This window comes from Lujinxingia vulgaris, from assembly GCF_007997005.1.
In the GTDB taxonomy this organism is placed as follows: domain Bacteria; phylum Myxococcota_A; class Bradymonadia; order Bradymonadales; family Bradymonadaceae; genus Lujinxingia.
In genome coordinates this window covers 1-57671 of the sequence record NZ_VOSL01000049.1, presented here as the reverse complement: position 1 = coordinate 57671, position 57671 = coordinate 1, and the positions used below count along the sequence as shown (strand labels likewise).

Below are 57671 nucleotides of genomic sequence, written 5' to 3'. Positions count from 1 at the left end.
CCCGAGGGGTTCATGCCCCACTCGGTGGTGTGCGTGCGTCCGTAGAGAAGGGCACCTTCGAGGCGTAAGGCTTCCACCACAAAGGCGTCGCGGCGGGCGACCTCGCTGAAATAACGGGTGCCGCAGCGAAGCGGAAGGCCCTCCATCTCCACCTGATCTTTGATCGGCATCGGGATGCCATCGAGCTCGCCAAGCGGCTCGCCGCGCGCCCATCGCTCCTGACTGGCGTGGGCCGCTTCCATGGCGCGTTCAAAATCCGTGCAGACAAAGGGGGAGTGCGCCGCCTGGCCGAGGCGACGCGCGCCGAGCTGGTGCTGGATGCTCTGAAGCACCTCCACCGGGGAGGTGTCGCCTTGTTTAAAGGCGTCGCGAAGCATCGCGGTGGTGGTGCGACCCGGCGTGCTGGCGGGACGTCCGAGCTGCTGATCCTGCCAGCCGCGCTTGCGGGTGGGGTGCAGGGGCTGGGGGTCAAAGCGCAGCGGGCCGCGTTCACTCGGGGGAAGATCGAGGAGGCGGTCGATGCCAAAGTCGCTCAGCGCCTGCCGGCGTAAGAGCAGCGCGCCGGCCGGAGTTTCGGCGGCGCGCCTGGCGAGCGTGAGCGCGGGTCCGGTCAGACGCATCACGACTCCTTGCGGCTTTGAATCGCGCCGAGCAGAGACTCGACGGCGTCTTCGTGTTCCTGCGTGCTCTGAATCAGCCCCTGCAGGGCGGCGGTGATATGCAGCGCGCTCTCCAGGTCGCGGTTGACGCTGCGGTAGAGGGCGGTCTTGGCCATGCGCACCGCCTTGGGGGGCAGCGCGGCGATCTCACTGGCGAGCACGTCGACCCGGGCCTGAAGTTGGTCGTTGGCGACGACCTCGTGAACCATGTCGATCTTGAGCGCCGCCTCGGCGTCGATGACGCGCGCGGTGAGGATCAGCTCCAGCGCTTTGCTAAAGCCTACGGTGCGCGTGAGCAGGTAGGCGCCGCCGTCACCCGGGATGAGCCCCACTTTGGCGAAGGTCGAGCCGAATTTGGCGCGCTGCGCGCTCACCCGAAGATCGCACATCAGCGCCAGCCCCAGCCCGGCGCCGATCGCCGCCCCGTTGATCTGGGCGATGGTCGGCTTCTCAAAGCTGTCGAAACGACGCGGCAGAGTCTGCATCCCGCGCAGGTAGCGCTGGCGAAGCTCCACCGGATCGCCGGAGAACATCCCGCTGTGATCGCGCATCGCTTTCAGATCGCCACCGGCGCAGAAGGCCGAGCCTTCCCCGCGGATCACCACCACGCGCACCTCGGGGTCGAACTCGGCCTCATCAAGGCTCTCGGTGATGCCTTTGATCATGGCGTCCGAGAAGGCGTTTCGGGCCTCGGGGCGGTTGAGGGTGATGCGGGCGATCGATCCATCGACAGCGTAGAGCACATCCGACATGGCAGACCTGAATGTAAGAGGGAAGAACGCCGCCCTGGCGAGGCCGGCGGCACACCATCCATTTGCGAAGTGGCACAATGATGCGCACCACGAGCTGCAAAAAAAGTCAGTTAAGAGATTTTAACAACTGCGTGTAGTCCCATCTTTTCTGCCCCCAGCGCAAGCTTGAAAGATCGGGTGGCGATGATTTTCGCGCGCCTTCGGGATCGTTGAGGAGAGGTTTGAGCGCCTCAACAAGCGCGTTGCGCTGGGTCTGGTGATCGTCGTGGGAGAGGTAGAGCCAGCGCGCATCGAAAAAGTCCGGGTAGGCCAGCCGATCGGGCAGAAGGGGGCGGCAGCCCAGCGCGACGGCCTCCTGAACGGCCAGCCCCTGAAACTCATGACGAGCGGTGGAGACGACGACGTCGTCGCCTCGGAGCCAGCGCAGGTAGTCGGCGCGATGCTCGGCGTAGCCGAAATGATCGATGCGGTGAGCGAGGCGCTGTCGGGCCTCAGCGAAGATCGGCGGCGCGTTGCGAAAACGCTGGCCGAGCACCACCAGGCGGAAGGCTACGTTTTGCGCGTCGAGCGCAAAGAGGGCCTCAAAGAAGACGCGGGGATCTTTGTCGTGCTCCCAGCGGTGGTTCCACACCAGGCGCAGCGGGCGACGCGGATCGGGTTCGGAGGGCAGCGGCGCGCCAGGGTCGAAGAGCGCGTCGGGGAGCGGTACCGGGAGCACCTGCGCGCGTTCTTTCAAGCTGTCGAGGGCGTCCTCGGGCACGCCGTCGGGCATCTTCTTGAGGAAGGTCTCAGTCCCCTCAAAGAAGGTGCGCAGGTTATAGGGAGAGTTGAAGATCACCCGGTCGGCGGCCATCGCCGTATACAGGTTGGTGATGATGTAGTGGGCGCGATCGCGGCTCTCTTTGAGCGGATAGACGGCCTGGTTTTCGTGAAAATAAACGACCGTGGGCAGCTGGCAGAGCTCGGGGCGCAGGCCACGCAGCGTGGCCAGATCGACCATCGAGGTGACCAGCAACGCCTCGTATTCAGCCGCATCAAAGGAGGGGTCGGCCGCGAAACTCAGCGCGTTGCCGCGCACCCGCCAGGGAAAATGACGCGGTGGAAGCGCGCGGATGTCCACCTCGATGCCCTCAAGGTTCTCCGCCAGCCCGCGCGCCCACTGGGCGTGGCTCTGCGCGTGGTACGCCGATAAGAGCAGGACCTTCACACGCGCTCAGGGGGCGGGGGTGACGTGAACCTCAACGGGCACGGTGACCTCGGCGACCACGCGCCCGATCGCCGCAAAGAGCACGTCGAAGCGCTGCGGCGCCGCGGGCGGCGTGATGAGGATGCGCAGGCGATCGGCGGGCTCCAGGCCAGTGAGGGCCTCGGTGAGCGCGGCGACCAGCGCATCGTGGCTCTCCGTGCGGCGCATCGCCTCGGTGGCGTCCCCGGTGGTTTCGGATGCTTCGGCGTCCTCAGGCGCCTCAAAGCTCAGATCGAGAGGTTGGTCGTCGATCACGAGCCGGCCCTCCTCATCAAAGCGCAGTCGGAGCTCGGAGGTGGAGGTCAAAACAGCCTCTTCGCCTTGTTGCGCCTGAACATCCTCGGCCTGGGACTCGGCAGGAGCATCGCTCGACGCATAGATCAGGCCCTCCTGACCTTCGCGGGTGCGCTCGCCGGCGGCACGCGCGGTGGCCTCCGCGCTGAGCTGTTCCTTCTGGTCGACCGGGCGCGGGGCAGGGCCCGTGCCGCAGGCCACCGGGGCGAAGACGAGCAGGGCGGCCAGAAGGCCACCCAGAGGCATCAGACGCATAGCAGCTCCTCCAAAACGCCAGAACGCGAGGCGTCCCCGAGAGAAGGGGTCGCGCTCGCGCCTGATCGTACGTCCAAAAACAAACGCCCCGCCAGATGGCGGGGCGCGATGCTGCGAGAATCAGAGGCGCGGCGAGTAGTACTCGACGACCAGGTTCTCCTGGACCTGCACCGGGATGTCTTCGCGGCTGGGCAGCGCCTGCATCCGACCGGTGAGGGTCTTGGCGTCAAAGCTCAGGTAGCCGGGCATGCGCAGGGTGGGCTGGGCCACCGATTCCTGAACGATGTTGAGGTCGCGGCTCTTGGCGCGGACCGAGATCTCGCGGCCGGGCTCGACGCGGTAGCTGGGGCGGTCGACTTTCTTGCCGTCGACGACCACGTGACCGTGCACGACCAGCTGGCGAGCCGCCGGGATGGTCGGGGCCAGACCCAGGCGGAAGACCACGTTGTCGAGGCGCTGCTCGAGAAGACGCAGCAGCACAAGGCCGGCCGGGTCTTTGGAGCGCTGCGCTTCCACAAAGAGGTTACGAAGCTGGCCTTCGCTCAGGCCGTAGTTGTAGCGCAGCTTCTGCTTCTCATAGAGCTGCTTCTTGAACTCGCTGAAGCGCTGGCGGCCCTGGCCGTGTTGTCCCGGCGGGTAAGGGCGGCGGTCAGCAAGCTTACGGGTCAGGCCCGGCAGGTCAGTGCCGAGGCGACGGGCGATACGAAGGCGCGGTCCAGTATAACGAGCCATAGTCGATTCTATCCACGGGTGCGTTGTCGTTTCTGGGTCGGCGTCGGAGTGACGTCAGGCGACCCATCCAAAAGGGTGTAGTGCTATAGGTGCGTCGAGCCAGCCAGCACGCTGCTCGAATCGGCAGCAAAGGGCGCATACCATAGGGACGGCGCCGCTCGAATGCAAGACCAGAGCGTGAGAGGGGCCTTGCGGTTGGGGCTTTTTGCATAAAGCGGCCCCGGGCGCAAGTCAAAGCGTGGCCTCTGCGTGATCAACGGGCCTGGGCGTAGAGTGCGTCTCCCAGGGTGGCGACCTCGGTGGCGTGGAGCACGCCCCGGTGCTCGGGCTCCAGAGCCGCGCGCAATAAGGCGATGGCGGCCGTCTCCACCCGCATCGGGGGCGCAAAACGCGTGGGGTGCAGGCTGGCGAAGAGCCCCACGATCGCCGCGCCGAGCACGCTGTCCAGGCGATCGCTTCCGTAAAGAAGGGGCAGGCGCAGGCTGACATGATCGGGGTGGCGATCTTTGAGCAGCGCCTCGGCGCGGCGCGTGCTCTCGAGATAGGCCGAGGGCACCACAGGCGTGGGCGCCGCGGAGCGGTAAACCACGCGGCTTGCGGCCAACCCCGGCGCTTCGATAAGCCCCCGCAACAGCGCAACGTTCTGGCGCTCCAGTCGACCTTCGGCGTCATCGAAGTAGGTCGTGGCGCAGTAGATCAGCGCATGCGGCGCGTGCGTGATCTCACGGGCTGGTCCTAACCCCGCGGCGTCTTCCCACTGCACGCCGGCCACCCAGGGCGCATCCACCGGGGGGGCTCCCCCCTCGCGTACCGCGATGATCCGATGGCCGATCGCCCGTCCCAGCCGGGCGACCTCCATGCCCGCGTAGGTCTGGGCGCCAATAATCAGCAGTGTCAGGGGTTGCATCGGGCTCCTGAGAGGTGGTTTCGGTGCTTTTTTGTTACAATTCGATCAAAAAGGGCTTTTGACTTCTCCCCGCGACGGGGCAAACTCTACGGCCCCTGAGCGAGAACGCGTCTTCGCTCCGTCGGGACCTTCTTTTGCGACGTATGCGACGAGCCGCCCGACCCGCGTGTCGGGCTACGAGATACCCCCCAGACGACCACTTACGTATGGCAACTTATATCCCGATTGGCGCTCCGGCCAACGATGCCGAGACCGAGGGGATGCGGCTTCTGCGTGATCTGCTCCCGGAGCATTACGTGGTGATTGGCAACTTCGATCTTCGCCTCAAGGGGCGCCGCAACTCCCTGGAGTTCGATGCGGTGGTCATTGGTGAGCACGGCATCTACGCGGTGGAGATCAAAGGCTGGAGCGGTCCGATTGAGGGGGCTGCGGGCCGCTGGAAGACGCCCTGGGCCACGCTGGATAACCCGCTGACGCATCTGGAGCGCAAGACCAAAGCGCTGCGCCAGTTCATCTCCGAGGGCGTCGGGGGGCTGGACGCCTCGATCTTCTGCTCGCCAGTGGTGCTCTTTCCTCGCCCGGTGGAGGATCTGACGCTGCCCGAAGCCCAGCGCCGCCATGTGGTGCAGCCCGACGAGATCTACGGTTACTTTGTCGATCTGGATCTTTTGCGCGAGCAGGGCCCCGGCCCCTTGCACGACGAGCGGCTGCGAAAGGCGGTGGTCGATGTGATTGTGCCCCGTGCCAATGCCCTCAAACATCGGGTGACGATCGACGCCTACGAGATTGAGAAAGAGCTCCAGGTCGGCCACCGTCACTGGCGCGAATACCTGGGGCAACATCGCTACGTGAAGAGCCGCGGCAAGGTGCGCATCAAAGCCTACACCATGGATCTGCTCGGTGAGGCCGAGCGTCAGCAGGCCGAGCTGGCGCGAGCGGTGCGCGACACCGAGGCGCTCTCGGTGCTCGATGATAACCCGTACGTGGCGAGCTCCTACGACATGGTGCGGGACCAGGATGATGAGCTGATCTTCTACATGATCAGCGAGTACGTGGGCTCCCGAACCCTGGGCACCTATCTGGAGCGCGCCCGCGAGCACGGCTGGAAGCTCGACCGCCGCCTCGCTCTGGCCTCGGCGCTGGTCGAGGCGATCACAAGCATTCATCAGGCCGGCATCATCCACCGCAACCTGCACCCCGGGGTGATCTACATGACCCGGTCCAGCGCGCGGGTACCCTTTAAGATCGCCGACTTCGACTTTGCCCGCATCCAGCAGCTGGAGTCGATCTCCGACGAGCTCAACAGCATCGGCACCGAGGGTTACCGCGCTCCGGAGCTGTGGATGGGCGAGCCTTATGATCATCGCGTGGACATCTTCTCGCTGGGCGCGATCCTCTACGAGCTGCTCACCCTGGAGCGCCTCTTTGAGGGGATGGGCGATCTCTTGCAGATCGATGAGATCTGGGCAAAGCGGCGCGAGGCGATCGCCTGGCCGCAGCTGTCCGAGGCGATCGGCCAGATGATCAGAGCCAGCGCCGAGGAGCGCGTCGACAGCCTCGACGCGGTCGCCAGCGCCCTCGGCGCGATCGCCGCGGCTGAGGGGTAAGTCCCCGGGGAAATTTCCCTTGACAGATTCCTTCATTTGTTCTTGACACCCTCAAGGCGCGCTCATACTCTACGGCGCCTTACCCGCCCTGCGTCCGCGCGAGGTCCGTGCGGCAGGGGTCGCCTCATCACAAGGTGCCCCGGGGTTTGAAGGGTTGGACATCGTTAAATGCGCAGACCGCTCGGCCTCCAACACGCCGGCGGCAGCACACATGATAAGAAGGTTCCGCATCGAGAGCTCCCAGCGTACACCCGGCACCCACAGAGAGCTGGATCTCGAAGAAGGCGGAGCCTTTTTTGTACGTCAAAGAACAGGTTGGATGAGGTAGGGCGCGGTGAACCGCGACCCGCTCGTGGCGAGTTAACTCGCCGGGCGGGATTTGGACATTTCAGGCAGGCAATTGATGTCACCGTCCTGCGGAACTCAAAGGGCAACCCGAGCGCGTCAAGCGCAGCTCGGGGCCGATGAGGTCTGCGAGGCGGTGGATCGCTATTCTGGCAGCACTCCAAGGAGAGACGATGGGTCTAACGATCAAGTCGAACTTCCGGGTCCGCAAAGACTACGGTTCGATTAAGAAGATTGTCGACATTCCGAATTTGATCGCAGTGCAGCGGCGCTCCTATGACGATTTCCTTCAGACCGACGTGCCTCACGAAGAGCGCACCGACACCGGTCTGCAGGGCGTCTTCAAAAGCGTCTTCCCGATCAAAGACTTCAACGAGACCTCGACTCTGGAGTTTATCAGCTACAACCTCGAGAAGCCCAAGTACGACATCGACGAGTGCATCGCGCGCGGCATGACCTATGCGGCGCCGGTCAAGGTGGTGATCCGCCTGGTCGTCTGGGATGTGGATGAAGACACCGAGACGCGCAGCATCCGCGACGTCAAAGAGAAAGAGGTCTTCTTCGGCGACATCCCGTTGATGACCGAGAAGGGCACCTTCATCATCAACGGCACCGAGCGGGTTATCGTCAGCCAGCTGCACCGCTCGCCGGGCTCCTTCTTCGATCACGATAAGGGCAAGAGCCACTCCTCGGGTAAGTTCCTCTACTCGGCGCGCGTGATCCCCTACCGCGGCTCCTGGCTCGACTTTGAGTTCGACGCCAAGGACATCGTGCACGTGCGCATCGACCGCAAGCGCAAGATGCCGGCCACCGTGCTCTTGCGCGCGCTGGGCTACTCCACCGAAGAGCTGCTCAACTATTACTACGACACCGAGCAGATCTTTTTGGAGGGGACGAACTTCTTCAAGACCGTCAACCTCGACCTGCTTCCGGGTCAGGTCGCCTCGCGTGAGGTGGTCGATGAGGAGGGCAACGTCCTCGTCAAGAAGGGCAAGAAGTTCACGCGTGGCTCCACGCGCCGCATCTCCAAGGCCGGCCTGACGCGCATCCCGATCGCGCTCGAAGAGGTGCTCGGTAAGGTCGCCGCCGAAGATATCTTCGATATGGAGACCGGCGAGATCCTGGTGGAGTGCAACGAAGAGCTCACCGAGGCCAAGCTTGAAGAGCTTTTGACGCGCGGCATTGAGTCGATCAACGTGCTCTTCATCGACAACGTCAACGTCGGCCCCTACCTGCGCAACACGCTGCTGGTGGACAAGATCACCAACGCCGAAGACGCGATCCTCGAGATCTACCAGCGTCTTCGCCCCGGCGATCCCCCCACCCAGGAGCAGGCGCAGAACCTCTTTGATAACCTCTTCTTCAACCCGGAGCGCTACGATCTCTCGGACGTGGGTCGTCTGAAGCTCAACTACAAGTTCCACCGCGAGATCGTGGTGCCGCTTGAGGAGCGCGAGAAAGCGCTGCTGGAGAAGATCGAGTCGGCGTCGAGCAAGAAGGCCCGCGAAGAGGCCGAAGCCGAGCTGGCCGAGGTCACCGAGGAGCTGGATCGCTGGCGCATTCAGACGCTTCGTGAAGAGGACATCCTCGAGACGATGCGCTACCTCATTGAGCTGCGTAACGGCCGCGGGACCGTCGATGACATCGACCACCTGGGTAACCGTCGCGTGCGTACGGTCGGCGAGCTGCTGGAGAACCAGTACCGCATCGGCCTTGTGCGCATGGAGCGTGGCATCAAAGAGCGCATGAGCATCTCGCAGGACATCGAGACGCTGATGCCCGACGACCTGATCAACGCCAAGCCGGTGAGCGCGGTGATCAAGGAGTACTTCGGCTCCAGCCAGCTCTCGCAGTTCATGGACCAGAACAACCCCCTCTCGGAGGTCACGCACAAGCGTCGCCTCTCGGCTCTGGGACCGGGTGGTCTGACCCGCGACCGCGCCGGCTTCGAGGTGCGTGACGTTCACGTCACCCACTACGGCCGTATCTGCCCGATTGAGACCCCCGAAGGTCCGAACATTGGACTTATCGCGTCGCTCTCGACCTACGCGCGCATCAACAAGTACGGCTTTGTGGAGACGCCCTACCGCAAGGTGGTCGACGGCAAAGCCACGACGGATGTGCGGTATTACTCGGCGCTCGAAGAAGAGAATAACGTCATCGCCCAGGCCAACGCCGAGCTCAATGAAGACGGCAGCTTCGTCAACGAGCAGGTCGCCGCGCGTGATGCCGGTGAGCCGACCTTCGTTCTCCCGGAGCAGGTCACGCTGATGGACGTCTCGCCCAACCAGCTTGTGAGCGTGGGTGCCGGCCTGATTCCTTTCCTGGAAAACGATGACGCCAACCGCGCGCTGATGGGCTCGAACATGCAGCGTCAGGCGGTGCCGCTGATGCGCTCGCGCTCCCCGCTGGTCGGAACCGGCATTGAGGGGACGGTCGCGCGCGACTCCGGCATCACCATCGTGGCGAAGCACGCCGGTGTGGTGGAGAGCTGCGGCGCCGATCGTATCGTGGTGCGCCCCGATGACACCGGTGACCAGCTCTTTGTGAAGCCGGACATCTACAACCTGCTCAAGTTCACCCGCTCCAACCAGGGCACCTGCTTTAACCAGCGTCCGCTGGTCGACGTGGGTGACCGCGTTGAGGCTGGCGAGATCCTGGCCGACGGCCCCTCCACCGAGCGTGGGGAGCTGGCGCTGGGTCAGAACTGCGTGGTCGCCTTCATGCCCTGGAACGGGTTCAACTTCGAGGACTCCATCCTTCTGAGTGAGCGACTGGTCAAAGAAGACTGGTTCACCTCGCTGCACATCGAGGAGTACGAGGCCACGGCCCGCGACACCAAGCTGGGGCCCGAAGAGATCACCCGCGATATCCCCAACGTGGGCGAAGAGGCGCTGGCCGACCTCGATGAGGCCGGGATTGTGCGCATCGGCGCGGAAGTGACCTCCGACGACATCCTCGTCGGTAAGATCACGCCCAAGGGTGAGTCGCAGCTCTCGCCGGAAGAGAAGCTGCTTCGCGCGATCTTCGGTGAGAAGGCCGGCGATGTGCGTGACACCTCGCTGCGCATGCCCCCGGGCACCTCGGGCACCGTCATTGGTGCGCAGGTCTTCTACCGCGAAGGTGCTGAGAAAGATGAGCGCACCATCGCGATTGAAGACGCCGAAGAGGCGAAGCTGCTCAAGGATCAGAACGACGAGATCCGCATCCTTCGCGACGCGGCGTATCGCAAGATGCGCGACATCCTCGGCGGCAAGAAGACCCGCAGCGACCTGGTCGACGAGTCGCGCCAGGTGCTCGTTCAGGGTGGCACCAAGCTCACCGAGAAGGTGCTCAACGAGGTGCCGCGCCGCTACTGGGCGGACTTCGACATCGATGAGGACACCTCCTCGAAGCTCATGCAGATCCTGGGCGACGTCGAAGACCAGATCCTCGTCATCCGCACCAACTACGGCGACAAGATCGCCAAGGCGCGTAAGGGCGACGACCTGCCTCCGGGCGTCATCAAGATGGTCAAGGTGTACGTGGCTGTGAAGCGCAAGCTTCAGGTCGGCGATAAGATGGCCGGTCGCCACGGTAACAAGGGTGTTATCAGCCGCATCCTCCCCGAAGAGGACCTCCCCTTCCTGGAAGACGGCACGCCGGTCGACGTGGTGCTCAACCCGCTGGGTGTTCCCAGCCGTATGAACATCGGTCAGATCCTTGAGACGCACCTGGGCTGGGCCGCTCGCGGATTGGGCGTGCGCATCACCGAGATGCTCGAGGAGATGCAGAAGCCGGAAAACCTTCGCGAGTACCTGCTGAGCGCGTTCAAAGACGAGGAGACTCGCCAGATCATCAACGATGTGGATGACGAGAACCTCCTGGAGTTCGCCCGCTCGATGAAGGGCGGCGTGCACATGGCGACGCCCGTCTTCGACGGGGCGCCGGAGAGCGAGATCCGCGAGATGCTGGAGCTGGCCGACCTCGATATCAGCGGTCAGTCCATCCTTTACGACGGTCGCACCGGCGAGGCCTTTGATAGCCCGGTGACCGTGGGTGTGATGTACGTGCTCAAGCTGCACCACCTTGTTGATGATAAGATTCACGCTCGCTCGATCGGGCCCTACAGCCTTGTGACCCAGCAGCCGCTCGGTGGTAAGGCGCAGTTCGGCGGTCAGCGTCTGGGTGAGATGGAGGTCTGGGCCATTGAGGCTTACGGCGCCGCCTACACCCTGCAGGAATTCCTGACGGTGAAGAGCGATGATGTGCAGGGTCGTACGCGCATCTACGAGTCGATCGTCAAGGGTGACTTCTCGCTGGATCCGGGTCTGCCGGAGAGCTTCAACGTGTTGATCAAAGAACTCCACTCGCTCTGCCTCAACGTCGAGCTTCTCGAAGACGTGGCGTAAGTGCCGAGCGCAGGAACGCCGGGAGCCTGAGCTCCCGGCGCTCAACGACGATGATCGTATGTACCTCTTGAGTCCCTGAAGGAGGGTACCTTGAAAGATATCTTCAGCTTCTTCGAAAAGCCCAAAGACCCGTTAAGCTTCAGCGCGATCCGGGTTGGAATCGCCAGCCCGGAGAAGATCCGCGAGTGGAGTCACGGCGAAGTTAAAAAGCCCGAGACGATCAACTACCGCACCTTTAAGCCGGAGCGCGACGGCCTCTTCTGCGCCAAGATTTTCGGTCCGGTCAAAGACTACGAGTGCATCTGCGGCAAGTATAAGCGCATGAAGCACCGCGGTGTGGTCTGCGAGAAGTGTGGTGTGGAGGTGATCCAGTCCAAGGTGCGTCGTGAGCGCCTGGGGCACATCAACCTGGCCACGCCGACGGCGCACATCTGGTTCTTGAAGAGCCTGCCCTCGCGTATCGGTAACCTGCTCGACATCACGCTCAAGGATCTGGAGAAGGTCCTTTACTGCGTGGCGTACATCGTCACCGACCCCGGCTTTACGCCGCTGACCAAGGGTGAGGTGCTCTCCGAGCAGAAGTACATGCAGTACCTCGAAGAGTACGGCGATGTGTTTGAGGCGCGCATGGGCGCCGACGCCATCAAGGATCTTCTGGCCGAGCTCGACATCCTGCGCATCGCCGAAGAGCTGCGCGCGGAGATGAAAGAGGCGACCAGCCAGGCCAAGCGCAAGCGGATCGCCAAGCGCCTCAAGATCGTCGAGGCGGTGCGCGACTCGCAGAACCTTGCCGAGTGGCTGATCCTGGATGTTATCCCGGTGCTTCCGCCCGATCTTCGCCCGCTGGTGCCGCTGGACGGGGGCCGCTTTGCGACCTCCGATCTCAACGACCTGTACCGCCGGGTGATCAACCGCAACAACCGTCTCAAGCGCCTGCTCGACCTGCACGCCCCGGAGATCATCATCCGCAACGAGAAGCGGATGCTCCAGGAAGCGGTCGACGCGCTCTTTGATAACGGTCGCCGCGGCAAGACGATCACCGGTCCGAACAAGCGTCCGCTCAAGTCGCTCTCGGACATGATCAAGGGCAAGCAGGGTCGCTTCCGCCAGAACCTTCTGGGTAAGCGAGTCGATTATTCGGGTCGTTCGGTCATCGTGGCCGGTCCGACCCTGAAGCTGCACCAGTGCGGTCTTCCCAAGAAGATGGCGCTCGAGCTCTTCAAGCCCTTTATCTACAACCGTCTCGAAGAGAAGGGTTACGTTACCACGATCAAGAGCGCCAAGAAGATGGTCGAGCAGGAGCGCTCGGAGGTCTGGGACGTGCTCGATGAGGTGATCAAGGAGCACCCGGTGCTGCTCAACCGCGCGCCGACCTTGCACCGTCTGGGTATCCAGGCGTTTGAGCCGGTGCTCATTGAAGGTAAGGCCATTCAGATTCACCCGCTGGTCTGCGTTGCGTACAACGCCGACTTCGACGGTGACCAGATGGCCGTGCACGTGCCGCTCTCGCTCGAAGCGCAGATGGAAGCGCGTGTGCTCCTTTTGAGCACCAACAACATCCTCTCGCCGGCCAACGGCGGGCCGATCATCGTGCCGACGCAGGATATCGTCCTGGGTTGCTACTACATGACCAGCGAGCGCCCCTTCGCGCGCGGTTGCTACCGCGAAGATGAGAAGGGCCGAGCGATCGCCGGTCTGTATGCGAACTTCGAAGAAGTGCGCATGGCCCATGACTCCGGTCAGCTCGACCTGCTCGCGAAGATCCGCGTGCGTCATGAGGGCGAGATCGTGGAGACGACCTGTGGTCGCGTGCTCTTCTACGAGATCATCCCGAAGGAGCTTCCCTTCGCGCTGGTGAACCGCTCGCTGACCAAGAAGGCTTTGGCCAACGTGGTGGACACCTGCTACCGCCTGGCCGGCAACAAGATGACGGTTCTGGTGGCCGATGCGATCCGTACCATCGGGTACACCTATGCGACGATCGCGGGCATCTCCGTCTCGATCGGCGATATGGAGATCCCGGGCAACAAGTGGACGGTCGTCGACGCGGCGCGCGAAGAGGTCAACGAGATCCAGGCGCAGTACACCGAGGGTCTGATCACCGACGGTGAGCGCTACAACAAGGTCGTCGATATCTGGGCCAACGCCACCGAAGAGGTCGCCAGCCAGATGTCGCAGGAGATCTCGACGCAGAAGTTCGTCGACAAGCTCACCGGGGCCGAAGAGGTCAGCAAGTCCTTTAACCCGGTCTTCATTATGGCGGACAGCGGGGCGCGTGGTTCGGCCCAGCAGATGCGTCAGCTCTCCGGGATGCGTGGTCTTATGGCCAAGCCCTCCGGTGCGATTATTGAGACGCCGATTACGGCGAACTTCCGTGAAGGTCTTACCGTCCTCGAGTACTTCATCTCGACGCACGGTGCCCGTAAGGGTCTGGCCGATACGGCGCTGAAGACGGCAAACTCCGGTTACCTGACCCGTCGTCTGGTCGACGTGGCCAACGACTGCGTGGTCATCGAGTTTGACTGCGGCACGCTCGACGGCATCGACCTGACCGCGCTCTATGAGGGCGGCGAGGTGATCGAGTCGCTGAAGGATCGCCTGCTGGGTCGTGTGGCGCTGGAGCCGGTCTGGGATCATAACGACGACATCCTGGTCGACGCCAACGAGACGATCGAAGAGGACGTGGCCGAGGCCATTGAGGACGCCGGCATCGAGAAGGTGCGCGTGCGCTCCACGCTGACCTGCCAGTCTGAGAATGGCGTGTGTGTGCGCTGCTACGGCCGCGATCTGGCGCGTGGTCGCCTGGTCAACGTCGGTGAGGCGGTGGGCACGATCGCCGCGCAGTCGATTGGTGAGCCGGGTACCCAGCTGACGATGCGTACCTTCCACATCGGTGGTATTAGCTCGCTTCGCGTTGAGCAGTCCGCCCACGAGGTTCGCTTCAGCGGTAAGGTCAAGCTGGTCAACGTGCGTCTGGTCGAGCGCGATGAGAACGGCACCAAGGTCAACATCGTGATGACCCGTAACGGGGAGGTCTCGATTGTGGACGGTGAGGGCCGTGAGCGTGAGCGTTACCCGCTGGTCTACGGTGCGCGTCTCTACTTCAGCGACGGCGAAGCGATTGAGCAGGGCGCGACGCTGGCGGAGTGGGAGCCCTTTGCGACGCCGGTGATCACCGACGTGGCCGGTCTGGTGCGCTACGAAGACATCATCGAAGGCGTCTCCATGGAGGAGCGCGTCGATGCGGACACCGGTCTCTCGCGTAAGGTCATCATTGAGAGCCGCGACTCCAGCGTGCGCCCGAAGATCGTCGTTCGCGAAGATAAGAAGGGCGGCAAGGTCCTCTCGACGCAGTTTTTGACCGCCGGCGCGGCGCTCTTCGTCAACGAAGGGCAGCCTGTGGAGCCGGGTCAGATTCTGGCGAAGGTCCCGCGCGAGACCACCAAGAACAAGGATATTACCGGTGGTCTGCCCCGTGTTGCCGAGCTCTTTGAGGCCCGTAAGCCCAAAGAGCAGGCGATCATCAGCGAGATTGACGGCATCGTCTCCTTCGGTCGCGAGACCAAGGGCAAGCGCACCGTCATCGTCACCCCGGACGTGGGTGAGGAGAAGGCGTACAAGATTCCCAAGAACAAGCACATCACCGTGCTTGAAGGGGACCGCGTGCGTGCCGGTGAGGCGCTGATGGAGGGCTCGGAGAACCCCCACGACATCCTCAAGGTCAAGGGCCGCAAGGATCTGGCGAAGTACATCGTCGACGAGATCCAGGAGGTCTACCGACTGCAGGGCGTCGGCATCAACGACAAGCACATCGAAGTGATCGTGCGTCAGATGCTGCGTAAGGTGCGCATTGTGGAAGTTGGCGACAGCGACTTCCTGACCGATGAGCAGGTGGAGCGCTCGGAGTTTGAAGCGGTCAACCGTAAGCTCGTCGAGAAGGGCGGTCGCCCGGCGGTCGGTCAGGATCTTCTGCTGGGGATCACCAAGGCCTCGCTCTCGACCGAGAGCTTCATCTCGGCCTCGAGTTTCCAGGAGACCACCAAGGTGCTCACCGAGGCTTCGCTGGCGAGCAAGGTCGACTACCTGCGCGGTCTTAAAGAGAACGTCATCATGGGTCGCCTGGTTCCGGCCGGTACCGGTGCCACCCAGTACCAGAAGCTGCGCCATAAGGTGGATTCGCCGGAGGAGCTTCCGGAAGATATCCGCCGTCGCTTCGGGACGCTTGATGAAGAGATGGCCGCCGGGGAGTGATCGCTCCCTGAGCTGCAACGCCCGGCTGTGAGCCGGGTGGTATGAGCCTGACGCGCCGGCGGCGGACCTTGAGAGTGAGGGCCGCCGCCGGCGTTTTTTGTTCAGGGCGGGGGCTGCTGGAAGGAAGGGGTGACCCGCCGGCTTTGTTGATGTGTTTGAGGGAGCGGGGTGTTGGACAGGTGTGGCCGGTTGATGCTGGCGAGAAGATCCGTAGTTTTGAAGGGGGCTGTGCCTTGTGGCGAGGGCCAAATGACGCTGAGGAGCAACGATGAGCGATAAAGATCAAGAGTTGAACGACGATGAGTACGCGGCGTTGCTGCGCGACCTGGAGGGGCGCGCGTCTTCGGGATCTTCGGGAGGCGACAAGGGCGCAAAAGCTCCGGCGGCGGATGCCGGGGAGGGGGGCGATGAGGATCTGGAGGCCTTCTTAGCGTCGCTGGAAGAAGATGCGGAGTCGCGCGCCACGGCGAAAGTGAAGACGGCGACGGCCGAGCGTGCCGAAGATCCCTTTGCGGCGGAGTTTGAGAAGCTGGCCAAAGAGAGCGATCTGGTGCTGGCCGATGAGCCCGAGAAGGGGGGCGCGGACGCTTCGAATGCGAAGGAGGAAAAGCTCAGCTGGAAGGAGCGTCGCGAGCAGAAGCGCCAGCAAAAAGAGGCCGAGCGCGCCGAGGCTGCGGCGGCGAAAGAGGCCGAGCGTCAGGCCGCGCAGGACGCAAAAGCCGCCGAGAAGCAGGCCAAAGCCGAAGCGAAGATGAAGGCCGAGGGCGAGCGTGGGTTCGGGCAGCGGGCCGCCCGGGCGATGGGGCGTGTGGCGTTGTGGTACGGGCCGGCGATGATCTTCTGGTGGGTGCTCGGGGCCTTTTTAGCGCCTCTTATTTCTGCCGGATGGTTGATCGCGGCGGTGGTCACGATGTTTGTGTTCGGGATCCCCGCGATTGTGAAAAACAAAGTTCAGCGCGGGGCCTACCGCCACTGGGTGCTGGGGATCTCGTTGCTGGGCGTGGTGGGGCTTGTGGCGCCGATGCCGAACCTGGCCGGGGAGACGCTCTCGCATTACGGCTATTGGCCCTCGGCGGCGGTGGCCGAGGTCAGCGGTCAGCCGGTGGATAGCGGGCTTGTGCGGGCGCACGCCGGCGTCTCGGAGTTTGTGGGCGGCCTTTTGACCTCGGGAGAGGTCGAGTGGCAGGCCCGTCGCCTGGGCACCGATCTTCCGCTGGGCACCTCGGCCCCGGCGACGCAGGTGCCGGCGGGTGAGACGCCTGCCGGTGATGTTCCGGCGGGTGATGCTCCGGCCAGTGAGGCTCCTGTGAGCGAGTGAGCGACGATGTTGCCTGAATGAAAAAAGCGCCGGGAGAGCTCCCGGCGCTTTTTTGTGCGTGATGGTGCGGCGTTTCAGGCTTCGAAGAGGGCGTCGAAGCTGGTGAGGGTGGGGTGGTCGTGTTCGGGCAAGGGGGCGTTGCCCGGGCGCAGAGCGATGCGCGTCTGCATGCCGGCGTCAGCCGCGGCGTTGGCCTCATCGAGGTTGTCGGTGACAAAGACCACGTCTTCGGGGGCCTGGTGAATCAGGTGGGCGATGTCCAGGTAGCTCTGCGCGTTCTTTTTGGGGCCGGTGGTCGTGTCGAAGTATCCGGCGAGCTGGGGGCGCAGGTCGCCTTTTTCGGTGTGACCGAAGAGGAGCTTCTGGGCGGCGATGCTGCCGGAGGAGTAGATGTAGGCGGGGAGCTCAAGGGATTGCCAGTGCTCAAGCGCGTCGAAGACATCCGGGTAGACCGAGGCGACGAGGGTTCCGGCGGCGTAGCCGTCTTTCCAGATCTTGCCCTGGAGGGATTTGAGGGCGGTGGTCTTGCGGTCGGCGTCCATCTGCCAGTGGATGTTGGTGACGGCGGCTTCGACCAGTGCGTTTCCGGCAGCGTCGGCCGGGACTTGCGGGGCGTTGGGGAAGTCGCCTGCGGCGTCTTCCTGAGCCTGCTCGCGCAAGAGTTCGAGGTCACGCTGGACCTCGGGGTTGTCGAGGTTGTTGCTCAAGAATTCGGCGACGCGCTCGCGGGCGTAGGGGAAGAGGACGTCGTACACAAAGGTGATCGGCGTGGTGGTGCCTTCGATGTCGAGGACGACGGCGCGGTAGGGGAGCTGAGTCATGGGGAGGTTCCGAAGTTGTGGAGGTCAGAATGCGAGAGGGTGTGGCGAGCCGATCAGGGCGATGAGCTTTCGTCGGGCTCGGCTTCGGCGTGGGAGGTCTCGGGGCATTGCAACGCGGGATCGTCACTGCGCGCGGCCATCGTCTCGAAGGTCGCAAGATCGCCGCGGGCGCAGGCCTCGCGGGCGATCTCGGCGGGAGGGCGCGCCTGATCGGAGGTGGTGTAGGGCTGTCCGCCGTTGACGAAGCAGCCGGTGAGCAGCGCGGCGGTCAGCGCGATGAGCCTGGCGAGACGTCGTGGATGCGCGGGGTGCATAGGGGGTTCCCGTCAAAAAGTTAAGCGCGCGCTCAGGGGCGCGGCGAGGGGAGGATTCCACAGGGCGCGGGCTTTGTCATCAGCTTCGGGCTGGGCAGCGCGGCTGTGATGCGCATCTTTAGAAGAGTGGCGAGTTGGCGGGGACGTGGCCCGGGAGTGAGCGATGGGACAACTTTTTGCGTACGTGTGCAGCGACGACAGCCTCAGCGGGGAGCTGATGGCCGGGTGTGAGGAGGTGCTCGGGCAGGTGGCGCCCAACGAGCGCGCAGGGCTGGGGCTGGCCTGGGCGCAGGGGGGGCGCACCCTGGTGCGCAAGCAACCCGGCAAGCGTGCTGCGGGCGTCGCTCTGGGGGCGCTGCTCGCCGATGTGCCGAGTCGGGCGGTGGTGGCGCACGTGCGGGCGCAGCAGGAGGGGCGGCTTGCGGCCAGCGCCTTGCAGCCCTTTCGGGCCGGGGCGTGGGTGTGGGCCCAGGAGGGGTTTGGCCCGGATGATGAGGGGGCGTACGCGGCGCTGCGTGAACAGGTGCCCGAGCATCTTCGCCAGCGGCTGGGAGGTCGGGCGCTGGCCGAGGTGATGTTTTTTTCGGCGTATGCGTCGATGGAGCGGGTGTGGAAGCGGGCCACCGAGCGGGAGCGCTGGCGGGAGGCGGCCGGGGCGATGGCCGATGCGTTGGTGCGCGCGCGAGGTCTGTTGGAAGGGGCGCTGGCGCCGGGCGCGGAGAAGGGGGGCGCGGCGGTGGCCGCGCGCGACCGGGGGTTGATCGCGCTGGCGGTGGACCAACCCCTCTATGTGCGGGTGGTCCGGGGGTTGGATGTCAACGACGAGCGCCGCAGCCAGGAGCGGGTCGAGCGCGTGGCACGGGAGAGGTTTCGGGCGGTTCTGGTGAGCAGCGCGCCGACCCCCGGGGTGGGGCCGGGCTGGGAGCCCCTGGCCCGGGGGCAGGCGTTGTGGGTGGATGAGAGCTGGGAGGTGTTTCGCACCTCGTTGAAAGCGTTGCTCCCCGGTGGGACGCGCGGCTGAGAAGGGAGGTTTGTGAGATGTTTCTGGCGAAACGTTAAGTGAAATCAGGGGTTTAGAATCGACCGCCCAGGCGCAGTCCGGCAAAGCCCCGGCCCAGGGCCGGGCCCACATTGAGGCTAACCGGGTCGGCTTCTTCGGCCTCACCAGCGAGCAGCGGCCAGGTCAGCAGCACGGCACCGGCGGCCATGGCGGTGGTGCCCAGGACGGTGAAGGTCACGCCCATCGGCGCGGTGTTGTAGAGGGTGGGGCAGCGCGAATAGGCGGTGCCCTCCTCGCAGGTCGGATCGCCGTCCTGGGAGATGAGCAGGATGCCGGCCACGGTGAAGAGGGCGCCGGCGCCCACGCCCGCCCAGCCGTAGGCCAGGCGTTTGTCTTCGATATGGTCGACGAAGCCGTCGCCGCGGGTGACCACCATGCGCTGCGGGGCGGGGGCGCCGCTTAAGTGCACGCGCAGCATGATGAGCTCGGGGGAGGACTCGCTGACGATGATCGTCTCGCGCAGGTCGCGGTGAGTCTCGGAGGCAAAGCGCAGCTCCTGCTGGCCGGGCTCCACCTCCAGGGTAACCTCGCCCTGGCCGACCTCCTCGTCGTTGAGGAGGATGCGGGTGTCGGCGGGCACCACGCTGATGCGCAGGCGTTTCTGGCCGGGGGTGGCGGCCCGGGTGGTGCCGGTGTCCAGGGCCTCGGCGCGGGGCGGGGCGCCGCGATCGCTCAGGTCGAGTGTGGCCAGGTTGGCGATGATCGCTGTGCGCACCTGGTTGACGACCTCGGCGCGGCCGCAGAGCTCGCAGACGCCGCGATCTTCGACGAGGGCTGTGCCCTCCTGAAGCTCAAAGATCTCGAGCGACCAGTCGTAGATCTGGCCTTCTTCGCGCACGATCAGGCGCAGGCCGGCCTGGGCGCCGGTGGCCTCTCCGGCGCGGATGAGGCAGTCGGCGGTGAAGCAGTCGCGCACCACCGGGTTGAGCTGGGAGCGCACGCGGTCGGCGGGGATGTAGCTGTAGAGCGAGTTCTGGTCGAAGGCGTCGAGGATGCCCTCATTGAGGGCCTCGCGCAGGGGGGCGTCGACGGTGGGGCCGTAGTCGGTTTTGAGCCCGGCGACGACCTGGGCGTGGGCGGTGGAGCCCGCGCCGAAGGTCAGCGCGGCGGCGAAGATGGCGACGATGGCCGGCAACAAAAAACGAGGGTGTGCCATAGCTTACCCGTGGGGTGTGGCGAAGGAGTCGATGATGTCGACGTGTTCGCAGCGCTCGGCGACGGACTGGCCGAAGAAGCGCGAGGCGGTCTCGACAAAACCTTCGGGCAGATCGGTGAGCAGGAAGCGGTGGGAGCCGGGGTCGGTCGAAGGGGTGTGCAGGGAGAGGGCTGCCAGGGTCTCTCGGAGCGCGGTGGCGGTGGCCGAGGCGCTGTCGAGAAGTTCAAGCGGGCGGCGCATCACCTCGGTGGCGACCGAGGCGATGGCGGCGTGCAAGAGGGGGTAGTGGGTGCAGCCCAGGATCATGGTGTCGACCGGGGTGGAGGCCAGCGGTTCGAGGTAGTGGCGAAGCACCTGCTCGACGACCGGACCCTCGGTCCAGCCCTCCTCGGCCAGGGGCACGAGCAGCGGGCAGGCAATGGGGTGGACGTGGGCGTCGGGCCGAAGATTCATCAGGGCGCGGGTGTAGCTGTTGCTGCGCACCGTGGCGCGGGTGCCGATCATGGCGATGTGGCCGCCGGCGGAGCGGCGCGCGGCCAGGGTGGCGACCGGGTCGACGACACCGAAGACGGGGATCTCCAGGGCATCCTGGAGGGCCGGCAGGGCGTAGGCGGTGGCGGTGTTGCAGGCCACGACCAGGGCCTTGATGTTGTGGCCGACGAGCTGGCGCGCGGCGTTGAGCGCGTAGCGGCGGATGGTCTCGGCGCCGCGGTTTCCGTAGGGAACGCGGGCGGTGTCTCCCAGGTAGAGAAGATCTTCGTGGGGGAGCGCCTCGACCAGCGCGCGCATCACGGTGAGACCGCCGACGCCGCTGTCGAAGACGCCGATGGGGCGTTGGGCCTGTGGGTTCATGGGGGGATTCCGGTCGTGAGTGGTCGGTAAAAGGCGACACGTCTCCGCGCGCACGATAAGCGGGCAAAGGGCAGCTGACCAGCTTTTTTGGGAGGGCGCTCTCAAGGTGGCGAGGCGTTGCGGGTTGAACCCGGGGCGAAGGTCGGGCGTAGAGCGCGTGGGGGTTGATGGAGGCGGTGGGGCGGGCTAGGTTCATGCCCCTGCCGACGTGATGATGCACTTTAGGGCCGCGGGGGGTGGATGCGTGCCAGCCTCCGTGCCCCGCGATGAACGAAATCCAGGAGTACCTGTGAGCGATGACGCGACGACCCGTAGCGAGCCCGGTGGTTTGAAGACGAAGTTGGTGATGCTGGTGCTGGGCCCGGTCTTGATCGGGCTGTCCGTGCTGGTGGCGCTCTCGAGCTTTTCGCAGCTGGAGACGGCCCGGGCCATCGATCGGATGGTGGAGCAGCGCCTGGGCGGCGCGCTGGAAGGGCCGGCCCGGCTGACCGGTGAGGTGGTGGCCGCCGGCGATGTCTTCGCGGCGACCGGTTATGAGGGGCGGTGCGTGGTGCATCGCACCGACACCTTTGAGCGGCGACGTCGTGGTGACTCCAAAGAGTGGCGCCGCACCGGCTCGGAGCTGCAGAAGGCCAACTTCTCGCTGCGCGATGCGACCGGGGAGTTGAAGGTCGTGGCCAGTGATGCGCCGCAGTACGTCTTGCCCAAGGTCTATGAGGAGCAGCGGGGCGCGAAGCGCGTTGAGGAGTTCTGCCTGGAGGTGGGGACGGCGGCGTTGGTGGAGGGAGTGGTCAAACGCTCGGGGAGCTCGCTGCAGGTGGTCTTTGAGGCTGGCGAGGAGCTGCCGATGCGGGTGGTGGCCGGCGGGGCCGAGGCGGCGCGCGAGCTGGCCACGGGGGGAAGTTTTGCGCTTCTGGTTTTGAGTCTTTTGCTCCTTGTGTTGGGGCTGTGGAGCCTCTTCAACGGCATCGGGCTGGTCTCGGTGGGCGGGTTTATGGTGGTGCTCACGATCGGTGTGATGTTCTCATTGATGGGGTTCGGGGCGCGCCTGACGGTGGGTGAGCTGGAGGCCAACGCCGCGCAGGTCGCGCGGGCGAAGGCCTCGGCGGAGACCTCGATCCGCCAGATGATGGGGAGCTCGGCCCGGGGCTGGGAGGCCAACTGGGAGGAGCCCTGGAATCTGAGCGCGGGGCCTTTTGAGGGGCTTAACCGCGAAGAGCGCGCCCGGGTGGAGCTGATGCGCGTCAATGTGAGCTCGGCGGTCGATGAGGCGCGACGTTATCAGCGCCGTCCGCCGGAGGTCTTTTTCTCGATGGCGCTGGGCTACCCCTGGTTTGAGGAGGTCGCGCTGAGCGAGGCCGAAGAAGCGCTCAAGCCCGAGGTGGAGCGGGGCTGGCGCCGCGGGCTTGGGCTGATGGCGGGGCTTGGCGGCGGGGCGTTTGGCGCGCTCTTTATGCTGGTCTTCAGCTTTGCCGGGCTGCGCGAGCTCAAGAGGTTGCGGGTCTCGCGCAACCTGCCCACGCCACCGGTTGCCGGGGTTAGTTATGGCCCCACCGAGGTCAAGGGGCGTGTGAAACTGCACCCGGACTACGCTCCCATTGAGTCGCCGGTGGAGAAGCGACCCTGTGTGGCCTGGGCCGAGGGCGGGCTGACCTACGACAGCTCCATCGACCATAAGGGCAAGATCAAGAAGGGCTTTGAGAAAAAGACCTACGAGGCGGTGCCTTTCTATTGCGTTGATGAGAGCGGGCAGGTGCTCGTGAAGGTGCACGGCGCCGAGATCCTCTCGGATCATGTGGAGACGCAAAAGCGCGACAAAGACGAGACGCATTTTCACCGCATTGATGAGGGCGACACGATCTATGTGCTGGGGACGGCGACGATCGATCCCGAGACGCATAGCTCGCTGCAGGTGACGCGTGGCGAGAAGGATGTGCCCTACATCATCAGCACCTGGAGTGAGCGTCGGGTGCAGCGCTCGAAGTTCCGCCGGGCGACGGCTTTTGTGGCCGTGGGGCTGGTGGCGCTGATGGGGATGGCGCTCAGCGCGCTGGGGCTGATCACGATCTTCTCACCGCTGATGCTGGTGGGGGTGGCCACCGCGGTGTTTGCCTGGGCGCTGATCATGCCGGTGATTTTCTTGTACAACGATCTGGTGTTTATGCGCCTGCGCGTCGACCGGGCCTGGGCCAACATTGAGGTGGCACTCAAGAAGCGTTTTGACCTGATCTCGAAGCTCGAAGAGGTGGTGCGCGGGCATATGGAGCATGAGCGCGGGTTGCTCGAAGCGGTGAGCTCAGCGCGCGCTCGGCGCGAGAAGCTGGGGCAGAGTCGCGAGGGGCTGGAGGCGGTGGCCGAAGAGGAGGAGGTGCTCTCGCAGCGGGTGATGGGCCTTGTGGAAGCCTACCCCGAGCTTAAGAGCCAGGAGCTCGTCGAGCAGCTCAGCCAGAGCCTTAAAGACACCGAGAATGAGCTCGTCCTGATGCGCCAGGGCTACAATGACGCGGTGACCTTCTACAACACGCGCCGGGAGACCTTCCCGCAGAAGGTGGTGGCCGGGCCCCTGGGCTTTGCGCCTCGCCTGCTCTGGGAGGGGCGCGAGGGTGAGGCGGCGGGCCAGGAGGTGTGAGCCCGAGGCGTGTGGCCCCGGGGGAGGCCGGGGCGCGGTGGTGGTTTTCAGCGCCCGGGGCCTGTGTTAATTTTTCCGGGTCAACCCTTGCCGCGCCCGCTGTGGCGGAGCCCTTATTGAGGTCGGAGTCCTGCATGCTGATTGGTTATAACAACGACGTGGAGCACCGCGGGAAGACGTTCCACATTCAGACCGAAGATCGCGGGGCGAGCACCGATACGATTGAGACGCAGCTCTTTCACGGCGGGGCGATCCTCGATACGCGCATCACCACGTACACCGAGCTGGTGGAGGGATTGAGCGGGAAGACGCGCGACAAGAAGATCAAGAGCGCGATGCAGGCCAGCCACCGCACCCTCTACAAGAAGCTGCTCTCTGGCGAGTACGACCATATGGTGGGGTTGGAGCCGCTCGACGATGCCGGTGAGGAGGATGTGGAGGCCAAGACTGAGGTCTTTAACCCCTCTCAGGAGCGGGTGCCTGCCGCGGCGCTGGCCGTGGAAGAAGGCGAGCTGGAGTCGCTGGAGGAGCTCGGCGGGGAGAGTCATGTGGGGCTCTCGCAGCTCAAAGACAAGCTGGCCAACCTCAAAGAGGCCAGCACAGCGGTGGCCGATGAGGGTGAGGTCTCGGAGATCCTGGAGCAGGCCGAGGTGGTCAGCGCTGCGGCCGCGGAGAAGCCCCAGGCGAAGCGAGGTCGCGAGCTCTCGGGGCGCTTTAACGTCAGCGAGCTCAAAGCGGGGCTTGCGCGGGCGCGCGGTGGCGAGATTCCGTCGACGGGGATCAAGGCCTATGACGGGCTGGATCCGATCGATGAAGATCTCTCTCTGACCGAGCTTGTGGAGGCGTTCATCGGGGGATGAGCGCGAGCTGACGCGCGGCATCGTCGGGTGGCGCCCGGGGAAAAACTCAAGAAATGATCGCATTGTATGACGTGAAAGTTCCCACCTGCGGTGAGGGGCGCGCCGACGCGCGCGCGCTGAGCTGGCGTGTGGAGCGGGGGCAGTGGGCCGAGGTCGTGGGCGGAGCGGGCAGCGGCAAGAGCGCGCTCTTTGAGGTGATCACACTGATGAGCCAGCCCTCCTCGGGGCGGCTGGTGGTGGCCGGGCGCAACCTGGAGCGGGTGGGGCGCGCCGGGCTGAGCGCGGTGCGGCGCGAGATCGGGGCGTGTGCGCAGTGGCCGCCGGTGCTGGCCAAGCGTACGGTGGTGGAACATGCGGTGCTGCCGATGGTCGCGCGTGGTGGGGCGTCGGGGGCGCTGGCCGCGGCCGAGGCTGTGCTGGAGGGGTTGGGACTTGAACATCTTCGTGATGTGCCCGGCGGGCAGCTCAGCGCCCAGGAGCGCATGCTGGTCGGGGTGATGATGGCCACGGTGGGGAGCCCGAAGCTCGTGGTCATCGACGCGGTGCATGAGGCGCTGGAGGCCGCTTGGCGAGGGCGGGTGCTCTCGTGGTTGTGGCAGCTTAAGGAGCGGGGCAGCACCGTGGTGGTGCTCGGGCGTCGGCCGACGAGCCGCTCGTCGGGCGGTGAGGTGTTGCGACTGGACGCAGTGGAGCCGGAGGCGGCGCTATGTTGAGAAGTCCGCTTGTGGCGCCGGGAAAACGGCGCGTCTGGACGGCGTGTGTGCTCCTTGGTCTGGCGGCCACCCTGAGCCTGGGAGGGATGCTCGCGTTGGGGAGCGGGCAGCTGGCGCGCGCGCAGCAGAGCGCCGCCACGCAGTACTGGCCGGCGATCTATGTGGAGGGGCAGCCTGAGAGCGCGCAGCTCGACGTGCTCATCGCCGAGGTCGAGGGGTGGTCGCGGGTGAGTCAGGTGCATCGACGCTCGCCAGACGAGAGCATGGAGCTTTTGCGCCAGCGCCTTGGCGAGGAGGAGGTGCGCCGGATGGGGCTCGACGCCTCGTTGCTGCCGGTGGTGCTGGAGGTGGAGCCCTCGGCGCTGGGGCAGGGCAGTGAGGCGCTGGCGGCCCGGGTCGCGGCGCTGGAGGTTCGCGAGGAGGTGGTGGCTGTGGATCTTCCCGAGTCGCAAGCCCTGGAGGCGATGGCCGCCTGGCGGGCGATCCGGGCGGGCGTGTGGTTGGCCTGGGCGCTGGCGCTGATGGGGGCGTTGATGGGGCTGGGCGGCCTCCTGTGGCGACTTCGCGAAGAAGAGCGCGCTGAGCAGGCGATGCTGGAGCAGTTCGGAGCGTCGCGCGTGGCGCTCGGCCGCCCCACGTTGATTCGCGGGCTGGTGCTGGGCGCGGCGGCCGGCGCGTTGGCCGCGCCGGCCACGCTGATGATCTTCAGCGCGTTTCGCGCCGCGCTGCAGCCCCTGCTTGCGGATGCGACGCTGAGCGCGGCGGCGGCTGTTCCGGTGATGCTCGCTCAGATCGTTGGCGGCGCGACTCTGGGGACGCTGCTCGGGTGGGCGCTGCGTCGGCCGCGTCAGACCGACGCAGAAAAAGGCGCGCTGCGCCCCCTGTTGGACTGGAGGCTTCCATGATTCCCCGACGCTCCGGTGCTCGCCGGCTTGCCGGCGCGGTGCTCCTTGCGCTCTTTTTGACCTCAACGGCCGGCGCCGAGGTGCCGGCGGCCGAGGGTTCTGGCTCGCCGGGCTGGCTGGCCGGGCTTGATGCACGAGAGCGCGACGCGATCGCGCTGGATGAGGAGCTGGAGCGCCAGCTTGCGCAGGCCCGCGCCCTCGACGCCAGCGGCGATCTTGTGATGGCCGATGAGCACGCCGTCTGGCGCGCTACCCGGGGGATGCGACGCGAGATCAGCACCCGCCAGGCCGCCTGGGATGCGGCCGCGCGCAAGGTCGCCCGTCAGGCAGTGTGGCAGCCGCCGGCCCGCGCCGACCGCGTCAAGCGCCTGCTCGCGCTGAGCGAGCCGGCGGCGATGGCCACGCTCAACGATGAACTCGACACGCTCGGCGAGCTGGCCCGCGGGGTAGAGCGAGGCGCCGAGCTTCTGACCTGGCGCACCCGACTCGATGTGAGCATCGCCGGGCAGCAGGCCCTGATCGCCGCGCGAAAGCGCGAGCGCGCGCTGTGGATCGAAGAGGCCCTTCATCGGGGGGGCTCCGAGCTCAACCTGGCCTATGTGCAGGCCGCTCAGGCGCTGGAAGAGGCCGAGGCGACGATGCCCCAAAATCCCTCTACGGCGGACTTTCATCGCAAGAAAGGGGCGCTGGTTCCGCCGGTGAGTGCGCCGGTGACCCACCCCTTCGGGCCGCGAAAGCTCAAGGGGACGCAGAGCACGGTGCGCCACACCGGCCTGACCTTCGAGGTGGAGGTGGGCACCGATGTGCGCCCGGTCTCCGAGGGGCTGGTGGTCTACGCGGAGCGTTTTGTGGGTTACGGGCTGATGGTGATCGTGGACCACGGCGGCGGCTACCACTCGCTCTACGCCCACCTGGAACGCATCGAGGTGGAGGTGGGCCAGCGCGTGGGGCGTGCCGATGTGCTGGGGACCTCCGGGGAGAGCGGCCGGCTGGAGGGCCCGGGGCTTTATTTTGAGTTGCGCGAGCGCGGTCGGCCTGTGGATCCCGCGCCGTGGTTTGTGACCCGTTAAGTGAGCTGGCGAGCGTTGCTCGGGCGAGTGACCCCGACGATCGCCCGTGTTCTGGCCGTGAGATGCCTTCGTGGCCGCGGCGATTGAGGTTGAGATGTTGGAAGGAAAACGCGTCGCGGTGGTGGTGCCGGCCTATTGTGAAGAGGCGATTTTGCCACGCACTCTGGCGGGGCTCCCTGACTTTGTGGACCAGGTGATCGTGGTCGATGACGGCTCCCCGGACCGCACCTTCGAGGTGGCCCGGGCGCTGGCGCGGAAGGAGGCCCGGGTGGAGGTGGTGCGCCTGGGATTCAACCAGGGTGTGGGCTGTGCCATTGTGCGGGGTTATGAGCGCGCGCTGGCGTCGGGGGCCGACGTGGTGGCGGTGATGGCGGCCGACGATCAGATGGACCCGGCGGATCTGCCCGCGGTGCTCGCGCCGGTGCTTGAGGGGCGGGCCGACTACGTGAAGGGCAACCGCCTGCGCCACCCCGAGATCGGGCGTATGCCGCCGCTGCGCCGCGCCGGGACCGCGGTGCTGGCCCGACTGACCAGCCTGGTCAGCGGGCTGGAGGGCCTGGAGGATACCCAGTGTGGCTACACCGCGATCAGCCGCCAGATGTTGCGTGCGTTGCCGCTGCGCGAGCTCTATCCGCGCTATGGCTACCCCAACGATATGTTGATTCGCCTGGCGGAGCAGGGCGCCCGGGTGGCGCAGCCGGTGGTGCGGCCGGTGTACGCCGATGAGGTCTCCGGGCTGAAGATCTCCAGAGTGGTCGGGCCGATCAGCGGGATCTTGCTGCGGGGGGCGATGCGGCGGGTGCGTCGGCTTAAGGTCGCCGGAGCGACCCGCGGAGATGTGGTGACGCTGCGCGCCGATGGCGCGTCGGAGGGTGACCTCCTCGCCGGCGCGCAGCCCTGGGATGCTGCGCCTGCGGCGGCCGAGTAGGCGTCGATGAACCTCCTGGTGCTGACCAGCAGCTACCCGCGCTTTGAGGGCGACGGTGCCGGCGCGTTCGTGGCGCGCTGGTGCGAGAGCCTGGCTGAGCGCGGGCACCGCGTGCGGGTGCTCTGCTTTCGCGGCGAGGGCGCAGCGCCGGGCAGGCCGCGGGAGGTGGGCGGGGTGCGGGTGCGTTTTGTTCCTTATGCGCCACGCGCCTGTGAGCGCTTGTTTTTTGGCGCGGGCGGTCCGGAAAACCTGGAGAAGACGCCGTGGTTGGCCGGGCTGATGGGGCCGGCGGCCGCGGCGATGCTGGTCGCCGGGTTGCAGGAGCTGCGTGCTGAGCCCGCCGATCGCGTGGTGGGGCATTGGGTGCTTCCTGGCGGGTTGCTCGCCAGGCTGCTCGGTCGCATGACCGGGGTGCCCTCGGTGGTAGTGGGGCATTCGGGCGGGGTGCACGCGCTGGGGCGGCTGCCACGTCGCGTGGCGCGCGCGCTGGCTTGCGAGGTGCTGGCCGGGCCGGTGACGATGAGCAGTGAGGTGCTCGCCAGCAGGCTCTGCGAGCTGGCGGAGCGTCCCGGCGAGGCGGCGGCAGTGGTGGTGGCGCCGATGGGCTACGACGCGCCGGATTGTCAGACGCAGCATGCGGATCACGACGAGCGCGCAGTCGACGGCGAAGGCCACGTGAGGTCTCAATCGCCTGTCACGTTGAGGGTGGGGTTTATGGGGAGGCTGGTGCCGATCAAGGGCGTGGATCGGGCGATTGCCATCGTCGAAAAGCTTCGGTCGGCCGGAGTGCCAGTGACGCTGACGATCGCCGGCGATGGGCCGGAGCGCCGGGGGTTGGAGGCACGCGCAGGTCAGGGCATCGCTTTTCTGGGACATGTCAGCGGGGCGGAGAAGTCGGCCTTTCTCAAGGGGCTCGACGTTATGTTGCTCCCTTCGCACCGCCTCAACGGGCGCCACGAGGGGTTGCCTGTCTCGTTGCTGGAGGCCGCCGGGGTGGGGGCGCTTCCGGTGGTCGGGGAGATGCCCGGGGTGGAGCGATGGCTGGTCGAGCCAGGCTGGCAGGTGGCCCAGAACGATATCGAGCTGCGCGCTGCGTTGCAGCGCGCAGCCCGCGTTAAGGCCGAAGACCCCGATGGGTTTGAGGCGCTTCGTCAGGCCAGCCGCCGGCGCGTCGAGCGGCTGCGCTGGCCCGACTACAGCGCCCGCTGGGAGCGCTGGCTGCACGCGCCGGCGCGGTCCTTCTGGGACGATGATGCCGACCTGTAAACGGCGCCGGCAGGGGTTCAGCGCACCATCTTCGAGAAGCGCTTGAACGCGGGGTGCTCCGCGCTGCGCAGCGCGTCGAAGACCAGCGTCTCGTAGTTGGAGATGGTGGCGCCGCTCTGCTCCATAACGCGCAGGCCGTTGTCGCGGTTTTCCAGGCGGCGGCTGATCACGGCGTCGAAGGGCACCACGACCTTGTGCCGACGGTAGATCAGCTCGCGGACGGTGGCCTGCACGCAGATATGCGCTTCCATGCCGCAGACGACGATTCGTTTGGGGAGCTCGATCAGGAAGCGGTGAAAGTCGGGCGCCGAGCAGGCGTCGAAGCTCATCTTCTCGACGCGTTCGGCCCCGGCTTGCTGGAGCGTGTCGAGGAGCGAGGCCTCGGTCGGGCCCAGGCCTGCCGGGTACTGTTCGGTGTACACGATCGGCGCGCCGATCTCGGCGGCGAGCTCCACCAGGGTTTTGGTGGCGTGCAGACAACGCTCCATCTCGGGCTGGGGCATGGCCTTGAGCAGGCGCTCCTGCACATCGATCACCAGGAGGCTGGTTTGCGAGCTTAAATAGATGTCGCTCATGGTAAGTCCTTGAATTTGTTCGGGTATTTGTGTCTGTTTTGGTGCCGGATCGTGACGGGATTTTACGGGGGATTTCTTGGGCAACGCCTTCAGGTCTGTTAGGGTCGGAGGCGAGAGGGGGTGGGGCAAAGGCTAGAGGTTCAACAGGCCGCGGACAAGTCCGCGCCTGGTGGTAGGCAGAAGGTACCCGGTGGTGAAGCGAGCTCAAACGATGGGGAGATGGCGCGTGTGGACGCTGGCGAGCGTGTGCGCGCTTATGCTGGGGGCCTGCGGTGAAGATGGCGAGCGCGAAGGCGTGCCGGTGCCGGTGGAGTCGGCGCGAATGCTGGTCGAGGAGCGGGTCGGGGAGCTGGGGCCAGTGCTTGAGCAGGCCGCCCGCGAGCAGGCCCTTCGCCAGGCGGTCGAGGAGCTTGTGGCCCATGAGTCGGCCCGGCCCTTTGCGGCGCGGGTTGTCTCGGGGTTGCGTTACGCGACGGTCTTTCAGCGCGAGTACATCGACGGGGAGATCTGGCCTTTTTTGAGCGACGATGACGGCCTCAGCGAGGTGGGTGAGGCGGTGCTGGCGCAGGTGCGGCGCGCGGAGCTGCACGCGATCGATGACAGCGAGTTTGGGCTGGCGCGGATCGAGGCGTTGCTGGCGCGTCATGGGAAAGCGGCGGCGCCTGCGGCGGAGGCCTCGATTGAGGCGAACACCTTTGCGCTGCGCCCGGCCGAGGTCGAAGCGCTGGTCGCGGCGGTCGCCGCGCTTGGCGAGGAGCAGGGGGACCTTGACGGGCCGATCGTAGAGCGGGCGTTGATCCGCGGGGGCAGCGGCCTTGCCCGCGTGCAGGAGTTTGTGAACGCACGGGCCGAGGCCATCGCACAGCCGGCGGCGTTGCGCGCCGAGCTTGAACTTTATGTGGCCGACGCCGCGCTGCGCTACGCCCGGGAGATGCGCCACGCCAACCTCAACCGTCTGGACTGGCGCGATCTTCGCGATGCGGGGGGCTCCACGGAGCTTATTCTGGGGAGGATGCAGCGCACCCTTCAGGGGCTCTACCAGGCCGAAGAGGCCCGGGAGGTCGAGGAGGTGTTCCGGGGGCTGGAGCCGGATCATCCGCAGTACCGCGCGCTCTTTGAGGCGACCGAGCGCTACCGTCAGATCGTGGCGGAGGGGGGCTGGCCACGGGTGCGTAAGGTGCCGCTGGAGGAGGGCTATCGGAGCGTGTGGGTGGAGGTGTTGCGGGAGCGGCTGCGACGCGAAGGGTATCCGGAGCGCCAGATGGCCGAGGAACCCGCTGAGGTCGCGCAGAACGCCGAGGATGAAGAAGGCGCCGAGGCCCGAATCGATGAGGTCATGCTGGCCTCGGTGTCGGATGCCATCGCGGTGGCCGCCGCGAGCAGCGGCGTCGAGCTGTTGCCGGCGTTTGACCCGAAGGTCATGGACGCCGAGCTGATCGAGGCGCTGCGCCACTACCGTCTGACCCATCAGTTTCGCACCGAAGGGGAGCCCACGCCCGGCGTGTGGCGAAGCCTCAATGTGAGCGCCGAAGATCGTCTGGCGCAGATGGAGCTGACGCTCAAGCGCTGGCGCGAGACCCACCTCGATGGCGATGAAGACTTCATCTTTGTGAACATCCCCGACTTTCACGCCGAGGTTTACGTGGGCGGAGAGCGCAAGATGCGTTTTCGGGTGGTCGTGGGCAACAACAAGCGGGTCTGCGACCGCGAGACGGGGCGCTGGGTCTACCCCAACGCTACGCCGGTGCAGTGGGCACCGATGGAGCATATGATCCTCAATCCCTCCTGGTATGTGCCGCCGCGTCTTGTGCGCGAGTCGCTGGAGCCGAAGGTGCGGGAGAACCCCGACTATTATGAGGAAGAGGGCTACGAGGTGCTGCAGCTGGGCAGCGGCGAAGCCGTGCGCCAGAAGCCCGGCCCGAACAACGCGCTCGGTGTGGCGAAGTTCATCTTCCCAAACGAACACAACACCTACCTGCATGATACCCCCCAGAAGCATTATTTTGACTACCCGGTGCGCGGTTACAGCTCGGGTTGCGTGCGCGTGCAGGAGCCGGTGGAGCTGGCGCGTTTTCTCGCGGACTACGACGGTCGCGAGGTGGATGTGGACGCGACGATCGCCTCAGGGCGCACCCGAAAGGTCGAGTTTGAGAATCAGTTGCCGGTCATCACGGAGTACTACACGGTGTGGGTTGACGATGACGGCTACGCCAACTTCCTGGCCGACATCTACCGCGACGACGCGCGTCGCGCCTCCGAAGACCCGGAGGCCTTCGACGATTGCTCGGCCCGATTCGCCCCGAAAGAGACCGAACTGGAGGGCAGCGAGGAGCAGCCCGAGGGCGTGAACAGTGATTTTGGGCCCTGATGGGCGAGGGCGTTTGAGGTTGACGCTGGTTTGGGATTCACCTAGTTTGCGCCTGTTCGAAGGTTGAATTGCGCGAGTAGCTCAGCTGGATAGAGCGCTGGCCTCCGGAGCCAGAGGTCGTGGGTTCGAATCCCGCCTTGCGCATCAAGCGACACAACAAAATCACCCCCGCGTCGAGCCTCGACGTGGGGGTGATTTTTTTAGTCGAGCTCCAACAGCGCCTTGAGGGTGGCCTGGTCGTTGTCGGCAAACGCCTGCTCGGCGCGCAGGCAGTCGCGGGCGCGGCCCAGGGTCACGACGGCCTCGACACGCCCGTCTTTGAGGTAGCCGACGATGGCGTCGCGCTCCTGAAGATCGCCGCGGATCACGACGTCGTCGTAGTCGGTGCTGTGGCCGACGTATTTGAGGTTGAGATCAAAGTGCCGGCTCCAGAAGAAGGGAACGAGCAGCAGGGGCTCGACCGGAAGGTCGAGCATCACCCGGGCCGCGCGCTGCGCCAGGCGCTGAGCGAGCACCCAGTGTTCGACGCGTGCCGGCGCGTGGGAGGAGGGTTCGGGGAAGCGGGCCACGTCGCCGACCGCAAAGATCGCGGGATCGCTGGAGCGCAGGTTTGTGTCGACCACGACGCCATCGTCGACCTTAAGCCCGGCATCTTCGGCCAGGGCGACGCGGGGGCGCACGCCGGTGCCGAGCACCACGAAGTCGAAGTCGAGGGGGGCGCCGTCGCTTAAGTGCGCTTTGCCCTCGGCGAAGCGCTCCACGGTGGGGCCCAGGCGGAAGTTGACGCCGTGGGCCTCGTGGGTCTTCTGGACGAGGCGTCCGAGCTCGGTGCCGATGACCTTCTCCAGCGGCACGTTGTCGGGAGCAACGACAGTGACGTCGAGATCGCGGTTACGCAATGAGGCGGCGACCTCCAGACCAATGAAGCCCGCGCCGACGACCAACGCGCGCTGACCGGCTTCGGCCGCTTCAATGATGCGGGAGGTGTCGTTGAGTGAGCGCAGCGTGAAGTGGTTGACCGTGTCCAGGCCCTCAATCGGGGGCAGCACGGGCTCCGCGCCGGTCGCGAAGAGGAGCGCGTCGTAGGCGAACTCCTGACCGTCGGAGGTGCGTACCTTTCGGGCGCTGCGATCGATGGCCTCGACCTCCACACCTTTGAGAAGTTGCACGTCGAGCTCCTCCCAGCGCGCGTCGCCGCCGAGCGGAATCCATTCTTCAGGAGCCTCCCCGGCCAGGTAGTCTTTGGAGAGGTTGGGGCGGTCGACCGGGCCGCTCGCTTCGGCGCCGATCATAATGATGTCGCCGCGGTAGCCTTCGTGGCGAAGCAGCTCGGTGGCTGCGGCGGCGGCCGCGCCAGCGCCCACCATCACGATGCTTTGCAGCGCGGCGCCCCGGGGCTCGGGCTCGGGCGCGTCTTTTTTTGGTCCGACACGCACCGTGCCCTCGCTCAGGGTGACCGGATAGCACCCGGTCCCGCTGAGGGCCGGCGCGCTGATGGACGCGCCGGTGCGCAGGCTGAAGGCGGCGTGGTGCCAGGGGCAACGGATGGAGTCACCCACCACAAGGCCCTCCTCAAGCGGACCGCCGTAATGGGTGCAGCGCGCGCCGATGGCGAAGACCTCCTCGCCGCGGCGAACCACGACGACCGCGTCGTCGCCGACGTGACCGACCACTGGCGAGTCCTGTTGAAGATCGGCCAGGGCGATGCCCTGCGTGAGATCGGGGCCCGAGACGTCGCTTTGTTCCGCCATGCGTTACTCCTTTTCAGTCGGTGGTCATCGGCATCGTGAAGACGCAGGACACAAGCGAGGGCGATGACGAAGACGTGGTCGGCCATCGGGGCGCTGGTTCCCGCGAAGTGAGGGGAAACCTTGGGCCGATGACGCACCCGTCAAGCGTCATTGAGAAAAAATATTGCACACCTTTTCAGGGTGCACATGTTCAGCGTTACGACGTTCCATCGCTGAAGCCGGGGGCAACCATGACCGCGTCCGTCAGGCGTCCGGGTGGGCGGATGTGGCGAGGCCTCAGGGTGAGTCGGCTCGATTTGTCAGTCAGGCGCGTTGGGGGGTAAGGTGAGCGCTCAACTCACAACAAGCAGTCGTTGCAGCGGAGGGCAATGTGATGAACCACGCCGGTCATCAGGTGCATTTTCTGGAGCGGTTGGAACGTGTCGATGGCGAGGAACAAGAACTGGCGTTGAAGCTCTATTACGACGCCAGCTTTGTGCGGGCGTACCTTGAGGGGACGCGAATCCCACCAGAGTACGAGCGCGTGGCGCTGGCGCTCTCTGACGAGCCCCATGGCCCGCATGTGGTGGTGACGCGAAGCGGGACCTTTGTGACGTGTCTGGGGGCGGGGATGGAGCCGCGGGGGCTCTACGTGTTGGAGCGAGCGAGGACGGTGGGGCTGCATGGGTACCTCGAACAGATGCGCGAGGCCTACGATAAGGTGGTGAGCTCCGATCTTGTGCCAAAGCGGGTGTTCCGCACGGCGCACCAGGCCTGCCACTGCCTTTCACGGGAGGCGTTTGAAGAGTTTCGACTGGTCTCGGCGCTGTGCAGCGAAGAGTTGTACCCCTCGCTGGCCCAGTGCTCAGGGAAGGTGGCCCGAGGCTTCCAGAAGCTCGCTCTGGGGCTGGGCTCGAAGGCACGCCGGATTCGAAAGATGTCGCCTGCGTTGGAGAAGCGCCTGCGCGGGTACTGGGAAGATCTCTTCTTTTTGAGCCATCTGACCGTGGTGCATGCGGCGAACGCCGCCGACCTGGAGATGGTGTATCGAGAGACGCAGCGAGCCGAGGAGATGGTGGAGATAAACCTCTTCTTGCTCTACGGCGAGATGCTCTTCGGCGTGTCGTTGCGAGCGCTCTGGTGTGCGGCCGCGTACGCAGACGTGATCGCGCCTCGCCTGATGGACGCGTTGCGTTGGGAGGACGTGGGGAAAAAGGGGTATTACGCGATGGCGATGACGGTCATTGCGTTGCGTCATCCCGAGTACCACCAGGGGCTCGTGGCGTTGCTGCGTTCCTGGGACTCCGCGGCGGGCAACACCGAGGCGATGCTCAGCGAAGGTCAAACGGTCGAGCTGATCCTCAGTAAACTTCTCTTGCCGGTGTTGGAGTCGCCGGAAGAGGCGCGAGAGGAGCACGTGCGGCGAGCGCGTTTCCAGTACGAAGAAGCCTGGAAGGATAAAGCCGTTCAGGGGACGAGGCGCGCGCCGGAGACGCTCAGCGATGCGGAGGCGATCGCGGTGTATCATATGATGCTCTTTGACCGTGAGGGCGGGCATACCACGGTCTATCATCTGGCCCAGGCGCTTCCTTTTCTGGCACAGGCCAGCGCGGCGGATCTGTATCCACCGGCGGAGCTCTTGAACCATGAGCCCTCCTGGGCGCCTTTCGTGGGCCTGGCCTGGTTGGAGCATCTGGGGATGCGGCTCTCGACGCGTGCTCCCGTGAAGGTCAAGGCGACGCCGGGGCGCAATGACGCTTGTCCCTGCGAAAGCGGGCGAAAGTACAAACAATGCTGCGCGCGTGTCGCTCTGAGTTGAGTCGAGCGCCAGGCGAGATGAAGGCGGCAGCGCGTTGTAGGGGGGAGTCTACCCGGAGGCGGATGAAGCGAAGATCAACGGACGGCAGACGAGTGCGCGTCATCGAACACACTACGGAGTTGGCGCGTGTGGGTGTCGGCATGGAGGGCGTCAAACGTTGAGTTCGCGCGTGGGGGCGTCGGCATGGGGGGGCTCTGAAAGTGGAAGCGATCGCCGGCGTGCGCTATGACTTCAGTGACCTCTTGCAGGAGGTCGCGGTTCGGTCGACATCAGCGAGGACGCAGAGTGAACGTAAGAGCGACGTTGTGGTGGATGATCACACTGGCGTGTGTGGTCGGGGTTGGATGTGGAACGGATCAGGAGCAGGACGCTGATCCGGTGGTGGTCGAGGACCAGGGGCCGCCCTATGCACCTGAATGGGATGGAAGTGAGCCCCTGGGTGGCGAACGGGCTGCCCGGGTGGTGTTGCCGCAGAGCTATTCGGTGGAGCGCCGATGGCCGCTGGTGATTGCCTTGCACGGCTTCTCGTCCTCGCCGGGTTGGGTCGACGGCTTTCTGGGGCTGAGCGCGATGGTCGACGATCGTGAGTTCATCGCGGTGCTGCCGCCGGGGACGGTCGGGGCTGGCAACTTCAGCTTCTGGAACGCCACCGACGCCTGCTGCGACTTTGGCGACAGCGGCGTGGACGACGCGGCCTACCTCAGCGCGCTCATCGACGAGGCGACGGAGCGGCTGGCCGTCGACCCGGAGCGGATCTATTTTATGGGACACTCCAACGGCGGGTTTATGTCCTACCGGATGGCCTGCGAGCTCAGCGATCGCATCCGAGCGGTGGCCGTGGTGGCGGGGTCGGTGGCGGCCGATCCGGAGGTCTGTCAGCCCAATGAGCCGGTCAGCGTGCTGCATGTGCACGGTGACGAAGACGAGGTGATTCCCTATGAGGGCGGGGCGCTCAGCGGGGAGCGTTTCCCGGGGGCCGAGGAGGTCGCCGCGCGCTGGGCATCTCTGCAGGGCTGTGAGGAGGCTGTGGCCGGTGACGCGATCGATGCGGTGTTAGGCCTGACCGGCGCGGAGACCGAGGTGCAGCGCTGGCAGGGCTGTCAGCCCGGGGCGAGCGTCGAGCTGTGGTCGATGCGAGGCGCCGAGCATAACCCGACGTTGAGCACGGTCGGGAAGCGCGCGATGGTGGACTTTTTGCTTGAGCAGCGCTGAGGCATCACCAATGCCGTGGGCGTTGGCAGGGCGGCACGTTCGGCAGGGCGTGTTGAGGGTTCGGGGGATATTTGCGCGCCGAGGAGGTGATGTGGGAACGTCAAGGCCAGGCGCGATCGGGGGGAGGCAATGAGCGAGAATTCGTACGGCAGGAGCATGATGGGCGTGAAGGTGGGGAGAGAGTCGAAGCAGGGTGAATCGCAGTTTGATGAGCTGGCCGATAAGATCAGTGATGCGCGCGAGCGCATCGCCCACACCGAGATCTTCAGCGCGGAGGACATCGCCAACAGCGTCAGCCACGGTGTGGGGCTGGGCGCTGCGATCGTTGGCTTTGTGGTGCTGATGGTCACCGCCTGGGCCACCGGCGTGACGCTCCAGATTGTCAGCGCGTTGATCTACGGGCTGACCCTGGTGGCTCTCTTTGCCGCCTCCACCATCTACCACAGCGTGACGCAACCGCGGGTGCGGCGCGCGCTACAGGTGCTCGATCATTGCGCGGTCTTCTTTTTAATCGCCGGCACCTACACCCCCTTTGCGCTGGTGACGCTGGAGGGGACGCTGGGCTGGACCATCATGGCCGTGATCTGGTCGTTGGCCCTGCTGGGCGTGACGATCAAGCTCTTCTGGTTTGGGCGTTTTGAGGGGTTGAGCCTGGCGCTCTACCTGCTGATGGGGTGGACCATCGTCTTTGCGATCAAGCCCCTGTGGCTGGCGCTGGAGCCCGGCGGGGTGTTTTTGCTCTTTGGCGGGGGGCTCTTCTACACCGCGGGGGTGGCGTTTTTTGTGTGGGAGCGGCTCTTCTTGAACCACGCCATCTGGCATCTTTTTGTGCTGGGAGGGAGCGTCTGCCACTTCCTGGCCATCCTTTTCTACGTGCTGGGGTAGCGGGCGCGACGCGTGCTGGCGCGCGGCGACGCAAGGAGCCGCGTAAGGCTCCCACAACCACGCCATGAGGGGGGAGAACACGTCGATACGCCAGGTGCGAGGCCGTCGAGAAGCGCCTCGTTTCTCCCGGAGCGTGGGGAATGTACACGGGGTCGCGTTCCTTCCATTTCCAGCAGAGTTGACAATATTCAGTAATTATGTATACTTAATCGTCTTGATCAGGGAGTTGATGATCGGACAACGAGCGGCGCGCAGCGAGCGCGCTTATTCGCTGTGCCAGCGTCGAGAGACGCCGGCGTGAAAAAAGCTCACCTTTCGTAAGGTCCAGTTCTTCTTGAGCGGAGGAAGATGTTGGGCGCCCGGGGCGGCGCATCCTCTTGGTGAAAGCGGTTGTGCCCGACGGGCGACGTTGACGTAGAACCCAGGAGAGCGTTTGGACACTTTAGACGTGGTCAAGAAGGCAGAAGAGCGGGGAGGCAGTGAGCGGCGTGAAGCGATTGAGCAGGTGCTCATCGGCGCGCGGCAGCTCGGCTGTGACATGCAGGTCGGCGGCGGTCGCGCCGGCGGTATGAACCTGCGCTACGGCGCGATCGGCTATGCGATCCTCGACGTGAACACCAAGGGCGTGGTCAAGCTCTATGCGTCTCCCCATCCGGGCAAAGACGCCACCGACGAGCATCGCGAAGCGCTCAACGCCTTTATTGAGGCGCGCGAGGCGCTGGAGCCGAAGTCCTTTCCGGTCAACACCTACGGGCACCTCGAAGATCCCATCGAAGAGATCGGGCCGGGCCCGCTGGTGGCCTTTGTGGAGCGCGCGGTGCAGTTGATTCGCAAGAGCTACTACGAGCCCTGGCGCGAGCTGCATGAGGCCTGAGATCAAGGTCTGAACGCCCCGGGCATCTCGATTTGCCGGAGCTATTGGCGTCGAAATGTTCCGAGGACGCTGAACGCGAACGCGTCAGCGACGTAAGTCAGAAGAACCTCCGCAGGAGCTGATCCTGCGGGGGTTCTTTTTTGGGGGGCGTCGCACGTCTGAATCGTCAGTGAATCGAGCTGGCGAGGCCAGAAGGCGGAAAAAAGTTGAGGGGAGCACGCAAGATCAGCGCCGAGCGCTCGATAACAAGAAGGCAGGGGCGACGGTGAGCTGTTGAGAATGGAGTACGGCGCCCGAGGGATGAAGGTCGGATGAGGGCTGGCGATGAATCTTTCGAGCGTGCTGAGCAACGCCGCGGACGCGATCAGCGATATTGGAAAAGCCGCCGGGTCGGTGATGGATGCCGTGGGTGATGTCGGCGGGGACGGGATCGATGCGCTGGGAGGGCTCTTTGAGAGCGACAGCGTGGAGATCGGGGTAAAGGAGGAGTCCGGCGGGTTTCTGGACCTGATCGGGGACGTCTTTAAGGGGAAGATGAGCCTGGGCTCGGCGGCCAACGAGGCGCTCGACGGACTGGGTCTGCCGGACTGGGTGGGCGATGTGGCCGGGGCGGCGGTGGACTTCGGAACATTCAATGTTGCCGGCGGCATCGAGAATGGTCTGAAGGTGGCCGGTCATGTGGCCGAGGCCTGTGGCGGTGAAGAGATCGCCGGATTCTGCCGCTCCGCAAGCGATGTGACGGGGATGTTTTATGAAGTTGCGGGTCCGATCGTGACCAAGGTCGGGCTAACCGTGGCGACCGGCGGCGCCGGTGGCGCAGGGTTGCTGGCCGGCGGGGGCGGCGCGGGCGTGCTGGGGAGCCTGGGAAGCCTCGGGGGAGGCGCCGGGATGTTTGCGAACCTCGGCCAACTCGGCGGACTGGCGAGTCAGGCGGGCTCGGTGATGGAGTACGGCCGCACGGCGATGGATGTGGTCAACGCGGTGAAGACCGGCGCCGGACTTCTGGAGAACATCCCCCAGCTGGTCGGCATGTTTGACGGGGCCTTTGATACGCTGGGCGATCTGACCGGCGGGCTGGGGGAGGCCAACGGGGAGGTTAAAGACGCGCTGGGCCAGGCACTGGAGCAGGTGATGCGCCAGATGGGAGGCGCCCGCGGGGATGTGCGCTCGCTGGGCACGCAGATCTTTGAGCAGGCCCACGCCATGCTCATGGACCGGGCGCAGAGCATGAGCAGCGGGCTCACCGACGCGGCCCAGACCCAGCTGCAACAGGTCACCCACGAGGCGCTCGAGACGATGCGCGGGCTGCTCGATATGGGCGGGCTCGACCAGGGTGTGCTCGGTGATGTGATGGGCCTGCTGGGTCAGCTCGACGGGCTCAACCTCTCGCGCACCGTCTCGGACATGATGGGCGCCTTTTTGCGGGCCTGAGCGTCGACGACCTTAACCCCCCTTTTTTGCATGTGGATTCCAGAGGAGATTGCATCATGACTGAGCAACAGAACACGAGTGAAACGGCGCAGGCCTGGCAGGCGGCGCCCGATCTGGTGGCCGCGCAGACCCAGGAGTTGGCCAGGCGTTTTTATAAAAAGGGCGAGCTCGGGCGCGCCGAAGAGGTGCTCGGAAAGTTGATCAAGATGCGCCCGGCGATGGCCTGGGCGCACGCGCTATTGGGGGTGGTGTACCGGCGTCAGGGGCGGCTCTTGAAGGCGTTGGAGTCGTTGCAGCAGGCCGCTGAGATCGACAGCAGCGATCGCAACACGCTGGTGAACCTTGGCGAGTGCCTGGTGCTGGCGGGTAAGGTGCCGGAGGGCGTCGATGTGCTGCGGGCGGTCTTTGAGATGGGCTACGATCCAGAGAAGTCACCCGAGGAGCATGACACGCTCACGCGTCGGGCCGGTGCGCAGCTCGAGGTGATTCAGCGGGCGGCGCGCAAGATCGAGGCCGATCTTCGGGAGCAGCTGGAGGGTTAACGCCGGGGGGGCTCCGGCTCGTCGTCGAGCAGCGGTCGGAGCGCGGGGGTGTCGAGGTCATCGAGCTGGCCTCGACGCACCGCCCAGATAAACGCGGCCACCGAGCTCAGCGTGAGCACGAGCGCCAGGGGGATGAGCAGGTAGAGGATGTTCATGCGGCAGACTCCCGGGCACGAGGGGAGGGAGCGTGAGAGGATGGCGAGGGGTGTGATGCCGCGCTCGGCGCTGTGGTTTCGCTTTTGGGGGCGCGGGGTTCAAACGATCGTTGCGAGAGCGACGAGGCGACCACCGCCAGCGAGCTTATCGGCATGAGCAGCGCGGCTACAAGGGGGGAGACCAGCCCGAGGGCGGCCAGGCTCACGCCGAAGACGTTGTAGATCCCCGAGCCGATGAGGTTGCGGCGCACGGTGCGCATGATGGTGTTGGCGCCGTCGAGAAGATCATCGACGGGGGTCAGGCCCTGGCGCATCAGGAAGATGTCGGCGGCCTGGAGGCTGGCCTCCGACCCGCCGTAGACGGCCACGCCGACGTGGGCGGCCTGCAGCGCGGCGGCGTCGTTGACGCCGTCGCCGATCATCGCGACGGTGGCCTCGGGGCAGTCGTTGCGAAGCGCTTCGATGAGGGCGACTTTATCTTCGGGGCTTGCGCCGCCGCGGATGCGTGAGGGCTCGATTCCCAGCTCGTCGCCGACGCGGGCCACAAGCTCCGGGTGATCGCCGGAGATCAGATGCACCCGCACGCCACGTTGACCTAAGCGGGCCACAAGCTCGGCGGCGCCCGGGCGCAGGCGGTCGCCAAGCCCCAGGAGCAAGCGCGGCTCCTCATCGACCATCACCACCAGGGGGGTAAGTCCCCGGGCGGCGAACTCCGAGGTGCGGGCGCGCCAGCGATGATCCTCGGGAAGTTGCCAGTCGGGGCGGCCCACCGCCACGCGGTGCTCGCCGACCCGGCCTGTGATGCCGCGCCCGGTGTGTTCTTCGACCTCGCGGGTGGGAAGCGGCGCGAAGCCGGCCTGCGGCGGGGCGGCCGCCACCAGCGCGCGCGCCAGCGGGTGGCTGGAGTGCGACTCCAGCGCGCTGGCAAGGTGCAGCGCCTCCTCGTCGCCCTCGATGGCGGCGATGGTGGGCTGGCCGACGGTGAGCGTGCCGGTCTTGTCGAAGATCAGGTCGGTGAGGTGGTCGAGGGCCTCGATCACGTCGTCATTTTTGATGTGCACGCCGCGGCGCGCGGCGCGCCCGGCGCCCACGCTCATCGCGAGCGGCGTGGCCATGCCCAGCGCGCAGGGGCACGAGATCACCAGGAGCGCTACGGCGTTGGGGATGGCGCGGGAGGGCTCCACAAAGGCCCACACGATGGCGGTGAGCAGGGCGGCGCCCAGCACGGCGAGCACGAAGATGCCGCCCAGACGGTCAGCGAGCTGCACGATGGGGGCGCGCTGGCTTTTGTGATCTTCGATCCAGCGCAGGAGTTTGCCCACGCGGGTCTCTTCGGCGGTGGCGCGCACCTCGACGTGCAAGAGGGCGCCGAGGTTGGTCACCCCGGCCTCGATCACCTGTCCCGGGGCGATCTTCTCCGGTCGTGACTCGCCGGTGAGCAGCGCGCGCAGCACTTCGCTGCGGCCGAGGGTGACGACACCGTCGGCGGCCACGACATCGCCGGTGCGCACCTCGATGAGGTCGCCCGGACGCAGGGAGGTGGCGAGCACGGCTTCGGCGCGCTCTCGGAGCTGGGAGGTGGGCTCGTCGGCGCGGCGAAGCAAGCGCGCGCTGCGCGGGAGCAGCGCGTAGAGGCGCTCGGCGGCATCGGCGGCGCGCGCGTTACCCCGAAGTTGCAGATAACGCGCGCTGAGCAGAGCGGCGATGAGCACGGTGAGCGAGTCGAACCATACGTCGCCCTGACCCCAGACCGTGTTGTAGACCGAGTGAATCCAGCCCACGCCGATGCCCAGGGCGATGGGCACGTCGATGGAGAGGTGGGTGAGGCCGCTGCTCAACTTCTGTGCAAACGCTGCGCGCAATGACGCCCAGGCGCGGCGAAAAAAGATCGAGCCCCCGACGAACATCGCCACCACGCTCAAGCCTAAGCTCAGCCAGCGCATCGTGGTGTGCAGCCCGACATCCGAGAGGGCGCTGAGACCCGCGTATTCGGCGATGGCAAAGATCATCACGTTCATCGCCACCGCCCAGCTGATGCCCACCCGGGTGAGCAGGCGACCTAAGCCCTGGTTGCGGACCTCGCGCTGGTCGGCGCGAAGCGGGTGGGCGCGGTAGCCAAAACGCGCCAGCGCCTGGCCGACCTGCGAGAGGCGCACCTGCGCCGGGTCCCAGCGCAGCGAGAGCAGCCCGCGGGTCAGATCCAGGCGCGCGCTCAACACCCCGTCGATAAGCTCGGGGAGGCGCTCAATGAGCCAGACACACCCGGCGCAATGCACCCCTTCGAGGTGCAGTTTTGCGCTTAAGCTGCCGTCGTCGTGCGCGCGGGCGTGCTCGTTTAAGAAGGCCTCCGAGTCGAGCAGGGGCGCAAGCTCGGCGGCCGCCTCGGGGGCCTGCGCCGGCTGCGGATCGCTGCTCCAGGTGTCGCGAAGCTGATAAAAGCTATCGAGCCCGGACTCGTGCAAGGCCAGGTAGACGGAGTGGCAGCCCACGCAGCAGAAGCTCGGGGCATCTTCGGGCGCGCCCGCGGGGGGCGGCGGTGCCGGCAGCCCGCAGTGCGCGCAGGGGACCGACGAAGGTTGGGTCATGGGGACCTCTCCACCCGGTGGGTGCGCTCGTAGGTGGTCTCACCGCTCTGAAGATGCAGCGTCACATCCCAGACGCCCGGCGCAAGCGGGGCGTCCGCAAGAATGTAGTGGCCGGGCTGGCCGTCGGGGCGGGCGATAAGAGGCACGGTGGCGCGGGGCTCTACGTCGGAGGCCAACCGAAAGCTCGCGCTGCCGCTGAGCGTAAGAGGTTGGCCCTGGCGGTCGCGTACGGCGACTTCGGCGCGCTCGTCGTTGACGCTCAAGGCCACCGTCCATCCCAGCTCACGCGAGGCCTCGTCGGTGGCCACGGTCTCATCCCAGGCCACCGCTTTCTCATAGTAGTCGGGCACGATGCGCGGGCCGCCATCGGAGGCGGAGGCCACGATGATCGACATGCCTGAGCCCATGCAGATGCCCAGGATCGCGATGATAAAACCCGGCCAGAAGATGTGTGAGGGGATCGAGAGCATATCAGTCTCCAGGGGAGGTGGGTCCCAAAAGCGGGAAGCTCGAGGTGGCCCAGGGCTCGCCCTCGATGAGGATCTCAAAGGTGGCGGTGGCTGAGCCGCCGGGCAAGGATGCCGGCGGGGCGGTCGTCCAGACCTCCACGCGGGTCAGCTCGCCAGCCTCAAGCGCGATGGTCTGCGGGCCGACCACGCGCACGCTTGCGCCCTCGGGCTCGGTGACGCGCAGGGTGGCCTGGCGATCGTCGCCGGTGCGGTTGCGTAGACGAATGCGCAGGCGGTTGGCGATCTGGCCGTCGGCCGTTTCTGTGAAGGCCGGTCCGGGCATCCGCCCGATGTCAACCTCCAGGGGCTGGCGCTGGCCGATGAGCGCCACAAAGAGCGTGCTGAGCACCACCAGCGCTACGCCGTAGGCCATCAGGCGCGGGCGCAGCACACGGGTCGGCTTGTTCTCAATGGCGTTCTCGGAGGTGTAGCGGATCAGCCCGCGGGGCTTGTCGATGGCGTCCATGATCGCGTCGCAGGCGTCGACGCACTGGGTGCACGAGACGCACTCCATCTGCAGGCCGTCGCGGATGTCGATGCCGGTGGGGCAGGTGCGCACACACGCCCCGCAGTCGATGCAGTCGCCCAGGCGCGCCTGCGGATTCTCCAGATCGATGGGACCTTTCGACCTGAGCCGGCGCCCGCGGGGCTCGCCGCGCCCCGGGTCGTAGCTGACGATGAGCGAGTCGCGGTCCATCAGCACCGACTGAAAGCGCGCGTAGGGGCAGGCGATGGTGCACATCTGCTCGCGAAAGTACCCGAAGTCAAAGAGCACCAGGGCGGTGGTGATGGCCATCGTGGCGAAGTAGCCGGGGTGCTGGGCCGGGCTCAAGGTCATCCAGCGCAGGAGCTCGGGCCAGCTCACGAAGTAAGCCACAAAGGTGTGCGCCAGAAAGAGCGAGATCAGCGTGAAGACGGCCAGCTTGACCGCTTTGCGAGCGAACTTCTCCGGGGTCATGGGCCCGGCGTCGCGCCTTCGGCGCGCGCTTTCTTTGCCTTCGATGAGCCGCTCAATCGGGCGAAACACAAGCTCCAGATACACCGTCTGCGGACACCCCCACCCGCACCACACGCGCCCGAAGAGCGCCGTAAAGAAGAAGACGCTCAAAAGGATGATGAGCATAAAGAGCATCAGCAGCACCGTGTCGGTCGAGTGCAGCGTCAGCCCGAAGAAGGTGAACTCCCCGCCGGTGATATTGAGAAAGATCGCCGGTTTGTCGGCGATCTTGATCCAGGGCAGCACCACAAAAAACGCGATGAGCACAAAGCCCACCACGCGCCGGGCGTTGAGAAAGCGGCCCGGGCTCAAAGTGGGGTAGATCCAGCGGCGAGAGCCGTCCTTGTCCATGGTGGAGAGGACGGCGTCGGGGGATTCGAGAATGGGAGGGGTGCTCATCAAAGACCTCGTCGTCGACGAGAGGGGGAGGCCCGGCACGGGGAGCAATGCCGCGTGCCGGGCCCAGGGGTTATTGCAGCGAGGTGATGTAGGCGGTCAGCGCGGCGACGTCTTCCTGACGCAGCACCGGCCCCCAGGGGGGCATGCCGTTTTCGGGCACACCGTCGCGGATGGTGGCGTAGATCTCGGGCAGCGTGCCGCCGTGAATCCACTCCTCATCGGTGAGTACCGGGCCGACTCCGCCCTCGTGGTTGGCGCCGTGACAGGGGGCGCAGGTGCCGGCGTAGACCTCCGCGCCCCGGGCCAGCGCGTCGGCGTCGTCAAGCAGCGCGCTGAGCATCGCCTCGTCGACCGGCGGGGTGGCCGCCGCAAAGGCGTTGCGCGTGGTCTCGAGCTGGCGCGAAGCCTGGGCTAACTGGGCGTCGTAGCCATCGATGAAGTCCAGGCCCAGGGCGACCATGTAGAAGATCGACCAGACAATCGTCACGTAGAAGATCGCCAGCCACCAGCCGGGCATCGGGTTGTCGTACTCCTGGATGCCGTCGTAGTCGTGGTCCAGGAGCACATCCTGTTCAGCGGTAGAGCTCTGGGGGGTGATGTCACTCATGGCTTGGACTCCTGGCCGTTGAGGGTGCCGTCCTCCAGGGGGAGGTTTTGGGCGTGGTGGAGCTCTTCTTTGTGAGCGAAGAGGGCCCGCAGCACGATCAGCGCAAAGGCGATAAGAAAGAGGATGAGGCCGACCTCGGCAAAAGCTTCCAGGCCGGCGGCTTCCATGATCTCACGTCGCATCAGTTGGCTCCTTCGGCGTTGGAGATGTCGGTGCCCAGGCGCTGCAGGTAGGCGATGAGCGCGATGAGGTCGCGGTCGTGAAGACCGGCCGGCCCGCCCTGCTCATGCAATTCTTGCGCGATCTGGGAGGCCTGGGCGCGGGCGTCTTCCACAGCGCTCTCGGCCTGCTCGGGGGTATAGGGCACGCCTAAGAAGATCATGGTTTCGATCTTCTTCTGGGTCTGGGAGAGGTCGAGCTCATCGGTCTCCAGCCAGGGGTAGGCGGGCATGATCGAGCGGGTGTTGGTCGAGCGGGGGTCGATCATGTGGCGGTAGTGCCAGAAGTGGTTGTACTTGCCGCCCACTCGCGCAAGATCCGGCCCGGTGCGCTTGGAGCCCCAGAGGAAGGGGTGGTCGTAGACGCCCTCGCCAGGCTTGGAGTACTCGCCATAACGCTCGATCTCATCGACCATCGGGCGGACCTGCTGGGAGTGGCAGGTGTGGCAGCCCTCGGCGATGTAAATATCGCGCCCCTCAAGCTCCAGCGGGGTATAAGGCTCGACGGCGGCGATGGTCGGCACCGAGGAGCGGATGAGCAGCATCGGCACGATCTCGATGATCGAGCCCACCAGGATGGCCACCGTGGTCAGGATGGTGAAGACCAGCGGCCAGCCCTCAAGCAGGCGGTGCCAACCCCCCTTGAGTTTCTCCTGAATGCTGAAGAGCGCTTCGTCGATGTTGGCCTGCTCGCCGGCGGTCCGAGCTTTGACAGGAGTGCTTTTGGTCTTCGGCGCGGGGAGCGCGGCGGGCACAATCGCCTCGGGATCTTCGAGGGTTTTGGGCGCGGTGCGCGCGGTCATGATCAGGTTGTAGCCGCCCAGGCAGGTGGCGAAGAGGTAGATCGAGCCACCGATCAGTCGCACCCAGTACATGGGCACAATCGCGACGACCGTCTCCATGAAGTCCGGGTACATCAGGCGCCCGGTCTCATCGAAGGCGCGCCACATCAGCCCCTGGGTGATGCCGGCGCTGTACATCGCCACGATGTAAAGAAGGATGCCGACCGTCGCCAGCCAGAAGTGGGCGTTGGCCAGGCGGGTGGAGTGAAGTTTGGTCTGCCAGAGACGCGGGGCGAGCCAGTAGATCATCCCGAAGGTCATAAAGCCGTTCCAGCCGAGCGCGGCGGCGTGAACGTGGGCGATGGTCCAGTCGGTGTAGTGGCTCAGCGAGTTGACGAGCTTCACGCTCATCAGCGGGCCCTCAAAGGTGGCCATGCCGTAGAAGGTGATGCCGACCACAAAGAACTTCAGAACAGGGTCGGTGCGCACCTTGTCCCAGGCGCCGCGCAGGGTGAAAAGCCCGTTGATCATGCCGCCCCAGCTGGGCATCCAGAGCATGATCGAGAAGACCATCCCCAGGGTGGAGGCCCACTGGGGAAGCGAGGTGTAGTGGAGGTGGTGCGGACCGGCCCAGATGTAGATGAAGACCAGCGACCAGAAGTGCAGAATGGAGAGCTTGTACGAGTAGATCGGGCGGTTGGCCGCCTTGGGCAAGAAGTAATACATCAGGCCCAGGAAGGGGGTCGTGAGCACAAACGCCACCGCGTTGTGGCCGTACCACCACTGGATCATCGCGTCCTGCACGCCGGCAAAGATCGAGTAGCTCTTAAAGAGCCCCACCGGGATGGCCAGGTTGTTGACGATGTGAAGCACGGCCACCGTCACGATGGTGGCGATGTAGAACCAGATCGCCACGTAGAGGTGTTTTTCGCGGCGGTGTTTGAGCGTCATGAAGAAGTTGGCCGCAAAGATCACCCACACCACCGTGATGGCGAGCGCGATGGGCCACTCCAACTCGGCGTATTCTTTGGTCTGGGTAAAGCCCATTGGCAGCGTGATGGCGGCAGCCACAATGATGGCCTGCCAGCCCCAGAAATGGAGCTTGCTCATCAGGTCGCTGAACATGCGGGCTTTCACCAGCCGCTGGGTCGAATAATAGACCGCCGCGAAGATGGCGTTTCCGGCAAAGGCAAAGATCACCGCGTTGGTGTGCAGCGGGCGCAGCCTCCCGAAGGTGAAGTACTTGCCGAGCTCATTGGCCGGGAAGTAGGCCAGCTGCAGGGCTAAGATGACGCCGACGAGCATGCCGATGATGCCCCAGGCGACGGTGGCGATGACGAACATCCGAACGATGCGATCATCGTAGCGAATGCGCTCGGTGGCTGCCGGGGCAAGCACTTGAGCGGGTTGTTGGGGGGATGGCGCTCGAGTCACGGGACCTCCTGGGACTCAACATTTAGGGGGGAAAGGCATCTCGTCGTTGCCACGGCATCAGAACCGGACGCGTGAACGGCCCGGCGGCTACGTGCGCATGGCTTATCAAGTTACGTGCCAGCGGCGCGATGTGGCGAAAAGACGCGGCGAAAAAGGTGCGTGGGGTACCTTGAGAGTTTTACATGGACCTCAGGGCGTGCAAAAAGTGCGTGTGGCTCAGCTTATGCGCAGAAAATGCGCAAAGCAAAGATGGAGCCGTAGGGATTCGTAACGCCGTGAGAGTGGTTAGGTCTGGCGCGCGGGGCGCCGGGCGAGTGTGGCGCGCCGCTTGCAGTATGATCGAGCGATGGACCGGAGTACGGGCTTCGGATGAGACTCGCGCGCAGGGAGTGAGGATGAGCGACGTGGTAGAGGTCGGGGCGTGGGCGCAGGTGGCACCCTTTTATGCGCAGGTGCTGGGCGTGGGGGTGATCTGGGTGAGCCTGCATTGCGCCGGGATGTGCGGGCCGATCATGGCGAGCCTCACGGCGACCACCGGGGCATGGCGCGAGCCGACGCCGACCCGGCGCGTGATCAAGGCCTCGGCCGGCGTGCTCAGCTATCAGGGGGGGCGAGCGTTGACCTATGCGGCGATGGGGGCCGGGGCGGGCGCGCTTGGGGCGATGGCCCAGGGCTGGGTGCGGGGAATGACGCAGAGCGCCGGGTTGGTGGTGGCGGCGGTGCTGGTGGCCGCCGGGCTCTGGAAAATGTTGCCAGCGCGCTATCGGAGCGCGGGGGTGGGCGGCCGCCTGGGCGCAAAGGTTGCGGCCTTGAGCGGCGGGCTTTTGCAGCGAGCGATGCGCCTGGCCCCGAAGAACCCCTGGCTGAAGATGGGGGTGATGGGGCTGATGATGGGGCTTTTGCCCTGCATGCTCATGTTCTGGGTGTTGAGCATCGCCGCGGCCACCGCCAGCCCCTGGCATGGCGCCGGGGTGATGGTGTTGCTGGTGGCGATGACGACGCCGGTGCTGATGGCCGCGGCCAGCGGATCGAGCCTCTTAGGGGGGCGGCTGCGCGCGGCCTCGACCTGGCTGGTGGCCGCCGGCCTGATCCTCTCCGGGGTGTGGATGGGGCTGATTGGCGCGGCGGCCAACGGTTGGATCGATCATATCTACCTGGCCTTCGATCTCTTTGGTGAGGCCTGGACGATGATGCTCTGGTGAGATGCCCGGGGGGATGCAACGATTGCGCGTGTGCCGGAGGGCTTTGTCCTGTGCGGGGCTGGCGCGTAGGTTAGACCGGTGAGTGAGACTGGACTGAGGCGATGGTGAGTGAGGGAGAGCGCATGAAAGATCTCGAAGATGAGTTGATGGCCGAGCCGATGTCCCGGCTGGAGAGCCTGGAGGAGGTGCTGGAACATCTCTGGGCCTACGCCGAGCGGGGGGCGCACCGGCGAGATAACGCGATGGCGACGCCGATCTTTGTGACCACCCGCCAGGATGGGGCGCCGGGGGCGCGCACGGTGATCTTGAGGGATGTGGAGCCGGGGCGCGCGCTGCTCTGCCACACCGACCGCCGCTCCGGCAAAGTGCAGGATCTGCAGGCCGAGCCGCGTACCGTCTGGGTCTGTTACGATCGGCAGATTCACCAGCAGTTTCAGTTCATTGGCCGCACCACCATCCACACCGACGACGCGCTGGCCGACCGGATGTGGGCCGAAGAGTCGCCCGACGAGCTGGTCTTCTATTACAAGAAGCCCCGACCCTCCGAACACGCTGAGACGCCGAGCTCCGCCCAGGACTTTGAGGAGGTCAGTGAGGCCGAGGCGCGCGCCAACTTTGCGGTGGTGCGCACCGAGATCGACGCCATCCTCTGGCAGCACGTACATCCGGAGGGGGAGTATCGCGCCGGGTTTAAGCGCCAGGGCGATCAGTTTGTTGGCGAGTGGCTGGTGCCCTGAGCTGAGGCAGACACGTTGCGTGTTCAAGACGAGGCGGTGGGGCGCGCGTTTTTTGCGCGCGAGATTCACCAGGTGGCGCGCGATCTTCTGGGCCGTGAGCTCTGGGTCGGGGAGCGGGGCGCGCGCATCGTGGAGGTGGAGGTTTACGAGGGGGCCAACGACACGGCCAGCCACGCGCGAAGCGGTGTGCCGAGCGTGCGCACCTGGCCGATGTTTGCTGAGCCGGGGCGCATCTACGTCTACCGAATCTACGGGATGCACCGCTGCGTGAACCTGCGCGCGCCGAGTCGGGTGGGGCCGGGCGCGATTTTGGTGCGGGCGGCCGAGCCCCTCTCGGGCTTTGAGGCGCGGGTCTGGAAGAAGCGACGGCTCAGCGGGCCGGCGCTTTTGTGCAAAGAGATGGGGATCGACGAGCGCTTCAGCGGGGCCTGGGTGGGTCAGGGGATCGTCGTGCGTAAGGGGGGGCCGGTGGCCGAGGCAGAGGTGGGGCGTCGGGAGCGGGTCGGGCTCAACGCGGCGCGCTGCGGGGATGCAGCCCGCTGGCCCTGGCGTTATGTGATCGAGGGCTCGCCCTGGCTCTCCCGCCCCTGACGCCGGCGCGTCGAGGTCCTGGCGAGGGCTTAGAAGATCGCGACGAGCAAGGCGATGATGACGATCACCAGCGCCACAGCGATCAGCGCTCCGGCGCCGCCCGGGAGCCGATCCAGCGGAGAGGGGGAGGGAGGCGGCGGCGATAGATTAAAGCTGTGCGTGATGCGGTAGCCGCTCTTTTTGGGGGCGGGGCGAGGAAGTCGGCGGTCGCGCTGAGACTCCGAGAGGGTGGAGCGCACGATGCCCGCGTCGAGGAGCTCCCGGGAGGGCTCGATCGCGATGGGCAACTCCATCGCGTAGCCCGAGGAGACGAAGTCGAGGTTCTGGCGACGTCTGGGCTTCTCGACGGCGACCTCTTCGAGCTCATCTTCGTCGTCGGCGCGCTCGCGGGCGGCGGAGGCGACGCCTTCCAGCTCGTCGATGGCCTGGTCGAGGGCGTCTTCATCGAGCTCGAGATCGGGGCCGATGGCCTGAGCGACGATGAGGTTTTCGTCGGGGTCGGGCTCGTCTTCGGAATCGGAGTCTTCGTCGAGGTCGTGGTCGTCTTCGGAATCGGAGTCTTCGTCGAGGTCGTGGTCGTCTTCGGACTCGGAGTCTTCGTCGAGGTCGTGGTCGTCTTCGGACTCGGAGTCTTCGTCGAGGTCGTGGTCGTCGTCGGACTCCGAGTCTTCGTCGAGGTCGTGGTCGTCGTCGGACTCCGAGTCTTCGTCGAGGTCGTCGTCCTCGTCCTCCGGGGGGGAGTTCAGGGAGATGTTCCAGCGGGCGCGCGTTTCGGAGGTTTCGTCGAGGGAGGTGTCTTCGTTTTCGTCGTCAGAGAGGGGAGGAAGTTCGCGCAGGGCGGTGACTTCGTCGGGGCCGGCGATCTCGGGATCGTCGGGGGCGTCACCCTCGAGAGCGGCCAGGTCGTCGATGCGGGGGGCGTCTTCCAGCTCGGGTTTAGAGAGCTCGGCGGTGGCGAAGAGGTCTTCGGGGAGGTCGTGGCGGCCCAGGCGACGCAGGGGGATGTCGGCGGTCTCGTCCTGCGAGGCGTCTTCGGCGGGCGCGTCTTCGGGGGCGCTCTCGGAGCTCGCGTCTTTCGCGCCGGCGATGGCGTTGTCGGAAGGAGCGTCGTCGGCAGTGGCGGCGTCATCATCGGCCGAGAGCAGCTCCAGGGTGCGCTCGGTCATCATGGTGATCTCGCCGGAGTCGCGCACCGGGTCGACCACGCCCTCGGGGGGCTCGGGAGGGGCGGGGAAGTCGTCGGGGTCGGGCGTGGGAGGGGGGGCGGGCTTGCGTGCGCTGCGGGCGGGGCGCAGCACGCCGAGCGCCGGGGTGGGCATCGTGTCGCGATTGGGGCGGTTGATGGCCGGCGGCGGCGAGGGCTCCTCGGATGAGGGCTCGGTGCTCTGGCGGGCGGTGACGACGGTGTCCGGGGTGTTCTGATGCGCCTCCTCCAGGGTGGAGAAGATCGGCGCGAAGCCGGGGTGATCGCCGATGGGCGCCCAGCTCTCCGAGCTCGGATCGAGCAAAAGATCAGCCGGACGGATCACCCAGTTTCGGATGAGCTTCTCGACCTTCTCCCGGGAGTCACATGTGTAGTGACGGATGTCAGTCTTGATGCGGAACATTCAAGCGTCGGCGGAGGGTCCGGTGAGTATCGTCGCAAAAAGTTCAGTGGAGCGGAGCTTAGTGCGGGCGGGCGCTAAACTCAACCGGCATCAACGCTGAACGCGGCGCATCTGACGTAAGATTTCATCGGCGACGTCGCGGGTTCGCACGTCTTCTTCGGGGTCGTTGACCAGGCGCACCATCCAGTCTTCGTGCGCGAAGGGGTCGGTGTTGCCCACGACCTTAAGCCACTTCAGTCGCACCGACTCGCCCCAGACCACGTGGTGGATGTTCTCGTCGGGCTCCTCAAAGGTCAGCGGCTCGCAGTAGTGCTCGGGGTCGACGCGCTGGAAGTGGCGGCGGGCCGAGATGGTGTCGTCTTTGGTAGAGACCATCTTAAAGGCCTCCAGCGCCGCGCAGCGGCGGGGGCCGTGGGGCAGGGTGTCGACGCGCGCCTTGACCTCTTCGCGGGCATCGGACGATCCGATGCGGGCGAGCGCCCAGTAGGCGTAGGCGGCGACGGTCTCATCGGGGTCGTCGATCTGCTTGAGCAGCGCGGGCACGGCGTAGGCGTCGGCCAGGGCGGCCAGGCCGCGGAAGGCGCCCAGGCGAACCTCGGTGGGTTGGTCGGCGGTGATGAGCGCCTCCAGGGCGAGGCGGTGCTCTTCGGCCGGGGGGAGCTTGCCCAGGGCGTGGGCGGCTCGGGCGCGGGTCTGGGGGTCGGGGTCGTCGGTGGCCAGGGTGACGAGTGTGTCGTCGGCGCGGCGTACCAGCAGGGCGCCGGCGGTCCAGGCCGCGCGCCGACGCACGCGGGCATCGGGATCGTTCAGCCCCTCAATGACCATTTCCTGGAGGGCGGGGCGCTCCCAGATCTGGTTATTCAGTGGATCGGCCAGCATCGTCAGGGAGGCCAGGCGCTCCTCGGGATCCTCGGAGCGCATGCGCACCTGGAAAAATGCCTCATTATGGTAGGCGTCAAAAAAACCGCCGATGACCTGGTTGATGGCAAAGCCGTTGACGAGCAGCGCGATGGCGATGATGGCGATGAACTCTGCGTTATGGTCCTGAACGGCCAATAGGTCATCATCCGGCGTGCTCTTTGAGGCAGGTTGCTCTCCCAGCAGCACGCGCTGGCGCCACCCTGGCGAGAAGAAAAACTCGCCGACGAGCGCGGCCTGCAGAAAGGCGGTGATGAGCAGCAAAAAGAGGTTGGCGGTGATCAGCACCAGGTTGAGCATCACCGAGGCGCTGGTGTTGAGGATGTAGTCCGCGCTGAAGAAGGCGCAGGCCGTCGCCAGCGCAATGAACACAAGGGAGGTGACGACGAGGCGGGCGCGGGTTCGCGCCGGCCAGCGCATCAGTCCCCACTCGGAGACGTCCGTGACGAGTTTGGGGCGTTTCACAGGCGACCTGTCGCAGCGGGAGAACACGGCTCAACGTGCGGGTGAAGTCGAGCCGGTGAGGAGAACGGAGAAGGCACGCGGCGCATTTCAACCGTAGATATGCTCGGTGGCGCGGATGGCCAGCTGACGCGGCAAGAAGCGGGTGAGCAGGATGAACGCTTTGATGCTCAAGCCGTAGACGGAGTTGAGGTGATGCCGCTCCGCGTCTTTGATGGCGCGGGTCACCACCTGCTCGGGATCGGCCATCAGGCCATCGGGGCCGGATTTGGCGCCGCCGTGGCTTGCGGCGACGTCAAAAAACTCCGTCTGCACCGGTCCGGGGCAGACCGCGGTCACGCCTATGCCGCGCGGCTTGAGCTCGCGAGAGAGGGCGTTGGAGAAGTTGACCACAAAGGCTTTGGAGGCCGCATAAACGGCGAAGTGGGTGATCGGCAAAAAGCCCGCCGAGGAGGCTACCTGCACGATGTGCGAGCCTTTCTGGCAGAAGGGCAGCGCGCGCTGGGTGATCTCGGTGAGCGCGCGGATGTTCAGGTCAATCATTTGCAGGTTGGTCGAGACGGGCACCTGGTCGAAGCGTCCGATCTTGCCAAAGCCGGCGTTGTTGATGAGCCAGGTGATGGAGGGCGCCTCGGCTTCGAGCGTGGCGAAGAAGGCGTTGAGGGCCTCTTCGTCGCAGAGATCCACCGCGAAGACGCGCCCGCGGGCGTGTTTAAGCTCGCCGGCCAGCGCTTCGAGGCGCTCTTTGCGGCGGGCCACAAGCCAGATCTCGTCGATGTCGGCGCGGCCGTCGAGCTGCAGGGCGAAGTGACGGCCCATGCCGGCGGAGGCTCCGGTGATGATGGCGATGTTCATGGTGATTCCTTGCGAAAAAAACGGGGGCATCCCTGCGGGTCGCGGGAGTGTAATGGCGAGCTCGTGGGTTGTCGATTCGCATGCGCGCCGGACTTTCGAGTGTCGCGGGTGGCGAAAATGCGCGTGAATGCGGTACAAAACCCGCGTTGAGTGATGAAAACAGACGGCTGGCCGACCGATGAAAGGTGGCCGAGCGGTGCGTCTTTGAGGTGTTTTTGGAATTTGGACCCAGCGTAACGTTTCCTTTTACGAACCCGGTGTTGATCTTTGCGACCCTGATGGCGCTGATATTTCTGGCGCCACAGATCGTCACGCGTTTGAAGATCCCGGGGATGGTCGGCTTGATCCTGGGTGGCGCGCTGGCCGGGCCCTCGGCGTTAAACCTGCTGGAGCGCGATGCGACGATCGTGCTTCTGGGCACGGTAGGCCTGCTCTATCTGATGTTTCAGGCGGGGCTCTCGCTGGACCTGGGGCGCTTTAATACGCTCAAGGGTCGCAGTGTGGTCTTCGGGCTCTTCTCCTTCTTTATCCCGCAGTTGCTTACGCTGTGGATGGCGCGCAATGTGCTGGGGTATTCGCTGGAGGCCTCGCTTTTGCTGGGGTCGATCATCGGCTCGCACACGCTGATCGCCTACCCGATCGTGGCGCGGCTGGGGCTGATGAAGAACACCGCAGTGACGATGACTTTGGGGGGCACGCTTGTCACCGATACGCTCTCGCTGGCGATTCTGGCGATCGTGATGGCGTCGTTGAGCGGAGATGTGGCCGCGATCGACTGGGCGCTCTTTGGCGGGGCGGTGGCGGCGTACGCAGCGGCGGCGATTCTCGGCCTGCCTCGTCTGGGGTATGCATTCTTTCGCACGGTGCGCAACAGCCCGGAGATGGAGTTCGGGTTTTTGATGACGGTGCTCTTTGTGACCGCCTGGCTGGCCGAGGCGGTGGGGCTGGCGCCGATCATCGGGGCCTTTATCGGGGGGCTCGCGCTCAACCGGCTGGTGCCGGAGCAGAGCACGCTGATGGCGCGCATTCGCTTTAATGGCGAGGCGCTCTTTGTGCCCTTCTTTTTGATCTCGGTGGGTCTTTTGATCGACTTCCAGGTGCTCTTCAGCAGCCTGGATCTCTGGAAGTTGGCCGCGGTGCTGGTGGGGCTTGTGAGCATCGGCAAGCTGGTCGCGACGCTGATCGTGCGCCAGATCTTCGGCTACACCTGGGCGGAAGGCTGGACGATCTACGGGTTGAGCGTGCCTCAGGCCGCGGCCACCCTGGCGGTGACTCTGATCGGTTTTGAGGCCGGGATCTTTGACGGGACGCTGGTCAACGCGGTGGTCGTCATGATCCTCGCGACCTGCATCCTGGGGCCGGCGTTGGTGGAGAAGTACGGCCTGGAGATGGCGCATCGCGCCGAGGCCGAGCCGGTGGAGCAGCACCGGGTGCGCGAGCGACTGCTGGTGCCGGTGGCCAACCCGAAGACCTCCGATGAGCTTTTTGATCTGGCGCTCTACATGCGCGATCCAAAATGCCGCGAGCCGGTCTACCCGCTGATGGTGGTCACCGACGGTCAGGACGCCGAGGAGCGCCTGCAGGCCAAACGCCAGATGCTCGATCATTTTGTGGATAAAGGCGCCGAGGCTCAGGTGCAGGTGCGCCCGCTGACGCGCATCGCGATGAACGTGGCCAACGGGATCGCGCGCGTGGCGCGCGAGGAGCGCATCTCAATGGTGCTGATTGGTTGGAGCGGGCATGTTTCCACCCGCGAGCGCATCTTCGGGACCGTGCTCGATCAACTTCTGGAGGAGACCCGTCAGCTGCTCTTTGTGAACCGCATCAATGAGCCGCTGGCCACCACCGAGCGGGTGGTGCTGGCGGTGCCGCCCTTTGCGGAGCGCTCGCCCGGCTTCTTTGAGGCGGTGCATTCAGTCAAAACGCTGGCCTCGCGCCTGGACGCCGAACTTGTGGTCGTGTGTGAGGCGCGCCACCTGGAGCATGATCGCGAATACGTCGATTCTCTGGAGCCGGATATGGAGGCGAAGTACGTGCCGGTGGAGGCGTGGTCAACGCTCTCGCAGAAGCTCGACGAGGTGGTGGATCGCGGCTCGATGATCTTTGCCTTGAGCGCTCGCCCGCGCTCGGCCCCGTGGATCCCCGAGCTTGACCGGCTGCCGCGGGTGCTCAGTGAGCGTTACCCGGACAACTCGCTCTCGGTGGTCTTCCTCTCGGAGTATTGAGGCTGCGAGGAACCCTCGGAGGGCCGGGCGCTCATCTGGCGCAGGCGCTCGGTGAGGATCGCGACGAGGGGATCGCCCTCATCGGTGGTGGCCAGGAGCGTGAGCAGCGCGTCGAGGCTGGCGTCGAGCTTCAGGGAGAGGCGCAGGGTAGCGCTGGCCTCATCGAGCTGAACCTCTAGCCCCGGGAGGGCGTTGTGAGCGTCGGCGCTTAAGAGCTCATCGAGCGAGGCGCTGAGCAGGAGGGTGCGCAAGAGCGCGCGATGATGCGGGGCGCGCCCCGGGGTGGAGAGCCAGTCGGCCAGCGGGCGAAGATCGACGCGGGCCCCCTCGCGGTGCAAAAGACCGCGATCGCGCACCAGGGCCAGAGAGAGCGCCAGCAGGCGCAGCGCCTCCTCCAACTCCAGGGTCTGAAAGATGCTGTGACCGACCAGGTGAAGATCGCGGGCCATGTTGGCCAGGGCGTCGGCCGAGGCGTCGGCGATGTCCAGCGCCTTTCGGGCCTGCTCCACGCTGGGGTCGTCGAGGCGAGGGTTGGCGCCCAGGGGGCCGGGGGCCTCACCGTGAACCCAGGCGCCGGCCAGCCTGGCGAGGCGGTCGGCCAGGGCGGCGCGCGGGCCTTCG

At 65.7% G+C, this 57671-nt stretch carries 46 protein-coding genes and 1 tRNA gene (1 of these 47 running past the window's edge); 24 read left to right on the top strand and 23 right to left on the bottom strand.

Translation table 11 applies throughout. The annotated features are described in order from the left end of the window. The 6 genes from FRC96_RS11145 to FRC96_RS11120 all read right to left on the bottom strand — a co-directional run. Positions 1–620, bottom strand: the 5' portion of a protein-coding gene (locus tag FRC96_RS11145) for an amidase (RefSeq protein ID WP_146974572.1). It extends 1030 nt beyond the left edge of the window; only the first 620 of its 1650 coding nucleotides appear in the window; it begins with the start codon at positions 618–620; the stop codon falls past the left edge of the window. Then, complete coding sequence (locus FRC96_RS11140; RefSeq protein ID WP_146974571.1) at positions 620–1411, bottom strand: enoyl-CoA hydratase-related protein; 792 nt, start codon at positions 1409–1411, stop codon at positions 620–622. The genes FRC96_RS11145 and FRC96_RS11140 overlap by 1 nt, the downstream gene beginning before the upstream one ends. 106 nt (positions 1412–1517) lie before the next feature. Then, positions 1518–2618, bottom strand: a complete 1101-nt coding sequence (locus tag FRC96_RS11135; RefSeq protein WP_146974570.1) for a tRNA-queuosine alpha-mannosyltransferase domain-containing protein — start codon at positions 2616–2618, stop codon at positions 1518–1520. Positions 2619–2624: 6 nt separating this feature from the next. Beyond that, entirely contained in the window at positions 2625–3206 is a 582-nt protein-coding gene (locus tag FRC96_RS11130) for a hypothetical protein (protein WP_146974569.1), read from the bottom strand. Between the two features lie 120 nt (positions 3207–3326). Beyond that, positions 3327–3938, bottom strand: coding sequence for a 30S ribosomal protein S4 (rpsD, locus tag FRC96_RS11125; protein WP_146974568.1), 612 nt, complete (start codon positions 3936–3938; stop codon positions 3327–3329). Positions 3939–4191: 253 nt separating this feature from the next. Next, on the bottom strand, positions 4192–4845 hold the full coding sequence (locus tag FRC96_RS11120; protein ID WP_146974567.1) for a hypothetical protein: 654 nt from the start codon (positions 4843–4845) through the stop codon (positions 4192–4194). A gap of 206 nt (positions 4846–5051) precedes the next feature. Here FRC96_RS11120 and FRC96_RS11115 point away from each other — a divergent pair, with 206 nt between their 5' ends. From FRC96_RS11115 to FRC96_RS11100, 4 genes are all read left to right on the top strand, one after another. Then, positions 5052–6452, top strand: a complete 1401-nt coding sequence (locus FRC96_RS11115; protein WP_230470152.1) for an NERD domain-containing protein kinase family protein — start codon at positions 5052–5054, stop codon at positions 6450–6452. A gap of 518 nt (positions 6453–6970) precedes the next feature. Continuing rightward, positions 6971–11188, top strand: a complete 4218-nt coding sequence (gene rpoB, locus FRC96_RS11110; protein WP_146974565.1) for a DNA-directed RNA polymerase subunit beta — start codon at positions 6971–6973, stop codon at positions 11186–11188. Positions 11189–11278: 90 nt separating this feature from the next. Continuing rightward, positions 11279–15439, top strand: a complete 4161-nt coding sequence (gene rpoC, locus FRC96_RS11105) for a DNA-directed RNA polymerase subunit beta' (RefSeq protein WP_146974564.1) — start codon at positions 11279–11281, stop codon at positions 15437–15439. A 268-nt stretch (positions 15440–15707) separates the two neighbouring features. Next, the gene (locus tag FRC96_RS11100) at positions 15708–16757 is read left to right on the top strand and encodes a hypothetical protein (RefSeq protein ID WP_146974563.1); all 1050 of its coding nucleotides are present in this window, start codon (positions 15708–15710) and stop codon (positions 16755–16757) included. 74 nt (positions 16758–16831) lie between these two features. Here the strand turns inward: FRC96_RS11100 and mtnC are convergent, their stop codons facing one another. Then, positions 16832–17578 carry an acireductone synthase gene (gene mtnC, locus FRC96_RS11095; RefSeq protein ID WP_146974562.1) on the bottom strand — a complete coding sequence of 249 codons (747 nt, stop codon included), beginning with the start codon at positions 17576–17578 and terminating at the stop codon, positions 16832–16834. A gap of 53 nt (positions 17579–17631) precedes the next feature. Further along, positions 17632–17892 (bottom strand): hypothetical protein, encoded by a 261-nt coding sequence (locus FRC96_RS11090; RefSeq protein ID WP_146974561.1) that lies wholly within the window; start codon positions 17890–17892, stop codon positions 17632–17634. A 163-nt stretch (positions 17893–18055) separates the two neighbouring features. On the opposite strand from FRC96_RS11090, the gene FRC96_RS11085 reads away from it, so the two are divergent. Next, positions 18056–18913, top strand: a complete 858-nt coding sequence (locus FRC96_RS11085; protein WP_146974560.1) for a class II glutamine amidotransferase — start codon at positions 18056–18058, stop codon at positions 18911–18913. Positions 18914–18965: 52 nt separating this feature from the next. Here the strand turns inward: FRC96_RS11085 and FRC96_RS11080 are convergent, their stop codons facing one another. Both FRC96_RS11080 and murI read right to left on the bottom strand, forming a co-directional pair. Beyond that, positions 18966–20108 (bottom strand): PEGA domain-containing protein, encoded by a 1143-nt coding sequence (locus FRC96_RS11080; RefSeq protein ID WP_146974559.1) that lies wholly within the window; start codon positions 20106–20108, stop codon positions 18966–18968. A 3-nt stretch (positions 20109–20111) separates the two neighbouring features. Then, entirely contained in the window at positions 20112–20960 is an 849-nt protein-coding gene (gene murI, locus FRC96_RS11075; protein ID WP_146974558.1) for a glutamate racemase, read from the bottom strand. A gap of 289 nt (positions 20961–21249) precedes the next feature. Here murI and FRC96_RS11070 point away from each other — a divergent pair, with 289 nt between their 5' ends. The 7 genes from FRC96_RS11070 (at position 21250) to FRC96_RS11040 (ending at position 29331) form a co-directional block, all read left to right on the top strand. Next, a complete protein-coding gene (locus FRC96_RS11070; protein WP_230470151.1) occupies positions 21250–23589 on the top strand; it encodes a LemA family protein in 2340 nt (779 codons plus the stop codon). Between the two features lie 134 nt (positions 23590–23723). Beyond that, a complete protein-coding gene (locus FRC96_RS11065) occupies positions 23724–24449 on the top strand; it encodes a hypothetical protein (RefSeq protein ID WP_146974556.1) in 726 nt (241 codons plus the stop codon). A 53-nt stretch (positions 24450–24502) separates the two neighbouring features. Then, a complete protein-coding gene (locus FRC96_RS11060) occupies positions 24503–25162 on the top strand; it encodes an ATP-binding cassette domain-containing protein (RefSeq protein WP_146974555.1) in 660 nt (219 codons plus the stop codon). After that, positions 25156–26067, top strand: a complete 912-nt coding sequence (locus FRC96_RS22065; protein ID WP_230470150.1) for a hypothetical protein — start codon at positions 25156–25158, stop codon at positions 26065–26067. Before FRC96_RS11060 ends, FRC96_RS22065 begins: the two co-directional genes overlap by 7 nt. After that, complete coding sequence (locus tag FRC96_RS11050; RefSeq protein ID WP_146974554.1) at positions 26064–27137, top strand: murein hydrolase activator EnvC family protein; 1074 nt, start codon at positions 26064–26066, stop codon at positions 27135–27137. Before FRC96_RS22065 ends, FRC96_RS11050 begins: the two co-directional genes overlap by 4 nt. Positions 27138–27231: 94 nt before the next feature. Next, positions 27232–28065: a glycosyltransferase family 2 protein gene (locus FRC96_RS11045; protein WP_146974553.1), complete on the top strand. Its 834-nt coding sequence runs from the start codon at positions 27232–27234 to the stop codon at positions 28063–28065. Positions 28066–28071: 6 nt separating this feature from the next. After that, positions 28072–29331, top strand: coding sequence for a glycosyltransferase (locus FRC96_RS11040; RefSeq protein WP_146974552.1), 1260 nt, complete (start codon positions 28072–28074; stop codon positions 29329–29331). 17 nt (positions 29332–29348) lie between these two features. Here the strand turns inward: FRC96_RS11040 and FRC96_RS11035 are convergent, their stop codons facing one another. Beyond that, positions 29349–29906, bottom strand: coding sequence for an isochorismatase family protein (locus FRC96_RS11035; RefSeq protein WP_146974551.1), 558 nt, complete (start codon positions 29904–29906; stop codon positions 29349–29351). 211 nt (positions 29907–30117) lie between these two features. Between FRC96_RS11035 and FRC96_RS11030 the strand changes: the two genes are divergently transcribed. Both FRC96_RS11030 and FRC96_RS11025 read left to right on the top strand, forming a co-directional pair. Continuing rightward, a complete protein-coding gene (locus FRC96_RS11030) occupies positions 30118–32274 on the top strand; it encodes a L,D-transpeptidase family protein (RefSeq protein WP_146974550.1) in 2157 nt (718 codons plus the stop codon). A 70-nt stretch (positions 32275–32344) separates the two neighbouring features. Continuing rightward, positions 32345–32418: transfer RNA gene (locus tag FRC96_RS11025), tRNA-Arg, on the top strand. Positions 32419–32474: 56 nt separating this feature from the next. On the opposite strand, the gene FRC96_RS11020 is transcribed toward FRC96_RS11025, so the two are convergent. Further along, the gene (locus FRC96_RS11020; protein WP_146974549.1) at positions 32475–34025 is read right to left on the bottom strand and encodes an FAD-dependent oxidoreductase; all 1551 of its coding nucleotides are present in this window, start codon (positions 34023–34025) and stop codon (positions 32475–32477) included. 373 nt (positions 34026–34398) lie between these two features. On the opposite strand from FRC96_RS11020, the gene FRC96_RS22060 reads away from it, so the two are divergent. The 6 genes from FRC96_RS22060 (at position 34399) to FRC96_RS10990 (ending at position 40767) form a co-directional block, all read left to right on the top strand. After that, the gene (locus FRC96_RS22060; protein ID WP_230470149.1) at positions 34399–35823 is read left to right on the top strand and encodes an SEC-C metal-binding domain-containing protein; all 1425 of its coding nucleotides are present in this window, start codon (positions 34399–34401) and stop codon (positions 35821–35823) included. A 285-nt stretch (positions 35824–36108) separates the two neighbouring features. Next, a complete protein-coding gene (locus FRC96_RS11010) occupies positions 36109–37035 on the top strand; it encodes an alpha/beta hydrolase family esterase (RefSeq protein WP_230470148.1) in 927 nt (308 codons plus the stop codon). A 129-nt stretch (positions 37036–37164) separates the two neighbouring features. After that, on the top strand, positions 37165–37920 hold the full coding sequence (gene trhA, locus FRC96_RS11005; RefSeq protein WP_230470147.1) for a PAQR family membrane homeostasis protein TrhA: 756 nt from the start codon (positions 37165–37167) through the stop codon (positions 37918–37920). 433 nt (positions 37921–38353) lie between these two features. Continuing rightward, on the top strand, positions 38354–38794 hold the full coding sequence (locus FRC96_RS11000; RefSeq protein WP_146974547.1) for a hypothetical protein: 441 nt from the start codon (positions 38354–38356) through the stop codon (positions 38792–38794). Positions 38795–39118: 324 nt separating this feature from the next. After that, positions 39119–40225 carry a hypothetical protein gene (locus tag FRC96_RS10995; RefSeq protein WP_146974546.1) on the top strand — a complete coding sequence of 369 codons (1107 nt, stop codon included), beginning with the start codon at positions 39119–39121 and terminating at the stop codon, positions 40223–40225. 56 nt (positions 40226–40281) lie between these two features. Next, positions 40282–40767, top strand: a complete 486-nt coding sequence (locus FRC96_RS10990; RefSeq protein ID WP_146974545.1) for a tetratricopeptide repeat protein — start codon at positions 40282–40284, stop codon at positions 40765–40767. On the opposite strand, the gene ccoS is transcribed toward FRC96_RS10990, so the two are convergent. The 7 genes from ccoS to ccoN all read right to left on the bottom strand — a co-directional run bounded on the left by ccoS (position 40764) and on the right by ccoN (position 48453). Beyond that, complete coding sequence (gene ccoS / locus FRC96_RS10985; protein WP_146974544.1) at positions 40764–40922, bottom strand: cbb3-type cytochrome oxidase assembly protein CcoS; 159 nt, start codon at positions 40920–40922, stop codon at positions 40764–40766. The two genes, FRC96_RS10990 and ccoS, sit on opposite strands and share 4 nt — an antisense overlap. Next, complete coding sequence (locus tag FRC96_RS10980; protein ID WP_146974543.1) at positions 40919–43507, bottom strand: heavy metal translocating P-type ATPase; 2589 nt, start codon at positions 43505–43507, stop codon at positions 40919–40921. The genes ccoS and FRC96_RS10980 overlap by 4 nt, the downstream gene beginning before the upstream one ends. Next, positions 43504–43977 (bottom strand): FixH family protein, encoded by a 474-nt coding sequence (locus tag FRC96_RS10975; RefSeq protein WP_146974542.1) that lies wholly within the window; start codon positions 43975–43977, stop codon positions 43504–43506. The genes FRC96_RS10980 and FRC96_RS10975 overlap by 4 nt, the downstream gene beginning before the upstream one ends. A gap of 1 nt (position 43978) precedes the next feature. Then, on the bottom strand, positions 43979–45412 hold the full coding sequence (gene ccoG / locus FRC96_RS10970) for a cytochrome c oxidase accessory protein CcoG (protein WP_146974541.1): 1434 nt from the start codon (positions 45410–45412) through the stop codon (positions 43979–43981). A 70-nt stretch (positions 45413–45482) separates the two neighbouring features. Beyond that, positions 45483–46019: a cbb3-type cytochrome c oxidase N-terminal domain-containing protein gene (locus FRC96_RS10965; protein WP_146974540.1), complete on the bottom strand. Its 537-nt coding sequence runs from the start codon at positions 46017–46019 to the stop codon at positions 45483–45485. Beyond that, positions 46016–46201 carry a hypothetical protein gene (locus tag FRC96_RS10960; RefSeq protein ID WP_146974539.1) on the bottom strand — a complete coding sequence of 62 codons (186 nt, stop codon included), beginning with the start codon at positions 46199–46201 and terminating at the stop codon, positions 46016–46018. Before FRC96_RS10960 ends, FRC96_RS10965 begins: the two co-directional genes overlap by 4 nt. Then, complete coding sequence (gene ccoN / locus FRC96_RS10955; protein ID WP_230470146.1) at positions 46201–48453, bottom strand: cytochrome-c oxidase, cbb3-type subunit I; 2253 nt, start codon at positions 48451–48453, stop codon at positions 46201–46203. Before ccoN ends, FRC96_RS10960 begins: the two co-directional genes overlap by 1 nt. 395 nt (positions 48454–48848) lie before the next feature. Between ccoN and FRC96_RS10950 the strand changes: the two genes are divergently transcribed. From FRC96_RS10950 to FRC96_RS10940, 3 genes are all read left to right on the top strand, one after another. After that, positions 48849–49655: a sulfite exporter TauE/SafE family protein gene (locus FRC96_RS10950; protein ID WP_230470145.1), complete on the top strand. Its 807-nt coding sequence runs from the start codon at positions 48849–48851 to the stop codon at positions 49653–49655. A 122-nt stretch (positions 49656–49777) separates the two neighbouring features. Beyond that, entirely contained in the window at positions 49778–50392 is a 615-nt protein-coding gene (locus FRC96_RS10945; RefSeq protein ID WP_230470144.1) for a hypothetical protein, read from the top strand. A 15-nt stretch (positions 50393–50407) separates the two neighbouring features. After that, positions 50408–50983, top strand: a complete 576-nt coding sequence (locus tag FRC96_RS10940; protein ID WP_146974536.1) for a DNA-3-methyladenine glycosylase — start codon at positions 50408–50410, stop codon at positions 50981–50983. A 29-nt stretch (positions 50984–51012) separates the two neighbouring features. On the opposite strand, the gene FRC96_RS22055 is transcribed toward FRC96_RS10940, so the two are convergent. The 3 genes from FRC96_RS22055 to FRC96_RS10925 all read right to left on the bottom strand — a co-directional run bounded on the left by FRC96_RS22055 (position 51013) and on the right by FRC96_RS10925 (position 54825). Further along, positions 51013–52590, bottom strand: coding sequence for a hypothetical protein (locus tag FRC96_RS22055; RefSeq protein ID WP_230470143.1), 1578 nt, complete (start codon positions 52588–52590; stop codon positions 51013–51015). A gap of 90 nt (positions 52591–52680) precedes the next feature. Next, entirely contained in the window at positions 52681–53973 is a 1293-nt protein-coding gene (locus tag FRC96_RS10930) for a HEAT repeat domain-containing protein (protein ID WP_146974535.1), read from the bottom strand. An 87-nt stretch (positions 53974–54060) separates the two neighbouring features. Then, the gene (locus tag FRC96_RS10925; RefSeq protein WP_230470142.1) at positions 54061–54825 is read right to left on the bottom strand and encodes an SDR family NAD(P)-dependent oxidoreductase; all 765 of its coding nucleotides are present in this window, start codon (positions 54823–54825) and stop codon (positions 54061–54063) included. A gap of 260 nt (positions 54826–55085) precedes the next feature. On the opposite strand from FRC96_RS10925, the gene FRC96_RS10920 reads away from it, so the two are divergent. Further along, positions 55086–57050, top strand: a complete 1965-nt coding sequence (locus tag FRC96_RS10920) for a cation:proton antiporter domain-containing protein (protein WP_146974533.1) — start codon at positions 55086–55088, stop codon at positions 57048–57050. Here FRC96_RS10920 and FRC96_RS22050 read toward each other — a convergent pair. Next, on the bottom strand, positions 57005–57671 hold a 667-nt coding region (locus FRC96_RS22050), incomplete at its 5' end, for a hypothetical protein (protein ID WP_230470141.1). The two genes, FRC96_RS10920 and FRC96_RS22050, sit on opposite strands and share 46 nt — an antisense overlap.

Bases quoted from the DNA above. Each gene is read 5' to 3' on its own strand.
- FRC96_RS10925 (WP_230470142.1), bottom strand. From the start codon at position 54,825: ATGAACATCGCCATCATCACCGGAGCCTCCGCCGGCATGGGCCGTCAC.
- FRC96_RS11115 (WP_230470152.1), top strand. From the start codon at position 5,052: ATGGCAACTTATATCCCGATTGGCGCTCCGGCCAACGATGCCGAGACC.
- FRC96_RS11090 (WP_146974561.1), bottom strand. From the start codon at position 17,892: ATGCACCCCGCGCATCCACGACGTCTCGCCAGGCTCATCGCGCTGACC.
- FRC96_RS11045 (WP_146974553.1), top strand. From the start codon at position 27,232: ATGTTGGAAGGAAAACGCGTCGCGGTGGTGGTGCCGGCCTATTGTGAA.
- FRC96_RS10995 (WP_146974546.1), top strand. From the start codon at position 39,119: ATGAATCTTTCGAGCGTGCTGAGCAACGCCGCGGACGCGATCAGCGAT.
- FRC96_RS11060 (WP_146974555.1), top strand. From the start codon at position 24,503: ATGATCGCATTGTATGACGTGAAAGTTCCCACCTGCGGTGAGGGGCGC.
- FRC96_RS22065 (WP_230470150.1), top strand. From the start codon at position 25,156: ATGTTGAGAAGTCCGCTTGTGGCGCCGGGAAAACGGCGCGTCTGGACG.
- ccoG (WP_146974541.1), bottom strand. From the start codon at position 45,412: ATGAGCACCCCTCCCATTCTCGAATCCCCCGACGCCGTCCTCTCCACC.
- trhA (WP_230470147.1), top strand. From the start codon at position 37,165: ATGAGCGAGAATTCGTACGGCAGGAGCATGATGGGCGTGAAGGTGGGG.
- murI (WP_146974558.1), bottom strand. From the start codon at position 20,960: ATGAACCCACAGGCCCAACGCCCCATCGGCGTCTTCGACAGCGGCGTC.
- FRC96_RS10980 (WP_146974543.1), bottom strand. From the start codon at position 43,507: ATGACCCAACCTTCGTCGGTCCCCTGCGCGCACTGCGGGCTGCCGGCA.
- FRC96_RS11020 (WP_146974549.1), bottom strand. From the start codon at position 34,025: ATGGCGGAACAAAGCGACGTCTCGGGCCCCGATCTCACGCAGGGCATC.
- rpoB (WP_146974565.1), top strand. From the start codon at position 6,971: ATGGGTCTAACGATCAAGTCGAACTTCCGGGTCCGCAAAGACTACGGT.
- mtnC (WP_146974562.1), bottom strand. From the start codon at position 17,578: ATGACTCAGCTCCCCTACCGCGCCGTCGTCCTCGACATCGAAGGCACC.
- FRC96_RS11050 (WP_146974554.1), top strand. From the start codon at position 26,064: ATGATTCCCCGACGCTCCGGTGCTCGCCGGCTTGCCGGCGCGGTGCTC.
- FRC96_RS22055 (WP_230470143.1), bottom strand. From the start codon at position 52,590: ATGTTCCGCATCAAGACTGACATCCGTCACTACACATGTGACTCCCGG.
- FRC96_RS10960 (WP_146974539.1), bottom strand. From the start codon at position 46,201: ATGCGACGTGAGATCATGGAAGCCGCCGGCCTGGAAGCTTTTGCCGAG.
- FRC96_RS11085 (WP_146974560.1), top strand. From the start codon at position 18,056: ATGGGACAACTTTTTGCGTACGTGTGCAGCGACGACAGCCTCAGCGGG.
- FRC96_RS11065 (WP_146974556.1), top strand. From the start codon at position 23,724: ATGCTGATTGGTTATAACAACGACGTGGAGCACCGCGGGAAGACGTTC.
- FRC96_RS10975 (WP_146974542.1), bottom strand. From the start codon at position 43,977: ATGCTCTCGATCCCCTCACACATCTTCTGGCCGGGTTTTATCATCGCG.
- FRC96_RS11035 (WP_146974551.1), bottom strand. From the start codon at position 29,906: ATGAGCGACATCTATTTAAGCTCGCAAACCAGCCTCCTGGTGATCGAT.
- FRC96_RS11100 (WP_146974563.1), top strand. From the start codon at position 15,708: ATGAGCGATAAAGATCAAGAGTTGAACGACGATGAGTACGCGGCGTTG.
- ccoS (WP_146974544.1), bottom strand. From the start codon at position 40,922: ATGAACATCCTCTACCTGCTCATCCCCCTGGCGCTCGTGCTCACGCTG.
- FRC96_RS11030 (WP_146974550.1), top strand. From the start codon at position 30,118: ATGGGGAGATGGCGCGTGTGGACGCTGGCGAGCGTGTGCGCGCTTATG.
- FRC96_RS11040 (WP_146974552.1), top strand. From the start codon at position 28,072: ATGAACCTCCTGGTGCTGACCAGCAGCTACCCGCGCTTTGAGGGCGAC.
- FRC96_RS11130 (WP_146974569.1), bottom strand. From the start codon at position 3,206: ATGCGTCTGATGCCTCTGGGTGGCCTTCTGGCCGCCCTGCTCGTCTTC.
- FRC96_RS10990 (WP_146974545.1), top strand. From the start codon at position 40,282: ATGACTGAGCAACAGAACACGAGTGAAACGGCGCAGGCCTGGCAGGCG.
- FRC96_RS22060 (WP_230470149.1), top strand. From the start codon at position 34,399: ATGAACCACGCCGGTCATCAGGTGCATTTTCTGGAGCGGTTGGAACGT.
- FRC96_RS10950 (WP_230470145.1), top strand. From the start codon at position 48,849: ATGAGCGACGTGGTAGAGGTCGGGGCGTGGGCGCAGGTGGCACCCTTT.
- rpsD (WP_146974568.1), bottom strand. From the start codon at position 3,938: ATGGCTCGTTATACTGGACCGCGCCTTCGTATCGCCCGTCGCCTCGGC.
- FRC96_RS10965 (WP_146974540.1), bottom strand. From the start codon at position 46,019: ATGAGTGACATCACCCCCCAGAGCTCTACCGCTGAACAGGATGTGCTC.
- FRC96_RS11080 (WP_146974559.1), bottom strand. From the start codon at position 20,108: ATGGCACACCCTCGTTTTTTGTTGCCGGCCATCGTCGCCATCTTCGCC.
- FRC96_RS11140 (WP_146974571.1), bottom strand. From the start codon at position 1,411: ATGTCGGATGTGCTCTACGCTGTCGATGGATCGATCGCCCGCATCACC.
- FRC96_RS10945 (WP_230470144.1), top strand. From the start codon at position 49,778: ATGAAAGATCTCGAAGATGAGTTGATGGCCGAGCCGATGTCCCGGCTG.
- FRC96_RS11120 (WP_146974567.1), bottom strand. From the start codon at position 4,845: ATGCAACCCCTGACACTGCTGATTATTGGCGCCCAGACCTACGCGGGC.